A 49,463-nucleotide genomic window follows, 5' to 3' on the forward strand; every position below is an offset into this window, starting at 1 on the left:
GAGGCCGCGCCGATCGTCCACTGGCTCGCGCTCGCCATGCCGATGATGACGATCCAGACCCTGTTCGCCCCCGCCAGCGACGCGCTGGGCCATCCCGAGATCGGCGCGCGCAACGGCTTTACCGGCGCGATGCTGCTCCCGCTTGCATTCCTGGTCGGCGTGAATTGGGGAATCGAGGGGCTGATCGCGGCATGGTTCGCTGCCTATCCGCTCTATCTGGGGATCAGTGCCTGGCGCACGCTGCCGGTGATCGGAGTGAAGGCCCGCGAATTGGTCGATGCGATCACACCGGCGGCGATGGCCGCAGTCGCAATGGCGCTGGTGGTGAGTCTGCTCGACGATGTGCTGCCGGCGATGCCCGCCATCGCCCGGCTGGGCTTCCTCGTCTGCACCGGCGCCGCGGCCTATGGCGCGTGGCTGGCCATCTTTGCCCGCGGCACGATCGAGGAAGTGGTCGACATGGTGAGGAAGCGCGGCAAGTAAGCGCCGCCGGCTTCAGGCCTGCTGTATATAGTCGCGCATTGCATTGGCCTCGGATTCGATCCGTTCGATCCGGTGCTTCACCAGATCGCCGATCGACACGAAGCCGACGCACTTGCCGCGTTCGACCACCGGCAGGTGGCGAATCCGCCGCCGCGTCATCATCGCCAGCGCGCCGAGGATCGTCTCACCGGGTGCAACGGTGATCGCCGGCGCCGTCATCACCTGGCCGACCGTGCGGTTCAGCGCCGCGGGGCCTTCGCGTTCGAGGCAGTAGATGACATCGCGTTCGGAGAAGATACCGGCGACCGCGCCGCCCTCCAGCACCGGCACCGCACCGATGCGTTTGCTCGCCAGAAGCGTCACCGCTTCGGCCACGGTCCGATCGCCCGAGATCGAGACCACGGCATTGCCCTTGCCGCTCAGGATTGCTGCGATCGTCATCGCTCCTCTCCTCATGCTGTTCAGGCGATTGAGAATCTCACGAATCGCCCATGAATGCAAAGCCCGTGCGCTCAGTCGTTCCGCCGCTGCTCGACCAGCCGGTAGCGCAGCTCGACCTTGCCGTTCGCCGGGATCTCCACCGCCCAGACGTCGCGCCCGTTCTTGCGCTTCAGCCGCGCCGAAGTCCGCGCGCGCGTCCAGCCATCGTCGGCGGTCAGTTCGGCTTCGAAGCGGACCGGGAAGGGATTGGCGTTGGTCACCGTCAGCAGCTGATCGGTCCAGCTGCCGTCGTCGTTCGTTCCGGTCTCGTCGACCATCGCATTGACCTGATAGGATTCGGCGATCTGGATCTCGACTTCCTCGCCCACCGCCTTGTCGGTGATCGAACCCTCGCCGATCAGCGCGCGGCTGTCGCCCAGCGGCTCGAACACAGCGACCTGCCCCGCGGGCAAAGCCAGCCCCAGCCCCTTGTCCTTCCTGTTCTGCGCACGAAGGTAGAGATAGACGCCATATTCCGAGCCGTTCCGGATGCTGGCCTTATAGACCACGTCGACCGGCACCGACTCCCGGTCCATCAGCGCGACCTGCTTGATCCCCATCGACGCGACCGTCGTGCGATGCGGCACGCGGTACAGCTTCAGATCGCCCAGTTCCTCCTGCTGCACCTGTACCGGGGAAGACATGCGCTGCGCGGTGACGATGATCTCGGAATCGCCCACATCCGCCATCTCCATTGGAGGTGCGGCCATCGGCAGGCTGTCGGTCACCCCGCCGCGAAGCTCCGGCAGCGCGAAGCAGCGCATCTCCAGCGGAGAGCCCCCGCTCAGTGGCTCGCCCGAATCCTCGTCCTCGCGATTGACCTCGCCCGCGACCACCATCGTCTCGGCATTCTCGAAGCTGGTCACGTCGCCATTGGCCAAAGTCACCCAGGCGAACAGATCGGCGGTCTTCCCATCGGGCCGCATCGTCGCGACATAGCTGGCCTTCCACTCGAAGCCCCACGCCAGATAGGAAAGCGTGACCGTCACCTTGCGCTCGACCGGGGAATCGGTTTCGATCGACAGGGTCGGCTTGGCGGTCAGCCCCGGCGGCACTTCATTATAGACGATCGCCTCGTCCTCATTGCCGCAGTTCAGTGCGATGAAGCCGGTGCGGGTCTGGACGATCGCGGCGCCGTTCGGGCCGGAGCGGATGATTGCGGGCTCCTCGACGCTCTTGCCGTTCACCGTCCGGCGGATCGTGACCGGCCGCCCAAGGCTGCGATCATAAAGCGAGCGCGGGCTGAGCAGATCGGCATCGAGATTCTTCTCGCGCACCCCGTCGGGCAGGCCGGTGACGATCGCGCTTTCGGGCAGGATGCCCCCGGCGACACCTTCGAACCGGATCGTGCCGCGGCCCGCGGGAATGGTGATCGTCCGCTGCTCGGTGACCAGCGCATAGCCTTCGAGCCACTGCGTCTCGAATTGCTGGTCGTCGGCCGGATCATAGCCCGGCGCGCGATAGATGGTGACCGCAACCGACTCCGGCCCTGGCGACGATACCGTCTGGGCGAACGCAGGCGCACTCGCCAGCAACGTGGCGATCAGGGCAATCAGGGCGCGGATCGGCCGCACCGGCGGGTCAGAAGCGCGTGAGGAAAACGGCGGTGACGGTCGCTTCGCCATTGGCGGGCACGGTCACCTTCCACATCGTCTCGTCGGACGAGACGCGTTCGCTCTTCTGGCTCTCGCTCTCGATGCGGGTGTCGTCCCAATAGCTGTCGAGGCCGGACTGGGCGAGATCGACCGTCACCGGCGTCGATCGCGCATTGGTGATCGTATAGCGCATCGTCGTCCGCCAGCGATCGCGGCCCAGCGCTTCGCGCTTCTCGACCGTCGGCTTCACCTTCACATCGAACGCCTCGCCGGTCTTCAGCGCCAGGCTGGAACCCATCGGCGTGTGCGGGATCGCGCTTTCGCCGATGAACTGCGGCTGGCCGCGCGCATCGCGCATATAGACGCGCACCGAGCCCGCGGGCAGCGCATCGCCCAGCCCGCCTTCGCGCGACGACGAGAAGCGCAGCACCGTATCGAAGCTCACCGCTTCGTTCAGGCTGCCCAGCCACTGGTTGCGATAGAAATAGCCGCGCGCGGCAGGCGCCCCGGCGACGTCGAGGAAGCTGACCTGCTTCTGCTGCGCCTGGGCGATCGTGGTCCGCTCGGCCAGCGGATAGATATAGAAGTCGCCCAGTTGCTCGCGCGGGGCGGTCTGGGTGCCGGGGCGGTTGCCCGGAATGCTCTGGTTCCCGTTATAATAGGGCCGAGAGCTCGGCCGCCCGCTGTTGCCCCCGCCGACCGCGCCCGCGACGAGCAGAGTGCGCGCATTGCTGAAGGTCGTGCCGCTATTGTTGGTCAGCGTGATCCAGCCCTGCACGTCGATCTTGCCGGCGCTATCGTCGAACAGCGCAACGTAATCGGCCTTCCAGCCAAGCCCGCGCGACAGATAGTTGAGCGTCACCGGCCGCGCCCCGGCGCTGCTGCTGTCGAAGGTTACCGACAAAGTCGGCCGCGCGCGCAAGTTCGGCGGCAGCGTGGGGAAGATCACCCGCGCGCCATATTGCTCGAGGATCTCGATACGGTTGCCGATCTGAATGACAGTGCCGCCATTGTTGGCGAGGATCTTCGCCTGCTCGGTCGTTTCCACGCCCGCGGCATTGCGGCGCACCAGCGTCACGGTGGTGCCGACCGCCTTCTCCATCAGCTTGGCGGGGCTGAGCAGGTCGTAATCGAAATTCTGCTCGACCACGGTCAGACCCGATCCGCTCACCGTCACCGTTTCGGGGCGGATGCTGGCCGAGACGTCGGCGAATTCCTGGCGGATGCGGCTGGACGGCAGGGTCAGCGTGCGCGTGTCCTGCACCAGCGCGAGATCGTTGTTGTAGATGGTGACCGAGACATCGCCCTGGGCGGTCTGGCCGGGAGCGGGCACCGCCGCGGTCTGGGCCTGCGCCACGGCAGGCAGCGCCATGAGGGTGAGAGCCAACCAGCGCATCGCGAACCTCCCCGAACTGCTATGTCATGATGGTAGCAGGTCGGCAGGCGCGGGATAGGGGGTTCGCGACGAATTAACCCCTATTTCCGTCACCCCCCACGAACGAGGGGTGACGGGAAAGAGGTTATTCGGCTGCGACTTCGGCGTCGCGACGCGGACGGCCGCGGCGCTTGGGCTTTTCCTCGACCGGGGCTTCTTCCGAAGCGCCGGTGTCGATGCCCAGAGCCGGCGGCAGGATCGCGGCGTCGATGCCGTGCGAAGCCTCAGCTTCCGGAGCGGCTTCGCGGTCGCGGCGGGTGCGCAGGCCGCGGCGCGGGGCGCGCGGCGCTTCCTCGGCCTGGACTTCGGGAGCCTCGGCTTCGTCGCCATTATAATGGCCGTTGCCATTGGCGCGGCCGTTGCGGCGATCGTCGCGATCCTCACGCGAAGCGCGTTCCTCGCGGTTTCCACGATCTTCGCGGCCACCGTCACGCCCGTTGTCGCGGCTATTGTCGCGCCCAGTGTCGCGATTGCCACGGCCTTCGCGGTCGCCGCGCGCCTCGCGGCCATTGCCACGATTGTCACGGTCCTCACGGTTGCCGCGATGATCGCGATCTTCACGCTGGCCGCCCTCGTCGCCGCGCGGCTGATCGTCGCGGTCGCCTTCGGCTTCGAAGCCGAAATCGTCGGCGAAATCGTCGGTGCCGTTCTGATGACGCGGCTGCTGCTGGCCGGGGTTGTTCTCCTCGAAGCGCGAGCGGGTCTCGGCGAGGACGCGGAAATAATGGTCGGCGAACTGGAGATAATATTCGGTGTTGACCCGATCGCCCTGCATCTGGGCGTCGCGCGCCAGATTCTTGTATTTTTCGAGCAGCTGGGCAGCGTTGCCGCGGGCGCGGTTATCGATCCGGTTGCCGTTGTCGCGCTGGCCACCCTGGCCACCGCCCGAACGCTGCTGCTGTCCGCCACGACCGCGCCTGCGGCCGTTCGCCTGACGATTGTTCATCAAGGTCTGTTTGTCCTGTCTTTTTACAAAGCTGTCCGTCGATCCATCGGGTCCCGGATGCGTGTTACCGTTCGCGGCATGCTCCAACGGAACATCCCGCCGCCATGGCCACCGGACGGGGCGGCTCACATGACCTGGATTGGGGTCGCGCTGTTCAACGACCTGCTTTTCAACAACCTGGTTGAAAGTGCCCTACCCCAACCCGGTCTTAGCGGGTGCAGCACCAATCTCCAAGCAGAAATATATGTCCCAAATGCTACAATTCAACGGCGGTCACTACTCGGGAAAGTCCCTTAAGATCGCGGGTTACCGCCGGTCTTAACCCATGTTGGGCGACCAATGCGGAAACCGCTTCGGCCTGGGTGTAGCCGATCTCCATCACCGCGATTCCGCCGGGCGCGAGCAGGCGCGGCAGCTCCGGCACGATACGGCGATAATCGTCCAGCCCGTCGGCCCCGGCGAACAGCGCCTCGCCCGGCTCGTGATCGCGGACCTCGGGCGGCAATTGTTCCGCTGTGCCGATATAGGGCGGGTTGGCCAGGATCAGATCGAACCGCGCCTCGATCCCCTCTGCCCAGTCGCCAAGGCGGAACTCGGCGCGATCGATCCCCAGCCGCATGGCATTGCGTCGCGCATACGCCAAAGCAGTCTCCGACGCATCGACGCCCAACCCGGTCGCTTCGGGCCAATTGTCCAGCGCGGCGAGCAGCAGCGTGCCCGGCCCGGTGCCGAGATCGAGGATCCGCCACGGGGCCCGCTCCCCGAAATGGAGGATCGCGGCTTCGATCAGCGTTTCACTGTCGACACGCGGCACCAGCACGCCGGGGCCGACTTCGAGGTCGATGGTCCAGAAGGCGCGGGTGCCGGTAATGTACGCGATCGGCTCATGGTTCAGGCGACGCTGGAGGAGGGCTGCGAAACCTTCGGGCGCTTCACCCTCCAGCCCGCGCAACAACATCGCTTCGCGCGTGACACCCAGCGCGTGCGCCATCAGCAGTTCGGCGTCGAGGCGCGCGGTGTCGCTGATCGGCGCGAGCTGCTGGGCAGCCTGCGCAAGCTCGGACCAGACGGCGCTCACTTGTTCTCGTACGAAAAGAGCCAGACGAGCGGCTTGCTCGCGCGATCGTCGAGTTCGGGAGACGCGCGGCGGAGTTCGCGCACCGCCCATTCGCTGCCCTGATAGAGCGAAAGCGCCTGCCAATCAGGCTTCATTTCGCGAAGCCGGGCCAGCAAATCGAGCATCGGTAGTTCGACGGCATCCGCGCGCTCCATCCCGAGCGCATCGACCACCGCCCGCCAATCGGATTGCGGGTATGAGGCGCGCTGGTAGCCCAGATACGAAATGAGTGCCGGTCCGAGATCGGCAGTCTCAGCCATCCAGCTGCGCCAGCCGGTCGGCTTCGTCCTGCGCGATCAGGGCGCCGATCAGCTCGTCCATTTCGCCTTCCATAATCTCGGGCAGGCGGTGGAGGGTCAGGTTGATGCGGTGGTCGGTCACCCGGCCCTGCGGGAAGTTGTAGGTGCGGATGCGCTCCGAACGGTCGCCGGATCCGACCATCGACTGGCGTGCGCCGGCGCGCTCGGCATGGAGCCGCTCGCGTTCCTGCTCGTACAGGCGGGTGCGGAGCACCTTCAGCGCCTTGGCCTTGTTCTTGTGCTGCGACTTCTCGTCCTGCTGGATCACGACCAGACCGGTCGGGATATGGACGATGCGGACCGCGGAGTCGGTCGTGTTGACCGACTGGCCACCGGGGCCGGACGAGCGATAGATGTCGATGCGCAGGTCCTTGTCGTCGATCTTCACATCGACTTCCTCGGCCTCGGGCAGCACCGCGACGGTCGCGGCCGAAGTGTGGATACGCCCGCCCGCTTCGGTCGCTGGCACGCGCTGGACGCGGTGTGCGCCGCTTTCGAACTTCAGCCGCGCGAACACCCCCGCGCCGGTGACGCTGGCGATCACTTCCTTATAGCCGCCGGCTTCCGAGCTGCTGGCCGAGATCAGTTCGACCCGCCAGCCCATCCGGTCGGCATAGCGCTGGTACATGCGGAACAGATCGGCGGCGAAGAGCGCTGCCTCATCCCCACCCACGCCCGCTCGGATTTCCAGCATCGCGGCGCGCTCGTCGGCGGCATCGCGCGGCAGCAGCGCCAGCGCCAGCTTGCGCTCGGCGGTTTCCAGCGTCTCGCTGTTGGTGCGCAGTTCCTCGGACGCCATCAGCCGCAGCTCGTCGTCCGCGTCCTGCGTCATCAGCAGCAGCGATTGCCCCTCGGCCCGCAACCGCCGCACCTCGCCCGCCGCGACCGCGACCGGCTCCAGCTCGGCATATTCCTTCGACACCTGCACGAAACGCTCGCCCGACAGATCGCCGGTCGCCATCATCGCCTGAAGTTCGTCGCGCCGCGCCTCGATGGCCGCGATGCGGTCAGCAGGGATTTTCACGGCTGGAACGGCCCCTTCACGACTTCATCGTCAACGGTCGTGACCGCATCGGGAAACTCGTCTCCCGTTATCTGCGCCCACATCGCATCACACAGATCGTCCAGCGGAACCGACTGCTGCGTACCGTCGGCAAGCCGCTTCACGGCAGCCTCGCCGCGGGCAAGTTCGTCATCACCCAGAATGATGGCGTAACGAGCGCCAAGCGCATCGGCCTTCTGCATCCGCCGTTTCATATTGCCGCGAAACGCCATGTCGGCAGAGATGCCGTCCCGGCGCAGTTCCGCCAGGATCGACTGCGCTTTGAGGTTTGCTGCATCACCCATCGGGATGACAACCACCTCGACCGAACCTGCTGTTGGCTCCTCGATCAGCATCGCCAGCCGCTCGACACCCGCCGCCCAGCCCACGCCCGCCGTCTCCGGCCCGCCCAGATTCCCGATCAGCCCGTCATAGCGGCCGCCCGCCAGCACGGTGCCTTGCGCGCCCAGCCGGTCGGTGACGAACTCGAACGCAGTGTGACGGTAATAGTCCAGCCCGCGCACCAGCCGTGCGTTGCGGGTCCAGTTCACCCCCGCAGCGTCGAGGCCGTCGGTCACCGCTTTGAAGAACGCCGCGGCCTCTTCGGTCAGATAGGCGTCGATATCCGGCGCGCTGTCGGCCACCACGCGGTCGCCCGGATCTTTGGAATCCAGGATGCGCATCGGGTTCTTCTCGAGCCGGGTCAGGCTGTCCTCGGACAGCTGATCCTTGTGCGCTTCGAAATGCGCGACCAAAGCCGCGCGCCATGCGTCGCGCGTCTCGGCATCGCCCAGCGTGTTGAGCTGGAGCGTCACGCCGTCGGCGATGCCCAGCTCGTGCAGCAGCTGATCGGCCAGCACCAGCAGCTCGACATCGGCAGCGGGTTCGGCCGCGCCGATGATCTCGGCGTCGAGCTGATGGAACTGGCGGAAGCGGCCCTTTTGCGGACGCTCGTAGCGGAACACCGGGCCGCTGGTGACCAGCTTCATCGGTGCGTACTGCTGCCAGCCTTCGGTGATGTACGCACGGCAGATGCCGGCGGTGAATTCGGGCCGCAGGGTGATGAGGTCGCCGCCCTTGTCCTCGAACGTGTACATCTCCTTCGAGACCACGTCCGACGTCTCGCCCATGCTGCGCGCGAACACGCCGGTCGCTTCGAACACCGGGATCTCGACCCGCTGGAAGCAATAGAGGCGGCGCACGCGATCGAATGCGTCGAGCACATGGGCAAAGCGCCGCTGCTCGTCGCCGAAAATGTCCTGGGTGCCGCGAATGCGCTTGGGGGTTTCGATACGTGCCATGTTGGCGCGCGCTATTAGTGGAGAGATGCGCCCGACGCCAGAAGGGGATTTGACGTGAGGTATCCCACTCCCTCTTCTTGCCTTCCCCAGCGAAGGCTGGGGTCCAGGTGCAAGGCGCTCTTGGTCAGCGCCTGCACGCCGTTACGCCGACCTTGGCAACTGGGCCCCAGCCTTCGCTGGGGAAGTGAAAAGGGACTACTTCCCCTGCCACACCGGCGGACGCTTCTCGACAAAGGCGCGGGCGCCTTCGCGGCGATCCTCCGATTCCAGCGCGGGACGGGCCAGTTCGGCCTGCCGCGCCCAGGCTTCGTCAGCCGGCCAGCCCGGTGCAGCACGCAGGATCGCGGCGGCGGCGGCCAGCGCGGTCGGTCCATTGCGGATCAGCCGTTCGGCCAGTTCCAGCGCCCCGGCCAGCGCCTCGCCGGGCGGGGTCAGCCGGTTGATCAGGCCGTGGCGGTGGAAGAACTCTGCCGGGAACAGGTCGCCGGTCAGCACCACTTCGGCAGCAATGTTCGTGGGGATGCGGCTGGGCAGGTACAACAGCCCCCCACCGTTCGCGACGAGGTTGTGCCGCACTTCCGGCAACCCCATCCGAGCGGTCTCGGCCGCGACGATCAGGTGGCAGGCCAGCGCGATCTCGAACCCGCCGCCTGCCGCCGCGCCTTCGACCGCGGCGATCATCGGCTTGGCAGGCGGGCGCTCGCAAATGCCCATCGGCCCGCGCGCGGTGCGCGATCCGCTATGACCCTGTGCCGCCGAAGCCTTCAGGTCCGCGCCCGCGCTGAAATGCCCGCCCGCGCCGGTGATGATGCCGACGAACAGCGACGGATCGGCTTCATAGTCGTCCAGCGCCGCGGTCAGCGCCTGCGACGAGGCCGCGTTCATCGCGTTACGCACATGCGGCCGGTTGAGCGTCAGGATCAGGATCGGCCCGCGCCGTTCGATCAATAGGGGTGCTTCTTCCATGAGCCGGATTTCTGCGCCCTCCCCGCCGCCCCCGCCACCGGACTTTGGTGATGGCGGCATGAGAAAATCTGCTCTGGTTGCCTGCCCTGCCCCCGCATAGCCTTTCCCGAAAGCGGCCAAAGCGCCGCAACCGGAGGGGACGGCCATGCGCCAGGACGATATCGACCTCACCAATCCCGTATTCTTCGCCGATGGCGATCCGCACGCGATCTGGCGGCGATTGCGCGAGGAAGACCCGGTGCACTGGACCGAGGGGCGGCTCACCAAGAAATTCTGGTCGGTCACCCGCCATGCCGACGCCAAGTTCATGCTGATGAACGACACGCGCATCTTCAGCGTGCAGCGTGCGGGCGCGAACCTGCCGATGGGGCCTGAGTTCGAGAATCCCGAGGATTCGCTGTTCACCCAGCTGACCCAGAGCGCGCAGCAGCTGGCCACCATGGACGGCCAACCGCACAATGCGCTGCGCCGCTATTTCTCGACCCAGTTCACCTCGAACAGCGTCAATTCGCTGGAGGCGCTGGTCCGTTCGGTCAGCGACGAGATCCTGGCCGATATCCTGCCGCGCGGGACGTGCGACTTCACCACCCAATATGCCGGCCGCCTGCCGACCGCAGTGATCGCCGCGATCCTGGGCGTACCGCGCGAGATGTGGGACGATTTCTACCTGTGGAACAACATGTTCGCCGCACCCGAGGATCCTGAGTTCTCGATCGGCACGCCGGTCGAGACCAGCACCGCGGGCGTCAGCAACATCATGCGCACCGTAGTCGAACTCGCCGAACTGCGCCGCGCCAATCCGCAGGACGATCTGCTGACCGCACTGGTGCAGGCCGAGATCGACGGCGTGCCGCTGACCCACACCCAGATCGGTTTCAACGGGCTGATGTTCTTCGCCGCCGGGCATGAGACCACCCGCTCGTCGATGAGCGTCGGCCTGCTCGAGCTGATGAAAGACCCCGAGCAGCTCGAATGGCTGCGCGCGAACCGCAACGATCCGGCGGTGCTGCGCGCAGCTGCGGAGGAGTTCGTCCGCTATTCCTCGCCGCTCACCCACACGCTGCGCACGGTGACGGAGGATGTCGAGGTCGGCGGGCAGCAGATGAAGGAAGGCGACTGGGCCGTCATCTGGTTCCACGCCGCCAATCGCGATCCGCGCGTGTTCGAGAACCCCGAGAAGTTCGATGTCCGCCGCAGCCCCAATCCGCATCTGGGGTTCGCGGTGGGCAAGCATTTCTGCCTCGGCGCGCATCTGGCGCGGCTCGACATGGCGGTGATGCTCGGCGAAGTGCTGGCGCATATGGACGATATCGAACTGGCCGGGCCGGTCGAATGGGCCAGCTCGAACCTGTTCTGGGGCATCAAGCACATGCCGATCCGGTTCCGCGCACGAAACGATTTCGGCGCGGCGCAGTCCGCCCGCGCCGCCAACGGCTAAACATCCAAGTAAAGCCGCCCGTAATCGCCGCACCGCGGCATGAGGGAATGGCATGCAGCGCCAACCATTACTGATTGGCGCCTGTGCTGCCCCACGGATAGCTTCCCGGATCTAAAGATAAGAAAATTGGGGAGGATCGTATGATCAAGTCGTTCACGTCGGGCGCGCCCGCGAAACTTGCTCTTTTCCTGCTGGCTTCGGCATCGCCCATGGCATCGGCCTGGGCGCAGGATGCCAAGCCGCCGGTACAGGAAACCGAGGAAGCCACCGGCATCCAGGATATCGTCGTTACCGCCCAGCGCCGCGAGGAGCGGCTGCAGGACGTGCCGATCGCGGTCTCCACCATCGAGCCGAGCCAGATCGAGACTGCGGGCGTGCTCAACGCGCTCGATCTGCCGCGCATCGCACCGGGCGTCACCACCTCGCCCACTGCGGCGAACAGCTTCTTCATCCCCTATATCCGCGGCGTCGGGTCGAACTCGCCGGCGACGGGCAACGACAGCTCGATCGCGGTCTATATCGACGGCGTCTACCAGTCGGACAAATCGGCCAACATCCTCGAGTTCAACTCGATCGAGCGGATGGAAGTGCTGAAGGGTCCGCAGGGCACGTTGTTCGGCCGCAACGCCACCGGCGGCGCGATCAACATCGTCACCCGCCAGCCCCAGTTCGAATTCAGCGGTTCGGCCGAGGCCTCGTACGGCCGCTTCGATCAGTGGGTGGCCAAGGGCTATGTGACCGGCCCGATCAGCGACAGCATCGCGTTCAACGCCAGCTATATGCACACCGGCGGCGGCGATTTCGCGACCAACACCGGCACCCGCTATCCCGGCAAGTTCGGCGGCGGCACCGGCGACAGCGTGGACGCGAAGCTGCTGATCAAGCCCGGCGACAATCTCGAGATCACGCTGGGCGCGATGTACATGGATCGCACCACCACCAACCTGAACTCGAACCTCAATCCGGTGCGCGGGACGATGCCGGTCGGCACCTTCTTCGGCGGCACCTTCGATCCCGATATCTACGAATATCAGGGCAGCCCGAACACGTTCGGGGTGGAGGCGTTCCGCGCCACCGGCAAGATCCGCTATTCCTTCCCCGGCGTCGATCTGGTGTCGATCACCGGCTATGTCGAAACCACCGTCATCTCGCAGCTCGACTATGACGGCACGTCGGCCGATTTTTATTATTTCGACGAGATTCAGGGCGTCGAGGACTTCTCGCAGGAAGTGCAATTGCTCTCGACCGGCAGCGGACCGGTGCAATGGGTGCTGGGTGCCTATTATTTCGACGGCACGGCACAGATCGAGCCGCTGAACATCATCCAGAACGCCCCCTATACCCACAGCTTCAGCCAGATCGCGGCGACGCCGGGCGCCACCGCGACGCATGTGAATGCGGAAGGCCGCACCCGCGCCATCGCCGGCTATGGCCAGCTCACTTGGGCGGTGACCCCCACCACCAAGATCACCGCCGGCCTGCGCTACACCAGCGAGACCCGCGGCTACGACTTCAACGTGCAGGGCATCGGCCAGATCGCGCCGCTCTTCTATTCGGCCACGCTGGTACCGCTGGTAAGCGACTCCGGCCTCGAAGCGACCTTCGACAAGCTGACCTGGCGCCTCGCGGTCGATCAGGAGCTGGCGCCCGACGTGATGGGCTATGTCTCGTACAATCGCGGCTTCAAGTCGGGCACGTTCAACATGAACGACTTCACCCCCGGCCAGGTGCCGGTGCGGCCCGAACAGCTCGATGCCTATGAAGTCGGCGTAAAGAGCCAGTTCGCGAACCGTACGGTGCAGCTCAACCTCGCCGCCTTCTATTACGATTATAAGGACATCCAGCTCGACATCATCGTCGCGGGCGGCGGTGGCGGCGGCACGACGTCGCTGCAGAACGCCGCCAGCGAGACCATCTACGGCCTCGACCTCGACATGATCGTCCAGCCGACCCGCGACCTGCGCTTCCGCGCCAGCGGCACGCTGATGCATGCCGAGTACGACTCCTTCCCCAATGCGGTGGCGTTCGTGCCCGATCCGGTGACCGGCAACGGCAATCAGACCGTGCTCAACGCCAGCGGCACCGAGGGCCTGTTCGCGCCGAGCTGGTCGTTCAACCTGGGCGTCGACTACACCGCGCGCCTGCCCGGTGACGGCAAGCTGATCTTCTCGGCCAGCTATTTCCGCACCGACGGGTTCAAGGTCGGTGTCGGGCCGCAGGATCGCGTGTTCGAATATGATTCGCTCGGCGCATCGCTGACCTATGAGCCGGGCGGCATGCCGGTTTACGTCCGCGTCTTCGGCGCAAACCTTACCGATCAGCGCGTAATCGGCGTGAATATGTCGGCGCTGAAGCAGTCGCGGCAGGAAATTGTTCCGCTAACCTATGGCGTTGCGGTCGGTTTTCGGTTTTAATAGCCGACAATAAAGGGGGAACAGGGCGGTACCGGAAGGTGCCGCCCTTTTCTTTGCGCCGGTCCCAACCGCCGTCTGATCGATTTTCCAGTTTTCGCTGACCGACTTTCCTCGTTTCTGCGCGCGCTGCGGCAGGCCTAGCGTGTGCGAAAGCCACCAGAGAGAGGATTGTGGATATGGACGCGAAGACCAGCGGCGACCCGTTGAGCGGATGCCCGATGCAGGAGAAGGCCGCGCTGCGGAAGCTTCTCGGCCGTACCAATCGCGACTGGTGGCCCAACCAGCTGAGCATCGAGATCCTTCAGCAGAAGGGCGCCTCGGGCGATCCGATGGGCGACGATTTCGATTATGCCACGGCGTTCAAGTCGCTCGACTATGCCGCGGTGAAGCGCGACCTGACCGCGCTGATGACCGACAGCCAGCCCTGGTGGCCGGCCGATTACGGGCATTACGGCCCCTTCTTCATCCGCATGGCGTGGCACTCGGCCGGCACGTATCGCACCGGCGATGGCCGCGGCGGCGCGGGTGCGGGGCAGCAGCGTTTCGCCCCGCTCAACAGCTGGCCCGATAACGGCAATCTCGACAAGGCACGCCGCCTGCTCTGGCCGATCAAGGCGAAGTATGGCGCGAAACTGAGCTGGGCGGACCTGATGATCCTGGCCGGCAATGTCGCGATCGAATCGATGGGCGGCCCGGTGTTCGGCTTCGGCGGCGGCCGCGCCGATGTGTGGGAGCCCGAAAAGGACATCTATTGGGGCACCGAGGAGCAATGGGTCGGCAGCCCCGACAGCCTGACCCGCATCGACGACGAAGCCGGCCGCGCGCTGGAAAACCCGCTCGCCGCGATCCAGATGGGCCTCATCTACGTCAATCCCGAGGGTCCGGGCGGCAATCCCGATCCGCTGCTTTCGGCGCGCGACATCCGCATGACCTTCTCGCGCATGGGCATGAACGACGAGGAGACCTGTGCGCTGACCGCTGGCGGCCACACCTTCGGCAAGGCGCATGGTGCAGGCGATGCCTCGCTGGTCGGCGTCGAGCCGGAAGGCGCGGATATCGCTACGCAGGGCTTTGGATGGCTCTCGGGTCACGAGAGCGGCATGGGCGATCACACCATCACCAGCGGCATCGAAGGCGCATGGACCCCCACCCCGATCAAGTGGGACATGACCTATTTCGATATGCTGCTCGACCATGACTATGAGCTGGTGAAGAGCCCGGCGGGCGCGAAGCAGTGGCAGCCGGTCGGCAATCCCGAAGAGACGCTGGCGCCCGGCGCGCACAGCCCGGACCGCAAGGTGCCGACGATGATGACCACCGCCGACATGGCGATGAAGATGGACCCGGAATATCGCAAGATCTCGGAGAAGTTCCGCAGCGATCCGGCCTATTTCGCCGACGCGTTCGCCCGCGCATGGTTCAAGCTGTGCCATCGCGACATGGGCCCCAAGGCCCGTTATCTCGGCCCGGAAGTGCCCGCAGAGGACCTGATCTGGCAGGATCCGATCCCCAAGGCCGATTATGCCCAGATCGATATCGGCGACATTGCCGACCTGAAGAAGTCGATCCTGGGCTCCGGCCTGAGCGTGGCCGAGCTGGTGAGCACCGCATGGGCCTCGGCCTCGACCTATCGCGGGTCAGACCATCGCGGCGGCGCCAATGGCGGCCGTCTCCGCCTCGCGCCTCAGAAGGACTGGAAGGTCAACGAACCGGCGAAGCTGGCCAAGGTTCTCGCCGTCTATGAGGACATCAAGGCGAAGTTCGACGGGGCGGCTTCGGGCGGCAAGAAGGTCAGCATCGCCGACCTGATCGTGCTGGGCGGCACCGCGGCGGTCGAGAAGGCCGCGAACGATGCCGGCCACGATATCCGCCTGCCCTTCACGCCGGGCCGCACCGATGCGTCGCAGGAGCAGACCGATGTCGAGGGCTTCGCGGTGCTCGAGCCGGGCGCGGACGGTTTCCGCAACTATCTGTCGGTCCGCTACAGCGTGCCGACCGAGGAGCTGCTGATCGATCGCGCCCAGCTGCTGGGCCTCAGCGCACCCGAAATGACCGTGCTGGTGGGCGGCCTGCGCGTGCTGGGCGCCAACACCGACGGATCGGCGCACGGCGTATTCACCGACCGGCCGGGCAAGCTGACCAACGACTTCTTCGTCAACCTGCTCGACATGGGCACGGCGTGGAAGGAGATCGACGAAGCAGGTGACGAGGTGTTCGCCGGTACCGACCGCAACAGCGGCGAGCAGAAATGGACCGGCACGCGCACCGATCTGGTGTTCGGCTCCAACTCGCAGCTCCGGGCGCTGGCCGAAGTCTATGCGTCGAGCGATGCCGGGGAGAAGTTCGTCAAGGACTTCGCCATGGCCTGGACCAAGGTGATGAACGCAGACCGGTTCGACCTCGCATAAGCGGGGCGGCCAGGCGCCGCACATAAAAGAAAACGCAGCCGTGGCGGAAAAACCCGCTGCGGCTGCCCGCGGCGCAGGAGGGGAGAGGAACCCATGCATCGCGCCGATGTGAATCTGCTCGATTGCAACCGCACCTATTGGGTGCCGATCGTCATCGCGCCCTGCGAGGACTGGAAGGCCGCGCCCGGCTGCTATCCCGGCGCCCGCTTCGTGGTCGATCGCAACACGCTGGGCGCCAGCCGCGACGAGTTCGCGACCTTCGCCAGCAAGTTCGCCTGCCTCAGCTGGATCATGCGCCACCGCAGCCAGCTCAACCGCACTTTGCCCGGCGCGACGATCAGCGCGGTCCGGCTGGACCGGTGGCTGCTCGGGCTGGATTAGAAAAGGGGCGCGGCCTTTCGGTCGCGCCCCTCTCGTGGAAGCTGTCCGGGGGGATCAGTTCCCGAACTTGAAGCCCAAAGTCACGCCGTAGGAAATCGGCCGTGCGGTGACTTCCTGGAACGCCGCTGCCTGCGGCGAGATGTAGATGGCGTGCTTGCTGTCGGTCAGGTTGTCGCCCCAGATCCGCAGGAAATAGCGGTCGTTCGGGCCATGCCAGGTCGCCGAGGCGCTGAGCGTCGAATAGCCGTTCACATGGCTGAAATAGCCGCCCGGCGTGATGTCGAAGCCGCTGTTGTAGTAGAGCGAACCGCTCAGCACGAGGCGGCTGTCGCCTGCCGGGATGGTATAGTCCGCACCGATATTCGCGGTGAAGTCCGGCGAGAAGATCAGCGGCAGGCCGCTGGCGTCGAGCGCGTAGGAGCAGGCCCCTGCGAACTTCGGTGCAGCCACGATCGCCTCGGCCTGGGCCTGGGTGATCGCCGGCGGCGGCGCGGTGCAGGCCGCGGCGCTGGTCTTGGGCAGGAAGATCTGGGCGCGGCCGTAATTCTTGTACTCGGAGTCGAGCACGTTGATCGCGGTGCGCACCTGGAACACCGGCGAAGGCTGCCAGGTGAGTTCCGCATCGATGCCCATGATCCGCGCCGCCGCCGCATTCTCGACCGTCGTCACGCCCGCGCCGGTGATCAGGCCGACCTGGATGTTCGAATAGTCGTAATAGAATGCCGCCGCGTTGAAGCGGATCGTGCGGTCCGCGAACTCGGACTTGAAGCCGATTTCATAGGCGTCGAGTACTTCCGGGTTCACCGGATTGACCGTCGCGCCGAGCGAGGTCGCGGTGTAGCTGCCGGACTTGAAGCCGCGATTGTACGACGCATAGAGCATCACATCGTCGGTAACCTTGTAATCGAGCGCGGCACGCCAGGTGACCCGCTGGAAGGTCTTGCTGCGATCGGTGATCGACGCAGCGGCGACGTTGCGGCCGAACACCAGCGGCTCGGCGCCCAGCACCCCGTTATAGATCGGGATATTGGTGTTGCCGGTCGAGCTGACGGCGGTCGGGTTGTAGCGATAGCCTTCGATCGAGCGTTCTTCGCTGGTGTAGCGCAGGCCGGCGGTGAAGCGCAGCTTGTCGGTCAGCTGGTAGTTCGCTTCGGCAAAGCCCGCAAACGCCTGGGTCTTCAGTTCGACATGGAAGGCGGTGACGCTGGCGCCCGCGACCAGAAGATCGGCCGGACGGAAAGGCGACGGCACGTTCGCGACCGAGATCAGGTCGCTAAAGCCTTCGTTGGTCGACGAGAAATAGCCGCCGACGATCCAGGTCAGCGCCCCGCTGCCGGTCGACTGCAGCTGGAGTTCCTGCGAGAACATCTTGCTGGGCGTGCCCGAGCCCGAATAGGAAGCCGCCGATTCCGAAGCCGGCGAGTTCGACACATTCTCCGAATAGACGTCGATATAACCGGTCAGCGACACCAGCTTCACCGGACCCAGATCGTACTGAAGGTCGGCCGACAGGCGATAGCCATGGGTGTTCACATAGGTCTCGTGGTTCGAGCGCATCGTGAACTTGTCGTAATTGGTGACGAACAGGCCGCCCGCGCCGGTCGGGCTAGTGCCCGGCGGAATGGTGCCTTCCACCACGTGCGCCGCCAAGAAGGTCGGGTCGTTATTCTCGAAATAGGAGCCGGAGAATTTCGCGGTGAATTCCGGCGTCGGCGTCCAGACCAGCTTCGCCATGCCCATCACGTTGCTCGACGGATTGGCGTCCTGGCGCAGGAAGGCGTTGTAGATATAGCCGTCGCTCTTGCGCGCGGTGGCCGAGACGCTGATGCCCAGCGTGTCGGTGATCGGACCGGCGGCATACACCTTGCCGCGAATGTCGTTGAACCGGCCATAGCCGATCTCGGCCGAGAATTCCGGCGCCGGGCCGGGATCGCGGGTGATGATCGAGATCGCGCCGCCGGTGGCGTTGCGGCCGAACAGCGTGCCCTGCGGACCCTTCAGCACTTCCAGCCGCTCGACATTGGGAAGGTCGAACACGTTGCCGATCTTGCCGGCCTGATAGATGCCGTCGATATAGATCGCGACCGGGCTTTCGAACCCGGGGTTCGACTGGTTCGAACCGACGCCGCGCAGGAACGGCAGCGCCGCCGAACCGGTCTGATAGACCTGAAGACCCGGCGAGATGCGCTCGAGCTGCAGCGTGTTGACCGTGCCCGAGGATTCGAGCGTTTCGGCCGTCACCGCGGTGATCGCGATCGGCACGTCCTGCAGGTTCTGCGCGCGGCGGTTCGCGGTGACGACGATCTCAGTCAGGCCGCTCGCCTCTTCGGTCTCCTGCGGCGCGGCCGGCGCGTTCTGCGCGAATGCCGGCGTTGCCAGCGCAATCGCCAGCGTGCTCGCGGCTGCCAGCGTGGCAATCTTGCGAATATGGTTCATCAGACCCTCTCCTCCCCGTATCATGGCGGGTTCGCGCGCAATTTGCGCGACCCGATTTCTGGTTTCTCAGTCTGAATGATGGAGAGCGTCCCGGATCATCACAAACGACTTTATCCGGTTCTGGGATGACCTTGTATCATGCGATCATGCTGCACGCGACGCGCGCCAGAACAATGCGGCGCACACCAGATTCATGATCGTGCCCGCCGCCAGCGCATATTGCAGGCTCGCCTGCCCCGCCCAGGGCTGGAACCGGTCGCTCAGCGCGCCCAGCACCGGCGCGGCGATGCCCGAGCCGACGATCGCCAGCGCCAGCAACAGGATTGCCGCGGCCATCGCCCGCGTCTCCGGCGGCACGTGCGACTGGGCGACGGTCCAGTAGAGCGGGATCGAGAAGGACTGCAGCCCATAGGCAAGGCACATCAACGCGACGCACAGTTCCAGCCGCGGTGCGAACACCGCAGCCAGCATCACAGGTCCGGAGAGCAGCATCAACAACGCGGCGATGCGCAGCGGCCGGGCGATGCCGTCCGCCGCCATTCGCCCGATCGCGCGCCCGCTGACGATTGCCGCCACCCCGCCGAACAGCGCGATGCCGATCCCCAGCGCCGCGCCCGCATGGCCGGTCCCCGCATAGAATTTGCGGATGATCAGCGACGGCCCCCAGTTGATAATCGCGTGGAAGCAGAAATTGGACACGCCCACCGCCAGCACCGCCCGGCGGAACAGGAGGTTGCGCCACAGGATGCCAAGGGTGGGCAGCAAAGGCTGGGGCGGCCTGACCTCGGCCTGTGCATCGAACGCCCCGCGAACCGGCTCGCGGACCGAGGCGATCAGCAACAGCGCGAGCAATATCCCCGGCGCGCCCGCCAGCACCAGCGTCCAGCGCCAGCCGAAATGGTCCGCGCCGAACCCGCCCAGACCGAAACTCATCAACAGGCCGATGGTCGCCGCCGAAGCGAATATCCCCATCGCCATCGGCCGGTGTCCCAGCGGGAAATAGTCTGCGACGATGGAGGAGGATGCCGGGCTGCCCCCCGCCTCCACCGCCGAGACACCGATCCGGGTCAACGCCAACTGCCACGCATTGCCCGCAGCGCCGCCCAACGCAGTCAGCAGGCTCCACATGCCGAGGCAGACCGCGAGGAAGCGCACGCGGTGCACCCGGTCCGCCACGAACGCCATCGGGATGCCTACGATGGCATAGAAGAAGGCGATGGCCGGACCGATCAGCAGCCCAACCTGCCAGTCGCTCAACTGCAGTTCCTGCTTCACCGGCTGGGCGAGGATCGACAGGATATGCCGGTCCGCGACGTTGCAGACATAGGCGAGGAACAGCACCACCAGCACATACCAGGCCGCGCGGGAGGGCCGCTCTTCGGTCACGCGGCGCAGCGCTCGATGCGGACGGGCAGTGCCGAGAAGCGCGGCATGGCGTTGATCCGCTCGACCGTATCCCCCGCATCGGTCAGCCGGTTGATCGCGACGCCGATCGCATCGCGGTCGCCCGGAAGCTCGCCCCAGCCATGGGTGAGCGTCACTGTGCCGGGCCGCAGTGTGTCATCGGTCTCCACCGTCGCCGGGATCGCACCATGTGCGGATCGCAGCATGACCTGCTCGCCCGTCTCAATCCCCAGCGCCGCGAGATCGTCCGGATGAAGTTGCAGCCGGTTCTCGGGCTTGCGGCGCTGGACCGAGGGGATGTGGCGGCCGAAGCTGTTCATTACTTCGCGCATGCGCCGCACGACCAAGCGGAACGGATAGGCCGGATCGACAGGTTCGCCCCGCGCCATCTCCGCAAACTCCTCCGCCACGTCCGGCGGAAGCAACTGGAAGCGGCCCGCACCCGGCCGGGCAGGCTCCACGATCTGCGGCTGGACCGGCCAGATCGCGCCGCCTTCCCTCGCCTTGATCTCCGCGAACGGAATCTGGCTGTGCGCTGCGGTGATCGCCAGCAGGTCCGCGCCGCTCGGGCAGGCCCCCATGTCCAGCGCCTGCCCGCCATAATCGAGCGTCAGGCCCAGCCGCTTTGCCAGTCCCCAGAACAGCGCGTGATCGTCGATCAGTTCAGCGCCCTCCGGCTCCGCGGCGATGGCCGGGGCATATTGGGCGAAGGGCGCGGGGAAATAGTTCCGCTCGTTATGCACCATCGTCATGTCGTCGCGCTCGAACATCAGCCGCGGCGGCAGGACGTAATCGGCCAGCCGCGCGGTCGCATTCATCTGCGGATCGATGGTGACCAGCAGGTCGAGACCGGAGAGCGCCGCGATGCTGCGCGCCTGATCGGGCATCGCGCTGACCAGATTGCCGCCCACGACGATCAGGCTGCGGATGCGGTCCGGCCCGGGCCCGGTGATCGCGGAAGCCAGCGCGCCGGTCATCTTCTGGCCGAACAACATGCCGTTCCGCTCGAACGAGCGCCCGGGCGAGATCGCCTCGGCATGGACCGGCTTGCGCGGGCCGAGCACGCCGGGATTGGGCACCGCATCGCCCGCGCGGGGATAGCGGCCGCACACCACGTTGAGCGCATCGATCAGGTGCTGCGACAGGTTCGATCCGGTCGCCATGTTCGGGCCGGTGCCCGTGAACGCCCCGCCCCGCTTTGCCGCGAAGAAGATGTCGGCGGCCTCGCGGAACAGTGCCTCGTCGATCCCGGCCCGCGCCGCGACATGAGCCGGCGTGAAGGGCGCGACCGCCGCACGGAGGTCATCCAGCCCCTCGGCATGCGCGGCACAGAATTCACTATCTTCCCGGCCTTCGCTCAGAGCCAGATTGAGGAACCCGGCCGCAATCGCTGAATCCTCACCCGGAATCGGCTGAAGGTGGATATCGGCAAGCCGCGCGGTCTCGGTCCTGCGCGGATCGATCACGATGATCTTCGCGCCGCGCGCCTTCGCCGCCTTCAGCCGCGCGACCGGATTGTAATTGTTGAACCCGCTGAGCGCGCCCGAGACCGAAACCAAAGGATTGAAGCCGAACCCCATCCACACGTCCGCCGTGTCGAACGGGGTATTGCCCGCCGCCCACATGCCCAGCCGCTCAAAACTGACCCATTTCGCCGACTGGTCGATGGTCATCGACGAATAGTAGCTGGTCGATCCCATGGCATTCAGCCAGCCGCGCAGCACCACGCGCACCGCGGCGTTCAGGCTGCCGCCCATGCCCTGATAGATGGCGTGACTGTTCGACCCATGCGCAGCGACGCTCGCCTTGAGCCGCTCTGCAATCTCGTCCAGCGCCTGCTCGATCCCGATCTCTGCATGGCTGCCATCGGGCATGCGCTTGAGCGGGCGGAGCAGGCGGCGGTCGCTATTGTGGAGTTCGCCCGAGGTCACGCCCTTGCTGCACGCAAAACCCGAGGTGAGCGGATGATCGGGATCGCCCCTCACGCTCGTCACGCGCGCGTTGTCGTCGAGCTTCACGATCAGCCCGCAAGTGCCGAAGCAGATGCGGCAGAAGCTCTTGCGCTCGGTCATCTCAGACGCTCACGTCAGTTCCTGGCCGCCATCGACCATGATCGTCTGCCCGGTGACCCAGCGGGCGAGCGGCGACGCGAGGAACAGGACGACATCGGCCACTTCATCGGGCGCGCCGAGGCGGCCGAACGGGATCTTGTCGACGATGCGCTTGTACCCCTCGGGGTCGCTGGTGCGGCGCTCCTCCCAGAAATGGCCGGGAAACTCGATGGCGCCCGGCGCGACCGAATTGACGCGGATATTCTGCGCGGCGAGGCCCAGCGCCTGGCTGGTGGTGTAGTGCACGATCGCCGCCTTGATCGCGCCATAGGGCGCCGAGCGCGGCGTCGGGTGATAGGCCGAGATCGACGAGATGTTGACGATGGCCCCGCCCCCGCCTGCCGCCATGATCGGCACCGCGGCGGCATTGGTGTGGAACAGGCCCATCAGGTCGACATTGAAGGCGGTGGTCCAGCCCTCCGCCGTATCTGCGGTCGCAAAAGCCGAACCGTTGTTGACGACGATATCCAAGCCACCCAGCGCATTCGCCGCGGCCTCGACATGGCTGCGCACCGCATCGCCGTCCGCGAGGTCACAGATCTGGACATGCGCCCCGGTCAGCCGCTGCGTTTCCGCCAGCGCCTCGCGGTCGCGGCCGGAGACCGAGACGGTTGCCCCGGCCTTGGCAAAGCCCTCCGCGATGGCGCGCCCGATCCCGCGACTGCCCCCGCCGATCAGGACGCGCTTGCCGGTGAAGTCCATGGCTCCGGCCTCTCCCAACTTGATGTGCTCCGGCGAAGGCCGGAGCCCTGCGTTACGACGCGTGTCGCCCGCTGCCAGCGCTCCGGCCTTCGCCGGAGCACAAGGAGGGATCAAACGATCGCGTACTGCCCGTCGACGCTCTTGGCCGGCTCGACGCCCAGTTCGGCGATCTTCTTCGCTGCATATTCGCGCAGGCGCGGCATGACCTCGGTTGCGAAGAGGGTCATCGAGTCCACGGTTTCCTCGTGGCTGAGATACCCGGCCTGACCGAGCATCAGCAGATGACCAAGCCCGCCCGCGCGATCGCAGAACGACGTGATCTGGTCGTAAAGCTGGTCCGGCGTGCCGGTGAACATGATCCCGCCATCGGCCATGTCCTGCCGCGAGGGATTGGGCGGCAGGCCGAAATTGATGCGGCCAGTGATGCCTTTCTTCAGCGCCATCGCATTCAGCTCGGCGGTCTCGTAACCCGGCGGGTTCGACCATGCCTTGGGCGTGCGCGGCTGGACGTCGAGATAGGGCTTCATCTTGGCGTAGCGCGTATCGACTTCGGCTTCGGTGCGGCCGCAGCAGACGATGGCGAGATAGGCGAACCGGTCGAGACCCGGCATCTTGCCGTGCGTCGCGAGATAGGTCTCCTTATACGCATCGAACAGCGGCTTGGTGCCCGCGCCGTTGAAGAAGGTGGCGAGCGTATAGCCCAGCTCCGCCACCTTGCGGCCAGTGCTGGCGCCCGATGCGGTGATCCACATCGGCGGCATCGGCTGCTGGTACGGCCGCGGCCAGACGTTCACGTTGCGGTAGTTGTAATGCTCGCCTTCCCAGCTGAACGGGCCGCCCTGATGGGTCAGCGCCTTCACGACGAAGTCATGCGCTTCCCAATAGCGGTCCATGATCCCCGCCGGATTCTGGTTCGACATAGCCAGTTCGAAGGGCGAGGCCTTGACCAGACCGATCTCGAGACGTCCGCCGGAGATGACGTCGATCATCGCGAGCTCCTCGGCCACGCGATAGGGATCGGTGCGATTGGTGATCGGCACGCCCAGGCACAGCAGCCGCGCCCGCGTCGTCTGGCGCGCGAGGATCGCGAGGGTCAGCAGGCACGATGCCGACATGCAGTTGGCCGAGGCGTGATGCTCGTTGACGAAGATGTTGTAGCCCAGTCTGTCGGCCACCACCCATTCGTCGAGATAGCGGTTGTACAGTTCGTGCGCGACCTGCGGATCGCAGTGGCGGTTGTCGACCACCACCTTGGTGGGGCCTTCGATGTCCTTCCACGCCGGGTGCATCGACTGTTCGCTGAAGTGCCAGAATTCCATACATGCTCTCCTGGATGCTGTTCCGGGCTTCAGCCCAGGAATGCCTCGATCTTGTCGGCAAAGGCTGCGGGCTGTTCGAGATAGCCGTAATGGCCCGCGCCGCTGATGTTCTCGAACCGCGCACCGGGGATCGCCGCGGCATAGTTGCGGCCGTAATCGGGAACGGTGATCCGGTCCTCGGCGCCGCTCACGACCAGGGTCGGCACCTTGATCCGGTGCAGCCGGCTCTTGAGCTTGGGATTGTAGAGCGTCGGATTGTAGCCGAAGAGCGTCAGCGCCTCGCGGTTGCGGGCGAAACGCAGCGCGGTCTCCTCGGGCAGGTCCTTGAAGTCGAGATTGTGGAGCACTTCCATGCCCTTGGCCTCGTCGGCGAAGAACATGGCGGGAATCTCCTGCGCGGTGTGCGCATAGATATCGACGATATCGCGGCTCTCCCGGTCGCCGAACTTCACGCCCAGCGGATCGATCAGCACCAGCTTCGCGATGCGCCCGGTGCCCTTGGTCGCCAGCTCCGCCGCGACCCAGCCACCGAACGACACGCCGACCAGGATGATGTCGGTCAGGTCGAGCTCCTCGATCAGATCGAGCACGCGATAGGCGATGTCGTCCACCGTGGTGACGTCATGCGGGCGCGGGCTGGCGCCAAAGCCGGGCAGCGAGGGCGCAACGACCTTGTGCGTCTTCGCCAGCCGCTCGATCAGCGGATCGGAAGGATCGAAACCGTGCCCAGCGTGCAGGAACAGCACCGGCTGGCCCTCGCCCTTGATCAGCAATTCGGTTTCGGCGCCGGCTACGGTCTTTCGCTCTGGCAGGGCTGTCAGGAACATGTCGGTCCTCTCAACGGTCAGCGCATCGCCCCGGCTTCGAGGCCGGATGCGTGCGGGATGGCATGGACGCTGGGGCGGCGGTCGCGGCCCTCGCGGCGGTAGACGATCAGATCGGCGATGGTGGTGATGCACAGGCCGTGCTGGCGCGCGAACCGGATCAGCTCGGGCGTGCGAGCCATCGCGCCGTCGTCGCGGACGATCTCGCACAGCACGCCCGCAGGCGCGCAGCCGGCGAGGCGGGCGAGATCGACCGCAGCTTCGGTATGGCCGGGCCGCTCGAGCACGCCGCCGGGGCGGGCACGCAGGGGGAACATATGGCCGGGGCGCATCAGATCGTCGGGCATCGTATCCGGTGAGATCAGCGCGGCGATGGTCGCGGCGCGATCGGAAGCAGAAACACCGGTGCTGGTGCCGCGACGGGCGTCGACCGAGACGGTGAAGGCGGTGCCGTGGCGGTCGTCATTGCTGCGCACCATCGGATCGAGCTGCAGCGCATCGGCCCGCTCACCTTCGATGGCGACGCAAACGATGCCGGTGGTGTGACGCACGATGAAGGCCAGCGCCTCGGGCGTGGCATGTTCGGCGGCGATGATGAGGTCGCCCTCATTCTCGCGATTCTTGTCGTCGAGGACCACGACCATCTCGCCCCGAGCGAGCGCGTGGAGCGCGTCCTCAATGCTGTCCATGGCGATGTCGGCGATGTTTTCCATGCGCTTTCCTCTCTTGAACGAAACTTCGCATTTCGGGACATATCCCGCAATGTAAAACAAATCGGGGGTTAGGGCCTGCTCCACGAGTTTTTCTCAGGGGAGCGGATGAGGGATGCGCATCATCGATCCTCCCCCGGAGGGGGAGGGGTACCAGCGAAGCTGGGGGAGGGGTATTGTCCGCGGGCGAGGCGTCTCGATTGTGGAGACTACCCCTCCGTCATGCTGCGCATGCCACCTCCCCCTCCGGGGGAGGATTTGTGAAATCAGGCCTCCGCCTTGGCCCCGATCATGCCGGTCTGCTTGGCGGCACCTTCGGCATTCTTGGACTTGCCGTATTTCTCGAAGGTCGCCTGCGCCGCGGCGTTGCTCTTGGCGCTGAACTCCAGGCTGCGCGCCTTCCACTCGCCATAGCTCTCGTCGCGATTGCTGTTCGAATTGTCGAACTTCGGCGCGACGAAGCGCATATAGAGTTCGTACGACTTCTTGGTCGCTTCCCAGTCGGCCCAGTCATGGCACTGGTGAAGGAAGCCGCCGAAATAGCCCTGCTTCTCGCGCAGTTTCGTCAGCACCTCGATCGCATCGTCGGGCGTGCCGATCACGATATGGCCGGAGTCGAGCACGACATCGACCAGATCGCGCCCGACGATGTTGCCGAAGCGGCCCGGCGTGACGGTGCGGGCATATTCGACATATTTCTCCAGCCCGAAACGCACATTCTCGCGCGCCTTCTCACGGGTCTCGGCGATGTGCATCGGGCCCATCAGGCGCAGCTTGGCGCGGTCCATCGTGTGGCCATGTTCGGCCGCGGTTTCCTCGGCGAACTTCCAGTTCACGTCGAGTACGTTGAAGCCGCCGTCCGGGCTGGTCGCCGCGACGCACAGCATCATGAGGTTATACTTGCCGGCCATCTTGCCGCCCGAAGGCGTCGCGGCACTCGCCACCGCGATCTCTGGCCGCGGCTGGGTATAGGGCAACAGGTGCGCGCGGGCGTTCACCAGATTGTACCACTCGGTCTTCTCGGTGACGGTCTGGCCGTCGAGCAGGCGCAGGATCACGTCCAGCGCCTGAGCCATGCGGTCGCGCTGGGTGTTGGGATCGATGCCGAGCTGCGCGGCGTCGGACACCAGCAGGCCGGGGCCGAAGCCGAACATCACGCGGCCGCGCGTCTGGTGATCGAGCTGGATTATCCGGTTCGCGACCATCAGCGGCTGGTGATAGGGCAACGAGATCACGCCGGTGCCGAACTTCAGCGTGCGCGTACGCTCGGCAGCGGTGGCGATGAACAGTTCCGGCGAGGCAATCGTCTCGAACCCGCCCGAATGATGCTCGCCGATCCAGGCCTCGTCGAAGCCGAGCCGATCGACCCATTCCATCAGTTCGAGATCGCGGTGGATCAGCAGGTTCGGATTCTCGTCGACCGGGTGGAGCGGTGCGAGGAAGATCCCGTGACGCATGGCCTTGCTCGACATGTCCGTAACCGCTCCTATCGATCTCTTGTTCTCGCGCATCCGGCGCGTTCAGGCGAGAACTCTATCAGCCCTTTTTGTGCTGTAAAACGGAATATATATCATAATCCAAACCCGATTGGCTCATTTGAGATCGTCGGGGCCGCCAATGATATGCCGGTCGTGCAACGCCCCGATCGCCCCCGAGTCGAGCTGGAGCAGCGTTGCCAGCACCTCGTCGGTATGCTGGCCAAGCACCGGACCGGACAGCGGCGGAACGGCACCGACCTTCGAGAAATCCATCGGCGTCCGCGCGGTGAGCGTCTCGCCAAGGCCGCGATGCGCGACAGGCGCAAACATCGGATTGGCGGGCGAAACGCGCGGGTCCCCGGCCAGCATCTGCGCCACATCCTGATACGGCCCCCAACAGGCACGCGCGGCATCCAGCGCCGTGCGCGCTTCGTCCAAGGTGCGCGCGGCGAACCATGGTGCGAGCCAGGCAACGATCGCCTCACGCGCTTCGAACCGGTCGGTCTCCAGCGAGAGATCGGCGCCATTCGCTTCATAGGCGACAACCTGAGGCTCGATCCCGGTTGCGGCGACCAGCGACTTCCACTGCCCCACCGAAACCGCCGCGACCATCAGCCGGCGACCGTCCGCCGTCGCAAAGTCATGCCCGAACGCGCCATAGATATGGTTGCCATGCCGCGCGCGCGCCGTACCGTTGATCTGCGCTTCGGCCAGATAACCAAGATCGCTGACCACCGCGAAGGCAACGTCGGACAGCGCCACGCGGATGCGCTGGCCCTCGCCGGTGCGCGTCCGGTGGCGCTCGGCGGCGAGGATCGCGGTGGCGAGGCTCATCCCCGCCAGCAGGTCCCATGCCGGAAGCACATGGTTGACCGGCGCGTCCGAACCCTCCGGCCCGGTGATGCCGGGGAAGCCCGCGGCGCAGTTCACTGTGTAATCCAGCGCGGTCGATCCATCGTGATTGCCGACGATGGTCGCCATGATCAGGTCGGCGCGCTTTGCCATCAGCGCTTCCGGCGCGAGCCAGCCGGTCGCGGGCAGGTTGGTCGCGAAGATGCCCGATGCGGCGATGATCGCCTGGGCCAGTTCGCGGCCTTCCTCCGAGCGGATATCGATGCGGACCGATTTCTTGCCCTTGTTCAGCCCGGCCCAATAGAGGCTGCGGCCATTCGCCGCGACCGGCCAGCGTTTATAGTCGAGGCCGCCCTGCATCCCGTCGATACGGATCACGTCGGCGCCCAGCTGCGCCAGCGTCATCGTCGCATAGGGGCAGGCGATGAAGGCAGCGCATTCCGCGACATTCAGGCCTTCCAATATTCCGGGCATTCGGCTCTCCCTCTCGCGGACGGGATAACAGCACGGATCGCGGCGGCGGCGGAAACTTTGTCATGCCGGGCCGGGAATTCGTCATTGTCACGTCGCTCGTGCTGCATGTTAGGCAGCGTCATGGCGTATGAGATCGACCCCGAAATCCTTGCCGTGCGCGCCGTCATGGCCGCGGCGACCGGGCCGTTCGACATCATGGCGATGCCGCCCGCGCAGGGCCGCGCGCTGATCGACAAGGCCGCGGCGGTGCTCAACGACGGCCTGCCCGAAATGGCGAGCGTTGAGGACCATGACGTCGGCGGGATGCGGGTGCGCGTACTGACCCCGCACGGGTGCCGCGACGGGGCATGGCTCTATTACCTCCATGGCGGCGGCTGGTTCGCCTGCAGCGTCGATACGCACGACCGGATGCTGCGGATGCTGGCCGAGAAGACCGGTGTCCGCGTGGTGAGTCCGGACTACCGCCACGCACCCGAACACCCCTACCCCGCCCCGCTCGACGATTGCGCAAAGGGCTTCGACTGGGCGCTGCCCCGCTTCGGGGATCGGTACGCGTTCGGGGGAGATAGCGCCGGGGGAAACATGGCGCTGGCGCTCGCGATGCGTTTGCGGGACGCGGGTCGCCCGGCACCGCAAGGCTGCGCGTTGCTCTATGGCTGCTTCTCTCCGGACGAGGATACGCTGAGCCAGCGCGTGTTCGGGCGAGGCGGATACGGTCTGACCGCCGAGCGGATGAATTGGTACTGGTCCAACTATCTGGGCGGCAACGATGCGCTGGAGGCCAGGCCGCTGCGTGCGCCGCTTCAGGGTCTGCCACCGATATTCCTGGGAATCGCCGAAGCCGATACCGTCGCCGACGACAGCCGGTTGCTGCATGCTCGGCTGAGCGAGGCGAACGTGCCGTCGGAAATCAAGGTGTGGCGCGGCGCGGTCCACGGCTTCCTGCAGATGACGCGCGACGTCGCGCTGGCTCGCAAGGCCGTCGCCGACACCGCGCACGCGATCCGGCGCTGGATCGGATCGCGGCACGGCTAGCCGGGCACGCTTGCAATGTTGGAGTTCGGCTGCTCGGGTTGGGCAGTTGCTCTTTGAACCGTCGAACCCCTTCCGCATGGCGCTGCTCGCTCGCGCAGAAAGGACCATTTCCCCTCGGCGAAAGGTCACGAATGCGCGAACTTCCCCGACCTTTTGGCGGAGTGCCGATACACTCGCTTACTCCTCGATATACCGGATCCGCACCGGATCGCTTCCGTACTGCGCATCGCGGATCTTGATCGCCGCGCGCACGCCATGTTCCTTCACGTCGGCGCGCCACTTCTGGCGGCCCGGCCCTTGTGACAGATGCGCACGGGCGTCCGCTTCCAGCGCAAAGCCCTGCGCCAGCTTGGCACCGGCCAGGTCCATCTGGACATTGACGATGCGCTTCTGCGCCGCGCTGATTTCGGGATCGAGGATCGCGATGCGCTTCGCCAGTGCCTCGACCTCGGCATCCAGCTCTGCGGCGGGCACTGCGTCCAGCACCATGCCGATCCGCGCCGCATCCTTGCCCGCAATGCTGTCGCCGGTCAGCAGTAACCGCTTCGCCCATTGCGGGCCGACATGGTAGAACCAGTAATTGACCGGCGGCGATCCGATGCCCCGCGCACCCGGATGGCCGATCATCGCATCGTCGGCAGCGATCACGATATCGCAGCACAGCGCGAGTTCGGCCCCGCCCGCCAGCGCCCGGCCCTGCACCTTGGCGATCACCGGCTTGTGCACTTCGGGGATGATCAGCATCTTCCCCATCTTGCGCTGCATCGTCCACACATCGTCGTCGAACGTGCCGATGCGGGTGCGATACTTGCCCTCGGGATCGGCCTGATTGGCCGCGTTCGACCCGAAGCCGAGATCGTATCCCGCACAGAAATCCTGCCCCGCCCCGGCCAGCACGATGACATGGACCGAGGTCAAATCGTCCGCCTCGAGCATCGCGTCATGCACTTCGGTGATGAGTTCGGGCGACAGCGCGTTGCGCTTGTCCGGCCGGTTCATCGTGATGGTGGCGATGCGATCCTTCACCTCGAAGGTGATGAAATCGGTGGACTTCAGCCATTTGGCCATGGGTATTCTCCTCAGGTCCGCACGATGAGCGCGTCGACCGCGATGGCGCGGCCGGGGCCGCAGATGATGGGGTTCACGTCGATCTCGGCAATGTCGGCGGGATGGTCCGCGGCGAGTTCGGAAACGGCGACGATGATGCGTTCGATCGCATCGATGTCCACGGGATCGGAGCCGCGAAAGCCGGTGAGCAGCGGATAGCCCTTCAGCCGCTTCAGCATCGCCGAGGCCTGTTCGTGGGTGACCGGGGCCAGTTCGGCCGCACTGTCCTTGATCAGCTCGACCATGATCCCGCCCAGCCCCACCACGACCATCGGCCCGAAGGTCGGATCGTTCTGCGCACCGACGACCAGTTCGACCCCCGCCGCGATCATCGGCTGGACGAGCACGCCCTTGATCGCGGGGCGCGGCTCGATGGATTGGGCCGCCGCGATGATCGCGTCATAGGCGGCGCGGACGGCGTCGGCGCCTTCCAGTTTCAGCCGCACCACGCCCGCCTCGGTCTTGTGCGCAATGTCCGGGGATTCGACCTTCAGCACGACAGGGTAGCCCATCGCCTCGGCAGCCTCGACCGCGGCTTCGCGGGTCGGCACCACATGGTCGGTGGCGACCGGCACCCCGTAAGCCGCGAGGATCGCCTTGCCTTCCCGCTCGGTCAGCCGCTCACCCGCCATGTCGAGCAGATCGCGTGCCTTGCTCGTACCGGGCGTACGCGGACGAAGCGCCGAACCCTGATCCGCCCAGCGATGCCAGGCGGCAAGCGTGTCGAAACACTGCCCGGTCGACTTGAACAGCGCCACATGCGGGTCCGCCTCGGCCTCGCGCGAACCCGGGCCGTCACGCCATTCGGACATCCAGGACAGGCACACCGGCTTGCCCGCCTTCGCCGCCAGCGGCGAGAACATCGCAACGTTGCGCGGCGTCATCGCATCGCTGATGCTCGGCGCCATGACGACCAGCGCAGAATAGGCGGGATCGTTCAGCAGCGCCTCGGCACAAGCCGCATAGGCCGCAGCATCGGAGGCCACGCCCGCGGTGATGTCGCACGGATTGGTCGGCGCGCCATAGTCGGGAACATGGGACTCCAGCACCGCCTTGGTCGCCGCACCCGGCAAGGGCATGGCGACCCCAGCCGCCTCCGACTTGTCGAGCGTGATGACGCATGCCCCGCCCGAAGCCGCCACCGCCGCGACACCCTTCGCCTTGGGCTTGCCCGCCTTCGCGAAGAAGGCCGCCATTGGATAGACGTCCTCGATATTGTCAGCCTTCACGATCCCGGCCCGGGCATAGGCCGCGTCATAGGCGGCGTTCGATCCGGCCAGCGTGCCGGTGTGCGACATCGCCGCCTTGGCCCCCGCGCTGCCGGTCGCGATCTTGTACATGACGATCGGCTTGCCCACCGCCCGCGCGGCTTCGCCCGCCTCCAGCAGCCGCTCGCCATCGGCCAGCCCTTCGGCAATGCAGGCGATCACCCGGCAGGTCTCGTCGCCCGCGAGATAGCTGACATAGTCGCACACATCGACGTCCGCGCTGTTGCCGGCGGCAAGGAAATGGCTGAACGAACCGCCACGCTCGGTAACCTGCGCCAGCGCCTGCGCCAGCCCACCCGATTGCGACACGATGCCGACCGGCCCCTGCGCACCGGGCGATGCGCCATAGCGGCCCGAGAAGCTGAGTCCCGCGCGCGAGACATTGTTGATCAGCCCGAAGCAGTTCGGCCCGACGATCCGCATATCGGCTTCGCGGCCGATTGCGGCGATCCGTTGCTGGAGAGCAATCTGTTCCTCGGCACCGGTCTCGGCAAAGCCCGACGCGTAGATCACGCAGCCGCCGACCCCCGCCGCCGCACATTGCTCGACCACGCCGAGTACGGCATCGGCGGGCACCGCCAGCACCGCGCAATCCACCTGCACCGGCACCTCGCCGATCGAGGCGAAGCATTCGACGCCATGGATCGTGCCGCCGCTGGGGTTCACGCCATAGGTTCGGCCGGTGAAGCCGACCATGTTGGCAGCCGTCCGCGCGCCGAACGACTTCCCGTTGCGGGAGAGGCCCACGATCGCGACCGTCTCCGGCGCGATCAGCCGCTTCATCTGGGCATGGCTATAAACCGGGCGCCGGGCCATCAGCGCGCGCCGGTCGGGATCTGGTTGAACGCCAGTCCCTTGTCCGCGCGGATATCGGCGGGCAGGCCCAGCACGCGCTCGGCGATGATGTTGCGCAGGATTTCGTCGGTGCCGCCCGCGATCCGCTTGGACGGGGCATAGAGCAACGCCTGCTGGAACAGGCCGCGCATCGCCGCGATCTCGGGGTCGGTGATCGCGCCCGCCATGTCCATCAGATCGATGCCGAAGGTCGCGATCTCCTGCAGCTTGTTCGCGCTGACCAGCTTGAGGATCGAATTCTCCGGCCCCGGCGCCTTGCCGCGCGAAAGCGCCGTCTGCGACCGCAATCGCGTATATTTCAGCCCGGCGGTGCGGATATACCAGCCCGCCAGCCGCTCGCGCACAGCGCTGTCGTCCACCGCGCGGGTGCCGTCCAGATCGACCTGCTGGGCCAGCGCCAGCACATCGTCGAAGTCCGGCCCCTCGGCCTTGCCCACGGTGAAACGCTCATTGGCGAGCATGGTCAACGCGACCTTCCACCCCTCGCCCACCGCGCCGAGGCGCTGGCTGTCGGGGATGCGAACATCGGTGAAGAACACTTCGGAGAAGTTCGAGCTGCCGCTGATCTGCTTGATCGGGCGGATCTCGATCCCGGGCGTCGTCATGTCGACCACGAAGAAGGTCAGGCCCGCATGCTTGGCGACGCCCGGATCGGTGCGCACCACCAGCATGCCGAAATCGGCGAAATGGGCGTAGCTGGTCCAGATCTTCTGGCCATTGATAACCCAGTCGTCGCCATCGCGAACCGCGCGGGTGCGCAGGCCTGCCAGATCCGAGCCTGCGGCGGGTTCGGAGAAGAGCTGGCACCACACTTCGTCGCCGAACAGCGCCGGTCGCGGATAGCGGGCGAGCTGATCGGGGGTGCCGAAGCTCATCACCGTGGGCATCGCCATGCCGACGCCCTGGTTGAACACGGTGGTCGGCACCGCGTAGCGATCTTCCTCCTGCCCGAAGATGATCTGCTGCATCGGCGTGCCTTCGCGGCCGCCATAGGCTTTCGGCCAGAGGATACCGGCAAAGCCGTTCTCTGCCTTCAGCCGCTGCCATGCCTTGGACGCGGCGACATCCTCCGGCGTCATCGCCCGGCTGACATGCGCGCCCTTGGCCTTGAGCGGCATATGCGCGTCAAGGAACGCGCGGGCCTCGGCGCGGAAGGCGGCTTCTTCAGGAGTGTCGCTGAAGTCCATCAGGCGGCCGCCTTATCCAGATGGGAGATCAACCGGTCGCGCCAGTAGCGGCTCGAATGCAGCCCCACCGCCAGCTCGCGGGCACGGCGGTAATGGAGGTGGCAGTCCGACTCCCAGGTGAAGCCCATGCCGCCATGGGTGTGGATATTCTCCTTGGCGGCCAGGCTGTACGCTTCGCTCGCGGCCAGCCGCGCGGCACTGGCGGCGACGGGCAGGTCCGCCTCGTCCTCCAGCGCATAGGCGCCGTAATAGGCGTTGGACCGCGCCAGCTCGAGCGCGACATAGATGTCCGCCAGCTTGTGCTTGATCGCCTGGAACGACGCGATGGCGCGGCCGAATGCGTACCGCTCCTGCGCGTAACCCACCGCCATGTCGAGCGCGGCACGGGTGCCGCCGACCTGCTCGAACGCGACCAGGATCGCGGCTCGATCGAGGAAGCGCGACAGGTCTCCGGAGAGTTTCTCGGCGGCGGTAAAGGTCAGGCGAACGCTGGTGCGGACCGCATCGAGCGCCTCGATGGGCTCCCGCACCACACCGGGCTGATCGAGTTCGACAAGCCACAGGTCGCCATCCCTCGCGACGATGGCGATATCGGCAATGTCTCCATCCACCACAGGCAACTCGCCTGCCAATGCCAGACACCCGACAGCCTCACCGGTCGCCAGACGTGGGAGCCACTTCGCCCGCTGCGCATCGCTGCCGAACAAGGTCAGCGCTTCGGCGGCAAGGATCGTCGATATGAACGGTACCGGCGGAAGCGCAGCGCCGACTTCCTCGGCGATCATGCACAGCGCCTCATATCCCAGCGCCGACCCGCCATGTTCCTCCGGGATCGCCACGCCCAGCCAGCCCATCTCGCCAAGCAATGCCCAGAAGTCGCGGTCGAACCGGCGCCCGGCGTCGACCGCCTGCCGCACCTCGCCGCGCGGGAACTTGTCGCTGAGGATGCGCCGCACTTCCTCGCGCATCGCCCCGACATCTTCGGAAAAATCGAAATTCATCAGGCTTTGGCCAATCCTCTCGCTCGATTTTCCGAATCCGTGAAAGGCCGTTCCCTCTCAACCGATATATAATGATCGTATCCGGAAAATCTGTCATTTGGAATGTTTCCCGAATAACAATAGCGCGATGGGAGCTAGCGGAGAGGTCGCATGGGGTATCCCGAACTGAAATTCCTGATCGGCGGTGAGTGGCGCAGCGCCGCGCCGGGCGAACAGGTGATCAACCCGTCGGACGGTTCGGTGATCGCCGAGCTGCCCCATGCCGGCCGCGCCGAGCTGGACGCCGCCATCGCCGCTGCCGAGCGCGGGCTTGAGGTTTGGCGGAAGGTGCCGCCGAACGAACGCGAAGCGATCCTGCTGCGCGCCGCGGACCTGCTGGGCGAGCGCAAGGAAGAGATCGCGCTGGCCATCGCACTGGATCAGGGCAAGACGCTGCCCGAGGCGCGAAGCGAAGTGGATACCGCCCGCGCGCGCATCGTGTGGGACGCCGCTGAGGGACGCCGCCTGTATGGCCGGATCATCCCGTCCGCACCGGGCTTCCGCAAACTCTCGCTGCGCCTGCCGTTAGGCGTGGTCGCGGCGTTTACGCCATGGAACTACCCCCTCGCCTCACCGACCCGGAAGGTGGCGGGCGCGCTGGCCGCCGGATGCTCGATCATCCTGAAGGGCGCCGAGGAAACCCCCTCCGGCCCGATGGCGCTGATCCGCGCCTTCCACGATGCAGGCGTGCCGCCGGGCGTGATCAACCTGGTCTATGGCAAGCCCGCCGAGATTTCGGAGTATCTGATCCCGCACCCCGCGGTGAAGCTCGTGACCTTCACCGGATCGGTGCCGGTGGGCAAGCATCTCGCAGCCCTGTGCGGCAAGCATATGAAGCCCGCGATCATGGAACTGGGCGGCAACTCGCCGGTGATCCTGTGGGAAGATGCCGATCCCGACGCGCTGGGGCCGCTATCGGTGGTCGGCAAATCGCGCAACGCGGGACAGGTCTGCGTCTCGCCGACCCGCTTCTTCGTGCATGAGCGGATCTACGACCGGTTCGTGGAGAGCTTCTCGGCCGCGGCACAGGCATGGCGGACAGGTCCCGCACTGGACGCCGCGAGCCAGATGGGGCCGCTGATCAACCAGCGGCGTCTCGACGCGATCGAAGGTTACGTCGCCGATGCCGCCGCACGCGGCGCACGCGTGGCCAGCGGCGGCCAGCGCATCGGCAACGAAGGCTATCTCTACCCACTGACCGTGCTGGCCGACATGCCCGCCGATGCCCGCGCGATGATCGAGGAGCCGTTCGGCCCGCTGGCGCTGATCCACAAGGTATCGACCCTCGACGAGACCATCGCCAAGGCCAATTCGGTGCCGTTCGGCCTGGCCGCCTATGCCTTTACCGACAGCGCCCGCGTATCCGACCGGCTGATCGAGGAAGTCGAATGCGGCAGCCTGTCGATCGGCCACTACACCTCGTCCTATCCGGAGGTGCCGTTCGGCGGGATCAAGGACAGCGGATATGGCCGCGAAGGCGGTGCCGAGGGGCTGGACGGCTACACCTATGTGAAGGGTGTGACCCAGCTGATGGGTTAGAAACGCGGCTCACGCTTCTCGCGGAACGCCGCATAGCCCTCGGCAAAGGCCGGTGAGACGATGCATGCCGCCTGCTCGCGCGCCTCGCGGTCGAGCTGGAGCGCTTCCTCGGCATCGCCGCGCTGGCGGGCCTTGGCACTGGCAAACGCAGCCGGTGCGACCTTCGCCAGTTCGATGGCGCGGTCGAGCGCGGCGTCCATCACCGCATCGTCCTTCGCCAGCCGGTCGGCCAGACCCAGCTCCAGCGCCTGCGGCCCCTTGAGCGTCGCCGCCATCGCATAGAGCCTTGTCGTCGCTTCGGGACCAATCCGGCGCGGCAGCGTGCCCGCCAGACCCCAGTCCATCAGCAGGCCGAGCTTCGCGAAAGGGAAGCTGAGCATCGCGCCCTCGCCCATCACGATCTCGTCGGCGAGCAGCGCCAGCCCAGCGCCTGCGCCGACTGCGAACCGCTCGACTGCGGACACGACCGGCTTCGGAAAGCTCCACACCAGCGACGCGATACGATGACCGTCGCGCAGCCGGGCATAGGCGGCATCCTCGGACAGACCGGCCAGGCTCGGCAAATCGCCGCCCGCGCAGAACACACCGCCGGTGCCGCCGATCACGAGCGCGCGGACCGAAGGATCATCGCGGACCTGCTCGAGCGCCGGGAGCAGCCCGGCACGCACCGCGTCGTTGATCGCGTTGCGGGCTTCAGGCCGGTCGATGCGGATGCGGGCAATGCCGGGCGCGGGAGAATCGATCTGGACGCTCATGCCAGGCTCATGCCCAGCAGCGCCCTTCGCCGCAACCACTGGCTCGGGCGGTAGCGCGGATCTCCGGTGATACGCTGGAGCGACTCGAGGATCGACAGGATGCGCGCCGGGCCGATCCGGTCGCCCAGCGCCAGCGGCCCCATCGGGTAGCCAAGACCGATCCGCACCGCGTCGTCGATATCCGCAGGCGTTGCGATGCCGCGCTGGGCGATCTCGCAGCCGGTGTTGACGATCATCGCGAGGATACGTTGTGCCGCGAAACCCGCGCTATCGGCAGTGACGCTGACGGGAACCCCGTCCGACGCCAGCAGGGCATGGGCGATGGCGACCGCAGCATCACCGGTCGCAGGCGAGCGCATCAGCGTGCGGCGCTTCGTGAAATCGGTGATCGGATCGAGCGCCACGCAGCGCGCAGGGTCGAGGCCAAGGCGAGTGGCCGCACCGCTGACGTCCTCGCCCCAAGGCGAGATCAGCAGCACGTCGGCGGCGTCAGAATCTGCCGTCACCGCATTGCCAAGCAGTGCGCGCGCCGCATCGCTCACGCCTTCGCCAAGCCAGACCTTGCCTGCCGCATCCGGCACCGCCGCTTCCGCAGGCTCGACCTTCTGCCCCTCGGGATAGGCATAGAAGCCCCTTCCCGTCTTCCGCCCGAACACCCCCGCGGCAATCCGCGGCGGTACCAGCGGCGAGGGGCGATAACGCGGGTCCTGCTGGAACTGGTCGTAGATCGACTGCATCACCGCGCCCGACACATCGAGCCCGGTCAGGTCGAGCAGTTCGAACGGCCCCATGCGGAAACCCATCCCCTCGCGCACGATCCGGTCGACGCCCGCGAAATCGGTGACGCGTTCCTCCACGAGCCGCAGCCCCTCGGTGTAGAGCGCGCGACCGGCATGATTGACGAGGAAGCCCGGCTGGTCGGCCGCGGTAACGGCGCGATGCCCTGCACCTTCCACCAGCGCCACGAGACGCGGCGCGACGTCCGGTGCTGTGAGGACACCGGGGATCACCTCGGCGATCTTCATCAGCGGCACGGGGTTGAAGAAATGCAGGCCCGCCACCCGATCCGGCTTCGCGCAGCCCGCGGCAATGACGCTGATCAGCAACGACGAGGTGTTGCTGGCGAGGATGCAGCTGTCACCAACCACCGGCTCGAGATCGCGGAACAGCGCCTGTTTCACGTCCAGCCGCTCGACGATGGCCTCGATCACGAGGGTGCAGCCAGCAAGATCGGACAGTGCGTTGCAGGGCTTGATGTTGCGGGTAATCGCTGCAGCATTTTCCTCGGTCAGCGTGCCCTTGGTCACCTGCCGGTCGATCATGCCGATGACGAACTTCACCGCGGCGTCCACGGCCTCGGCGCTGGCATCGTACACGCGCAACTCGTGCCCGGCCTGCGCGAAGAGCTGGACGATACCCCGCCCCATCACTCCCGCACCGATGACGCCGATCACTTCCATCAGTTGCCGCGCCCCAGCAGGCCGCGGGCGATCACCTGCGCCTGGATCTCGGCCGCGCCTTCGAAGATCGACAGGATGCGCGCGTCGCACAGCACGCGGCTGATCTGGAATTCCAGCGCGAAGCCGTTGCCGCCATGGATCTGCAGCGCGTTGTCGGCATTGCTCCACGCGACGCGCGCGGCGAGCAGCTTGGCCATGCCTGCCTCGATATCGCAGCGGCGGCCCTCGTCCTTCGCGCGGGCCGCAGCATAGCTGAGCTGGCGCGCGATCATCGTCTCGGCGGCCATCCAGCCGAGCTTGTTGGCGACACGCGGAAACGCGATCAGCGGCTCGCCGAACTGCACGCGCTGCTGGGCATAGGTCAGCCCGAGTTCCAGCGCGTTCTGCGCCACGCCCACCGCGCGGGCCGCAGTCTGGATACGAGCGCTTTCGAATGTCTCCATCAGCTGCTTGAACCCGCGCCCCTCGATCCCGCCGAGCAGCGCGTCTTCGGGCAATGCGAAGTCGGAGAAGGCGAGTTCAAACTCCTTCATCCCGCGATAGCCGAGCACTTCGATCTCGCCGCCGGTCATGCCGGGCGCGGGGAACGGGTCCGCATCATCGCCACGCGGCTTTTCGGCCAGCAGCATCGAAAGCCCGCGATAGCCTTCGTCGGCATTGGTGCGGACCAGCAAGGTCATCAGATCGCTGCGCGCAGCATGGGTGATCCAGGTCTTGTTGCCGTTGACCACCCATTGCCCGTCGCGAAGCTCGGCGCGGGTGCGCAGCGTGGCAAGATCGGAACCGGTATTGGGTTCGGTGAAGACCGCGGTCGGCAATATCTCGCCACTCGCGATCTTGGGCAGATACTGCGCCTGCTGCGCCTCGGTGCCGCCCAGCCGGATCAGCTCGGCCGCGATCTCGGACCGGGTGCCGAGCGAGCCGACGCCGATATAGCCGCGCGAGAGTTCTTCGGAGACCAGGCACATGGCAAGCTTGCCGAGGCCTGCGCCGCCGAACTCCTCGGGGATGGTCAGCCCGAACACGCCGAGCGCGGCCATCTCCTGCACCACCTCGATCGGGATATATTCGTTGGCGAGGTGCCAGCCATGCGCATGTGGTGCGACTTTGTCATCGACGAAACGGCGGAATTGCTGCGCCATCATCTCGAGCAGTTCGTCGCCCAGCGCGGTATCGGCATGCGCGCCGTCGCCGAGCAGTGCGGCGATACGGCCGGGATCGCCCTTCAGGCCAAGCGCAAGCAGCCCGGCAGCTTCGGCTTCCAGCCCGAAATCGGAAGGACGGATGATCTCGGCCTGGCTCATCGGCAGGCCGCCGCCGATCTGCCCGACATACTCGGCAAAGCCGGTGGCGAGGATCAGCGTCTCGATCTCGGCGAGCGGACGGTCTTCAGCGATCCGCTCGGCCCAGCCGAGCAGCGCACGTAACGCCGCAGCATAAGTGGCGAGCCACGCGAAGCCGTGCGCGAGATGCTGATGCTTCGTAACAAGATCGGCACTGACCTTGCCGCCTTCGGAGACCTGCGCCTCGACGACGGCACGCGCCTTGGCGACGTAAGAGTCCACTGCCGTCAGCGCGGCGCGATACGCATCCATTTCACTCATCCGATGCAGTCGTGCTCCGGCGAAGGCCGGAGCGTTGGAGGGCGAAGCCTGCACCTGCCAGCGCTCCGGCCTTCGCCGGAGCACAGGTGGGGGCTTGCTCAGCCCTTCCCCCCACCGCGCGCCTCACGCTTCAGCCGCTGGCGTTCGCGCCATGCGGACATCAGCCGCTTGGGCTCGTCGGTGGTGTGCGCATGACCCACGGCGCGGATGCCCGCCTGAACGGCGTCGCTGATCGACATCTGTTCCCAATCGCGACACAGCGCCTTCTGGATCCGGATCGCGCGAGGGCCCGCCTCGCAGATCGATTTCACCCAACGCTCGGTCTGCGCGTCCAGCTCTTCGGGCGCAACCAGCTTCTCGACATAGTTGAAGTGATAGGCCTCGGCCGCGTCGATGATCTCGCCGGTGAACACCAGCTCCATCGCCTTGCCCCAGCCGGTCAGTCGCGGGATCAGGCAGGCTTCCATGCCCGAAGGCACGCCATATTTGACCTCGGGCATGCCGAACTTCGCGGTTGTCGATGCCACGCGCATGTCGCACGAAGTCGCGATCTCCATCCCCGCACCCAGGCAATAGCCCTCGATCCGCGCGATCACCGGCACCGGCACGCGGCGGATCGAGTCGCACGCATGGTGGGTGGTCTTGCTGCCGATCTCGGCGATGATGTGATCGGGGAAATCGGCCATCTGGCCGATATTCGCCCCGCCGATGAAGTTCTGGTGCCCGGTCAGCACCACGCAGCGCAGCTCCGGCTCGGTCGCCAGCTCGGTCATGATCTTGGCCAGCAGCGCGCGCCCTTCCACCGGCAGCGCGTTCTTCTTGGCTTCGTTGTTGATCGTCACCCAGGCGACATAGCCGCCCTCCGGCCGATCCTCGCGGCGGACGAGGATCAGATCCTCGCGCTCGAATTCCTGTTTCGCCGCTGACGCCATTTCGGTCCCCGCCTGTCTACGCTTTGCTGGCCCGCCGACACGTGGCGCGGCCCCCTTGTTCCCCGATCCAATCCGCCGACAGGCTGATGAACAACAAGCCAATTTTACTGGCATGGGGATGAGCCATGCTCATGCCGATGCGGCGGCGCTTGCTGCGCGGCGCGACTGCGGTATGCTGCCCGACATACAGAACATGGGAGAGCGGATGACCGGCCAGCGCAGCCTTGCCGAACTGGATCGCTGGCATGCCGGTCATGTCGAGGACGTGATCGATCCCGGCCGCCGGATCGTCGATGCGCATCATCACATGTGGCAGCGCCCACCCGAAGCCTATCAGCTGCCCGAGCTGATGGCCGAGCTGGAATCGGGCCATGACGTGCGCGCGACCGTGTTCGTCCAGAACAATGCGATGTACCGCGCTGGCGGTCCGGAAGCGATGAAGCCGCTGGGCGAAACCGAATATGTGAACGGCGTTGCGGCGGTCAGTGCATCGGGCATGTTCGGCCCGCAGCGGCTGTGCGCGGGGATCGTCGGCCATGCCGATCTGCGGCTGGGCAAGGCCGTCCGCCCGGTGCTGGAGGCGCACCGCCGCGCCAGCGGCCGCTTCCGCGGTATCCGGCACCAGGCGCAATGGGATGGCGAGCTGGGATCGATGGCGCGGATCGCGGCGCCGAAAGGACTGCTGCTCGATCCCGATTTCCGCAAGGGCTTCGCCGAGCTTGGCCCGCTCGGGCTGCGCTTCGATGCGTGGATCTATTTCCACCAGCTCGGCGAATTGGCCTCGCTCGCCGGAGCATTCCCGGAAACGCCGGTCATCCTCGACCATCTCGGCGCGCCGCTTGGGGTGGGCCCCTATGCGGCCCGCCGCAACGAAGTGTTCGACCTGTGGGCCGCGGGCATCCGCGCGCTGGCCAAACATTCGAACGTCTCGGTCAAGCTCGGCGGCCTCGGCATGCCGAGCTACGGCTTCGGCTTCGGCTTCGAGACCCGCGCCGCGCCTGCGACCTCCGCAGCACTCGCCGAGGCGTGGCGCCCCTATGTCGAGCTGGTGATCGAGGCGTTCGGCGCCAACCGCTGCATGTTCGAAAGCAACTTCCCGGTCGACAAGGTCACCTGCAGCTACCGCACGCTGTGGAACGCCTTGAAGCGGATCGCCGAGGGCACGAGCGAGGCGGAGAAGGCCGCGTTGTTCGATGGTACCGCCCGCCGCGTCTATGACCTCGGGTCCGAGGGAATCGAGAATTAGTCGTGCGGGCAGGCCTGCGAGCCACGCTAGTCTAGTCGCAAAATCCGGGAGAGGACCAATGGCCACCACGCTCGAACGATCGCCCGCCGACGCCTTCATTGCGTCCGGCGCGAAGAAGCTGCTGATCGGCGGCCAATGGGTTCCGGCGCAATCCGGCAAGACGTTCGAGACGATCAACCCGGCTAATGGCGAAGTGATCGGCCATGCCGCGGCAGGCGACGCGGCGGACGTCGATGCGGCAGTCGCGGCCGCGCGCAAGGCGTTCGAGAATCCGGCCTGGTCAGGCATGAACCCGCACGGCCGCTCGCGCCTGTTGCTGAAGATCGCGGCGGCCATCGAAGCCAATGCCGAGGAACTCGCGCAGATCGAATCGCGCGACAATGGCTCGCCGCTAAGCATCGCGCGGATGATGATCGCGGGCGTGGGGGAAACCTTCGTCTATTATGCAGGCTGGGCGACCAAAATCTATGGCGAGACCAACCCCTCGCCCGGCGGCATCCTGAACTACACGCTGCGCGAACCGGTCGGCGTGTGCGGCCAGATCGTGCCGTGGAACGGTCCGCTGTCGAGCGCGGCGTGGAAGATCGCGCCGGCGCTCGCATGCGGCAACACGGTGATCCTCAAGCCCGCCGAACAGACCCCGCTCAGCTCGATCCGGCTGGGCGAGTTGATGATCGAGGCGGGCGTTCCCGCGGGCGTCATCAACATCGTCACCGGCTTCGGCGAGACCGCGGGCGCAGCCATCGCCGCGCATTCCGGCATCGACAAAGTCGGCTTCACCGGATCGACCGAAGTGGGCAAGAAGATCCTGATCGCCTCGGCCGGAAACCTGAAGCGGGTCACGCTCGAACTGGGCGGCAAATCGCCCAACATCGTCTTCCCCGATGCCGATCTGGACGCGGCCGCGGTCAGCACCGCACAGGGCTTCTGGTTCCTCTCGGGCCAGATCTGCGTCGCCGCCTCGCGCATCCTGGTTCATCGCAGCGTGCACGACGCCTTCGCGGCGAAGCTGGCCGACCAGGCAAAGGTGATCAACGTCGGCGATCCCGAGACCGCGACGACGATGATGGGGCCGCTGGTCAGCCGCGAGCAGTTCGACCGGGTGACCAGCTATTTCGGCGTGGCGCAGGCGGACGGCGCGCGGCTGGTTACCGGCGGCAAGGCGCTCGACCGCCCCGGCTATTATGTCGAACCGACCATCTTCGCCGATGCCCGCAACGACATGCGCATCGCGCGCGAGGAGATTTTCGGCCCCGTCACCCTGCTGATCCCGTTCGACGACGAGGAGGAAGCGCTGGCCATCGCCAACGACACCAGCTTCGGCCTGGCCGCCGCCGTCTGGACCAAGGATCTTGGCCGCGCCCACCGCGTGGCGCGCGCACTGAAGGCCGGGACGGTGTGGATCAATACCTATCTCTACACCGATCTGATCTCGCCCTTTGGCGGCTACAAGCAATCGGGCATCGGTCGCGAGCTGGGTCGCAGCTCGATCGACGCCTATACCGAGATCAAGTCGGTCTACGCGAAGCTCGACTGAATGCCGCGCTTCCTGCTCGTCCATGGCGGTTGCCATGGCGCATGGTGCTGGGATCGCGTGCTGCCGCTGCTGCCGGGATCGACCGCCATCGACCTGCCTCTTCGCGGCAATGCTGCGGAGGCGCTGATCGCGGCGATAGACGAACCCGCGATCCTGGTCGGCCATTCGCTCGGCGGCATGGCGATCAGCGCAGCTGCGGAAGCCGCGCCGGAGAAGGTCGCGGCGCTGATCTATCTCTCCGCATTGCTGCCAGTCAGCGGCGAATCCGCCGCGACCGTCGCGGTGCCGCCGCTCGGCGCTGGCGGCGCGACGGTACTGGACGGCGAATGGACCCGGCTCGATCCCGAGCTGGCCCCGCCGATCTTCTATCAGGATTGCGATGCGGAGACGGTTGCATGGGCGAGCGCCCGGATCGGCCCGACCCATCTCGACGCGATCACCACCCCGGTAACGCTGACGCCGGAGCGCTTCGGCCGCGTGCCCAAGACTTATATCCATTGCCTTCAGGATCGCGCGATCCAGCCAGAGGCCCAGCGTGCCATGACCGCCCGCTATCCCGGCATCGCCACCGCCGAACTCGACAGCGGCCATTCGCCCTTCCTGTCGATGCCCCAACGCCTCGCCGAACTGCTCTCAGCCCTCGGCGCGCGCCAATAGCGCCCGCGCCTGTTTCAGGTGCGGCTGGTCGATCATCTTGCCGTCCAGCTTCAGTGCCCCCGCGCCGGGATTGTCGGCAAAGGCCTGAACCACCGCGCGGGCATGCGCGATCTGCGCGTCGCTGGGGCTGAAACCGGTGTTGATCGGCGTCACCTGATTGGGGTGAATCGCCATCATGCCGGTGAACCCGTCCCGGCTGCCCCGCGCGACATAGCCATCGAGGCCATCGGTATCGGCGATATTGGGATAGACGGTCTCGATGGCCGGAACGCCCGCAGCATGCGCCGCGAACAGCACCAGCGAGCGCACCGTCTCATAGGGCGCGGTATAGCTGCCGTCCGGATTGCGCGAGGTCGCCGCACCGATAGCCGCGGGCAGATCCTCCGCCCCCCAGGTCAGGCCCGCCAGATGCCCGGCGACTTCGCGATAGGTCGAAAGCTCGAACACCGCAGCCGCAGTCTCGCTGGCGATGGGCAGGATCGGTGGACAGGCGCCGCCCGCCAGCTCGATCAGCGCGCGCACCGACGCCGCGCCCTCGGCCTTGGGCAGCATGATGCCATCCGGCTTCGCCTCCAGCACCGCCGCCAGATCGGCCAGCGTCTCGGCACCATCCAGCGGATTGACCCGCACGAAGCACGGCACCTGCCGCTCGCCCGCCAGCCATTCGGCAATCGCCAGCCGCGCCTCGGGCTTCTTCTCCAGCGCAACCGAATCCTCCAGATCGAGGATCAACGCATCGGCGCCACTCGCCGCCGCCTTGGGAAAACGCTCGGGACGGTCGCCGGGGACGAACAGCAGGGATCTCAGCTTCACGGGATCTGGCGCTCCGGCACATGAACGATGATGCCGTCCATGGCATCGGTAAGGCGCAGCTGGCAACTCAGGCGGCTTTCCGGGCGGCGAGGCACGGCGGTGCAATCGAGCAGTTCGTCCTCATAGGCGTTGGGCGGCACAAAGCCCGGTGCCGCAACGAACACGTGGCAGGTCGCGCAACTGCACGATCCGCCGCACTGCGCGACAATGCTCCACAACCCTGCATCCTTCGCCGCGATCATCACGCTGTCGCCGGGATCGAACATGGCCTCGATGCGGCGGCCATCGGCCTCGATGAAGATAATGCTGGGCATGGTGCGAGTTGAGCGGTTCCGGGCGGGCAGGAACAATGAAAATTCCGCAGCGCCGGGGGAAATTTTCTCGCCTCGGGGGACAGGCCATGAATGTTGCAGCATAAGCGCGGCATGGACATCGAGCATCTCAAGTCGTGGATCGGCCGCGAGGAGCGCGCATCGGACGTGGCGTCTGCCGCGCCGCTCGCGGGACTCGCCGCATTGCTCGATCACGAGACGCCGCCATGGGCGGAAGACGAAGTGCCGCCGCTCGGCCATTGGCTCTATTTCCTGCCGCAGGCACGCCAGTCGATGATCGGCGACGATGGCCATCCGAAACGCGGCGGCTTTCTCCCGCCCGTCCCGCTGCCCCGTCGCATGTGGGCTGGCGGACGGCTGAAATTCCATGGCGCCATCCCGGTCGGATCGACGATCGAACGCGTCTCGACCATCGAGGACGTTACCGCCAAGTCCGGCGCCAGCGGCGAGATGGTGTTCGTCACCGTCCGCCACGCGATCCATGCCGGCGGGGTCCTAGCCATCGAGGAATGGCAGGACCTGGTCTATCGCGGCGAGAGCGCGCCGGGCGCCGCCGCATCCGCAGTGCCGGCATCGACGCGCGAGGCGGATATCAGCCGTGCGTACACCACCGATCCGGTCGCGCTGTTCCGCTACTCCGCCCTCACCTTCAACGGCCACCGCATCCATTACGACCGCGACTATGCCCGCGATGTCGAAGGCTATCCGGGGCTGGTGGTGCATGGCCCGCTCTCCGCGACGCTGCTGATGGACCTGTTCCTGCGCGCGCATCCGCGGGCCGCAGTGACCGGCTTTTCCTTCCGCGCCCGCGCACCTTTGTTCGATATCGCGCCCTTCACGCTCAATCTGGCGCGCGAGGATGGCAAGGCAGCCTTATGGACGGCGGACGCGGGCGGTCGACCGGCGATGACGGCAGAAATCGAGACAGGAGAGTGATGTTGCGCGACGTGGTGATCTGCGAGCCGCTGCGGACCCCGGTGGGGCGCTTCGGCGGGGTGTTCAAATCGCTCCATGCGCATGAGTTGGGCGCGGCGGTGATCCGCGGCCTGCTGGCCAAGACCGGCCTGCCGCCCGAGCAGGTCGACGATGTGCTGTTCGCCCAATGCTATCCGACGATGGACGCCCCCGCGCTCGGCCGCGTGGTCGGGCTCGACGCGGGGCTGCCGATCAGCGCGGGCGGGCTGCAGATCGACCGGCGCTGCGGATCGGGGCTTCAGGCGCTGATCTATGGCGTGATGCAGGTCGCAACCGGCGGCTCCGATCTGGTGCTGGCAGGCGGCGCGGAGTCGATGACCAATGCCGCTTTCTACTCCACGAAAATGCGCTGGGGCATTCCCGGCAGCGGCATGAATTTCGACGATTCGCTGCAAAAGGGCCGGGTCAGCGCGGGCGGATGCAACTTCCCCGTGCCGGGCGGAATGATCGAGACCGCCGAGAATCTGCGCCGCGACTATTCGGTGCCGCGCGAGGAGCAGGACGCCTTCGCCGCCGAATCGCATCGCCGCGCCGTGGCGGCGCAGGATGCCGGCATCTTCGCGCAGGAGATCGTCCCCATCGAGGTGAAGTCGAAGAAGGAGACGCTCCTGATCGACACCGACGAGCATCCGCGCCGTGGCGTGACCGCGGAATCGCTGGCCGCGCTCAAGCCGCTGACAGCAAAGGACCCCGAATCGACCGTCACTGCCGGTAATGCCAGCGGGCAGAATGACGGCGCCTCGGTCGCCATCGTCACCACCGCTGCAAAGGCCGCCGAACTGGGGTTGAAACCCTATGCCAGCCTGAAGAGCTGGGCCGTCGCGGGCGTGCCGCCCAAGACGATGGGCATCGGCCCGGTGCCGTCGGTCGCCAAGGCGCTGGAGCGCGCCGGGCTGGCACTCAAGGACATCGACCTGATCGAGCTGAATGAAGCCTTCGCCGCACAGGTGCTGGCCTGCACGCGCGAATGGAATTTCACCCCATCGGACTTCGAACGGATGAACGTCCATGGCTCCGGTATCTCGCTAGGCCACCCGGTCGGCGCGACCGGCGGCCGCATCCTCGCCACCCTGCTGCGCGAAATGGACCGCAGCGGCGCGCGCTATGGGATCGAGACGATGTGCATCGGCGGCGGCCAGGGGCTGGCGGCGGTGTTCGAACGGCATGGGGGCTAGCGTAACCGCGCCGCATGCCTAGCCCTCCCCCTTGATGGGGGAGGGTTGGGTGGGGGTGACCTCTTCTCATGATGCTGTCCGATGAGGAGAGGTCACCCCCACCCTTCCGCCGCTTCGCGGCTCCCCCTCCCCCATCAAGGGGGAGGGACTTCGGGGTGCGACTTGAATGCCTGAACCTGCCTCCCCCCACTGGACCCCGCGCAACCGCCTCGCCGCGCTCACCGTCGCGCTCGCCGTCACCGTCTCGGTGCTCGACGGCGTCATGCTCAACGCCACCCTGCCCAGCATCGCCCGCCAGCTGAACGCCGATCCGGCCGAGGCGATCTGGGTGGTGAACGCGTATCAGCTCGCCGCGGTGATCGCGCTGCTCCCGCTGGGCAAGGCGGCGGACATTTATGGCCACAAGCGCGTCTACCTGATCTGCGTCGCCCTGTTCGGTATCGGTTCGCTCGGCTGTGCGCTCTCGCCCGATCTGCCCACGCTCGCGGTCTTCCGCTTCCTTCAGGGATGCGGCGGGGCGGGCAGCATAGGGATTACCAACGCGATGATACGCTATGTCTATCCGCCCGAGCAATTCGGGCGCGGCGTGGCCAACAATTCGCTGCTGGTCGCGCTGTCGCTCGCGGCGGGGCCAAGCATCGCGTCGGTGATCGTCTCACTGGCCGACTGGCGCTGGCTGTTCATCATCAACCTGCCGATCGTCGCCCTGCTGATCGCCATCGGCCTGCCCACTTTGCCCCCCGGCGGTCGCGACGTGCACCGCTTCGACTGGCAAAGCGCGCTCCTCAGCATGGCCACGTTCGGGCTGATCCTGCTCGCGCTGGATACCGCCGCGCATGATGCCGCCGCGATCCTCCCCGTATCGCTCACCATCGCCGGAATAACCGCGGGCGCATTGCTGCTGACCCGGCAAAGGGGTGCCGCCCAGCCCCTGTTGCCCGTAGACATGCTGCGCACCCGCCGCTTCGGCTTTTCGGTCGCGACGATGTTCGCGGCCTCGGCTGCGCAGCTTACCGCCTATGTCGTGCTGCCCTTCCACTTCCAGCTCGGCCTCGGCCGCAGCCAGATCGAAACCGGCCTGCTGTTCCTCCCCTGGCCCATCGCACTCGCCATCGCCGCGCCGCTCGCCGGATGGCTGGGCGACAAGGTCGAGGCGGGGCGGCAGGGCGGCGTCGGGCTGATCCTGTTCGCCGCGGGGCTGATCCTGCTCGCGACGCTGGAGCCCGGCGCTAGCTTCGCCGACATCGCCTGGCGCATGGCGCTGTGCGGCTTCGGCTATGGCATCTACCAGCCGGCCAACAGCCGCACGCTGATCACCAGTGCGCCGCCCG

Annotated in this window: 41 protein-coding genes (1 of these 41 running past the window's edge); 13 read left to right on the forward strand and 28 right to left on the reverse strand. The window is 66.3% G+C overall.

The window, feature by feature from the left end:
- Window positions 1-483, forward strand: the 3' portion of a protein-coding gene (locus P1X14_RS05800) for a lipopolysaccharide biosynthesis protein (protein WP_277314369.1). The gene continues 996 nt to the left of window position 1, outside the view; 483 of the gene's 1,479 nt are visible here — the last part of the coding sequence; its start codon lies beyond the left edge, outside the window; its stop codon occupies window positions 481-483.
- 12 nt (window positions 484-495) lie between these two features.
- Here P1X14_RS05800 and P1X14_RS05805 read toward each other — a convergent pair whose 3' ends face one another.
- The 9 genes from P1X14_RS05805 to P1X14_RS05845 form a co-directional block, all read right to left on the reverse strand.
- Window positions 496-924 (reverse strand): CBS domain-containing protein, encoded by a 429-nt coding sequence (locus P1X14_RS05805; RefSeq protein WP_277314370.1) that lies wholly within the window; start codon window positions 922-924, stop codon window positions 496-498.
- 71 nt (window positions 925-995) lie between these two features.
- The gene (locus tag P1X14_RS05810) at window positions 996-2,537 is read right to left on the reverse strand and encodes a hypothetical protein (protein ID WP_277314371.1); all 1,542 of its coding nucleotides are present in this window, start codon (window positions 2,535-2,537) and stop codon (window positions 996-998) included.
- Between the two features lie 7 nt (window positions 2,538-2,544).
- Window positions 2,545-3,954: a DUF4139 domain-containing protein gene (locus tag P1X14_RS05815; protein ID WP_277314372.1), complete on the reverse strand. Its 1,410-nt coding sequence runs from the start codon at window positions 3,952-3,954 to the stop codon at window positions 2,545-2,547.
- A 124-nt stretch (window positions 3,955-4,078) separates the two neighbouring features.
- On the reverse strand, window positions 4,079-4,939 hold the full coding sequence (locus tag P1X14_RS05820; protein WP_277314373.1) for a DUF4167 domain-containing protein: 861 nt from the start codon (window positions 4,937-4,939) through the stop codon (window positions 4,079-4,081).
- Window positions 4,940-5,195: 256 nt separating this feature from the next.
- Window positions 5,196-6,017 carry a peptide chain release factor N(5)-glutamine methyltransferase gene (gene prmC / locus P1X14_RS05825; protein WP_277314374.1) on the reverse strand — a complete coding sequence of 274 codons (822 nt, stop codon included), beginning with the start codon at window positions 6,015-6,017 and terminating at the stop codon, window positions 5,196-5,198.
- The gene (locus P1X14_RS05830) at window positions 6,014-6,316 is read right to left on the reverse strand and encodes a hypothetical protein (protein ID WP_277314375.1); all 303 of its coding nucleotides are present in this window, start codon (window positions 6,314-6,316) and stop codon (window positions 6,014-6,016) included. Before P1X14_RS05830 ends, prmC begins: the two co-directional genes overlap by 4 nt.
- Entirely contained in the window at window positions 6,309-7,379 is a 1,071-nt protein-coding gene (gene prfA / locus P1X14_RS05835; RefSeq protein WP_277314377.1) for a peptide chain release factor 1, read from the reverse strand. Before prfA ends, P1X14_RS05830 begins: the two co-directional genes overlap by 8 nt.
- Window positions 7,376-8,698, reverse strand: coding sequence for a histidine--tRNA ligase (gene hisS, locus P1X14_RS05840; RefSeq protein WP_277314378.1), 1,323 nt, complete (start codon window positions 8,696-8,698; stop codon window positions 7,376-7,378). The genes prfA and hisS overlap by 4 nt, the downstream gene beginning before the upstream one ends.
- Window positions 8,699-8,893: 195 nt before the next feature.
- Window positions 8,894-9,664 (reverse strand): crotonase/enoyl-CoA hydratase family protein, encoded by a 771-nt coding sequence (locus tag P1X14_RS05845; RefSeq protein ID WP_277314379.1) that lies wholly within the window; start codon window positions 9,662-9,664, stop codon window positions 8,894-8,896.
- A gap of 145 nt (window positions 9,665-9,809) precedes the next feature.
- Between P1X14_RS05845 and P1X14_RS05850 the strand changes: the two genes are divergently transcribed.
- The 4 genes from P1X14_RS05850 to P1X14_RS05865 all read left to right on the forward strand — a co-directional run bounded on the left by P1X14_RS05850 (window position 9,810) and on the right by P1X14_RS05865 (window position 16,305).
- Window positions 9,810-11,102, forward strand: coding sequence for a cytochrome P450 (locus tag P1X14_RS05850; protein WP_277314380.1), 1,293 nt, complete (start codon window positions 9,810-9,812; stop codon window positions 11,100-11,102).
- A 140-nt stretch (window positions 11,103-11,242) separates the two neighbouring features.
- Window positions 11,243-13,516: a TonB-dependent receptor gene (locus P1X14_RS05855; protein ID WP_277314381.1), complete on the forward strand. Its 2,274-nt coding sequence runs from the start codon at window positions 11,243-11,245 to the stop codon at window positions 13,514-13,516.
- A 176-nt stretch (window positions 13,517-13,692) separates the two neighbouring features.
- The gene (katG, locus tag P1X14_RS05860; protein WP_277314382.1) at window positions 13,693-15,924 is read left to right on the forward strand and encodes a catalase/peroxidase HPI; all 2,232 of its coding nucleotides are present in this window, start codon (window positions 13,693-13,695) and stop codon (window positions 15,922-15,924) included.
- Between the two features lie 93 nt (window positions 15,925-16,017).
- Window positions 16,018-16,305: a hypothetical protein gene (locus tag P1X14_RS05865; RefSeq protein WP_277314383.1), complete on the forward strand. Its 288-nt coding sequence runs from the start codon at window positions 16,018-16,020 to the stop codon at window positions 16,303-16,305.
- Between the two features lie 54 nt (window positions 16,306-16,359).
- Here P1X14_RS05865 and P1X14_RS05870 read toward each other — a convergent pair whose 3' ends face one another.
- The 9 genes from P1X14_RS05870 to P1X14_RS05910 form a co-directional block, all read right to left on the reverse strand.
- Complete coding sequence (locus P1X14_RS05870; RefSeq protein WP_277314384.1) at window positions 16,360-18,741, reverse strand: TonB-dependent receptor; 2,382 nt, start codon at window positions 18,739-18,741, stop codon at window positions 16,360-16,362.
- A gap of 144 nt (window positions 18,742-18,885) precedes the next feature.
- On the reverse strand, window positions 18,886-20,127 hold the full coding sequence (locus P1X14_RS05875; RefSeq protein ID WP_277314385.1) for an MFS transporter: 1,242 nt from the start codon (window positions 20,125-20,127) through the stop codon (window positions 18,886-18,888).
- On the reverse strand, window positions 20,124-22,217 hold the full coding sequence (locus tag P1X14_RS05880; RefSeq protein ID WP_277314386.1) for a molybdopterin-dependent oxidoreductase: 2,094 nt from the start codon (window positions 22,215-22,217) through the stop codon (window positions 20,124-20,126). The genes P1X14_RS05875 and P1X14_RS05880 overlap by 4 nt, the downstream gene beginning before the upstream one ends.
- A gap of 9 nt (window positions 22,218-22,226) precedes the next feature.
- Window positions 22,227-22,958, reverse strand: a complete 732-nt coding sequence (locus P1X14_RS05885; protein ID WP_277314387.1) for an SDR family oxidoreductase — start codon at window positions 22,956-22,958, stop codon at window positions 22,227-22,229.
- 110 nt (window positions 22,959-23,068) lie between these two features.
- A complete protein-coding gene (locus P1X14_RS05890) occupies window positions 23,069-24,277 on the reverse strand; it encodes an LLM class flavin-dependent oxidoreductase (protein WP_277314388.1) in 1,209 nt (402 codons plus the stop codon).
- A 29-nt stretch (window positions 24,278-24,306) separates the two neighbouring features.
- Window positions 24,307-25,104, reverse strand: a complete 798-nt coding sequence (locus tag P1X14_RS05895) for an alpha/beta hydrolase (protein WP_277314389.1) — start codon at window positions 25,102-25,104, stop codon at window positions 24,307-24,309.
- Between the two features lie 17 nt (window positions 25,105-25,121).
- Window positions 25,122-25,814 (reverse strand): 3,4-dihydroxy-2-butanone-4-phosphate synthase, encoded by a 693-nt coding sequence (gene ribB, locus P1X14_RS05900; RefSeq protein ID WP_277314390.1) that lies wholly within the window; start codon window positions 25,812-25,814, stop codon window positions 25,122-25,124.
- Between the two features lie 263 nt (window positions 25,815-26,077).
- Complete coding sequence (locus P1X14_RS05905) at window positions 26,078-27,283, reverse strand: LLM class flavin-dependent oxidoreductase (protein WP_277314391.1); 1,206 nt, start codon at window positions 27,281-27,283, stop codon at window positions 26,078-26,080.
- 120 nt (window positions 27,284-27,403) lie between these two features.
- Window positions 27,404-28,615 (reverse strand): CoA transferase, encoded by a 1,212-nt coding sequence (locus P1X14_RS05910; protein ID WP_277314392.1) that lies wholly within the window; start codon window positions 28,613-28,615, stop codon window positions 27,404-27,406.
- 120 nt (window positions 28,616-28,735) lie between these two features.
- On the opposite strand from P1X14_RS05910, the gene P1X14_RS05915 reads away from it, so the two are divergent.
- Window positions 28,736-29,650, forward strand: a complete 915-nt coding sequence (locus P1X14_RS05915; protein ID WP_277314393.1) for an alpha/beta hydrolase — start codon at window positions 28,736-28,738, stop codon at window positions 29,648-29,650.
- 177 nt (window positions 29,651-29,827) lie between these two features.
- Here the strand turns inward: P1X14_RS05915 and P1X14_RS05920 are convergent, their stop codons facing one another.
- The 4 genes from P1X14_RS05920 to P1X14_RS05935 are packed head-to-tail and all read right to left on the reverse strand — an operon-like array spanning window position 29,828 to window position 35,068.
- The gene (locus P1X14_RS05920) at window positions 29,828-30,718 is read right to left on the reverse strand and encodes a crotonase/enoyl-CoA hydratase family protein (RefSeq protein ID WP_277314394.1); all 891 of its coding nucleotides are present in this window, start codon (window positions 30,716-30,718) and stop codon (window positions 29,828-29,830) included.
- Between the two features lie 11 nt (window positions 30,719-30,729).
- On the reverse strand, window positions 30,730-32,841 hold the full coding sequence (locus P1X14_RS05925; RefSeq protein WP_277314395.1) for an acetate--CoA ligase family protein: 2,112 nt from the start codon (window positions 32,839-32,841) through the stop codon (window positions 30,730-30,732).
- Window positions 32,841-34,067 carry an acyl-CoA dehydrogenase family protein gene (locus tag P1X14_RS05930; RefSeq protein WP_277314396.1) on the reverse strand — a complete coding sequence of 409 codons (1,227 nt, stop codon included), beginning with the start codon at window positions 34,065-34,067 and terminating at the stop codon, window positions 32,841-32,843. Before P1X14_RS05930 ends, P1X14_RS05925 begins: the two co-directional genes overlap by 1 nt.
- Entirely contained in the window at window positions 34,067-35,068 is a 1,002-nt protein-coding gene (locus P1X14_RS05935; protein ID WP_277314397.1) for an acyl-CoA dehydrogenase family protein, read from the reverse strand. Before P1X14_RS05935 ends, P1X14_RS05930 begins: the two co-directional genes overlap by 1 nt.
- Window positions 35,069-35,218: 150 nt before the next feature.
- Between P1X14_RS05935 and P1X14_RS05940 the strand changes: the two genes are divergently transcribed.
- Entirely contained in the window at window positions 35,219-36,646 is a 1,428-nt protein-coding gene (locus P1X14_RS05940) for an NAD-dependent succinate-semialdehyde dehydrogenase (protein WP_277314398.1), read from the forward strand.
- On the opposite strand, the gene P1X14_RS05945 is transcribed toward P1X14_RS05940, so the two are convergent.
- The 4 genes from P1X14_RS05945 to P1X14_RS05960 all read right to left on the reverse strand — a co-directional run bounded on the left by P1X14_RS05945 (window position 36,643) and on the right by P1X14_RS05960 (window position 41,397).
- Window positions 36,643-37,401, reverse strand: coding sequence for an enoyl-CoA hydratase/isomerase family protein (locus tag P1X14_RS05945; protein WP_277314399.1), 759 nt, complete (start codon window positions 37,399-37,401; stop codon window positions 36,643-36,645). The genes P1X14_RS05940 and P1X14_RS05945 overlap by 4 nt on opposite strands.
- Window positions 37,398-38,861: a 3-hydroxyacyl-CoA dehydrogenase gene (locus tag P1X14_RS05950; protein ID WP_277314400.1), complete on the reverse strand. Its 1,464-nt coding sequence runs from the start codon at window positions 38,859-38,861 to the stop codon at window positions 37,398-37,400. Before P1X14_RS05950 ends, P1X14_RS05945 begins: the two co-directional genes overlap by 4 nt.
- Window positions 38,861-40,465 (reverse strand): acyl-CoA dehydrogenase family protein, encoded by a 1,605-nt coding sequence (locus P1X14_RS05955; RefSeq protein WP_277314401.1) that lies wholly within the window; start codon window positions 40,463-40,465, stop codon window positions 38,861-38,863. The genes P1X14_RS05950 and P1X14_RS05955 overlap by 1 nt, the downstream gene beginning before the upstream one ends.
- A gap of 98 nt (window positions 40,466-40,563) precedes the next feature.
- The gene (locus P1X14_RS05960) at window positions 40,564-41,397 is read right to left on the reverse strand and encodes an enoyl-CoA hydratase-related protein (protein WP_277314402.1); all 834 of its coding nucleotides are present in this window, start codon (window positions 41,395-41,397) and stop codon (window positions 40,564-40,566) included.
- A gap of 118 nt (window positions 41,398-41,515) precedes the next feature.
- Between P1X14_RS05960 and P1X14_RS05965 the strand changes: the two genes are divergently transcribed.
- The 3 genes from P1X14_RS05965 to P1X14_RS05975 are packed head-to-tail and all read left to right on the forward strand — an operon-like array spanning window position 41,516 to window position 44,837.
- Entirely contained in the window at window positions 41,516-42,643 is a 1,128-nt protein-coding gene (locus tag P1X14_RS05965) for an amidohydrolase family protein (protein ID WP_277314403.1), read from the forward strand.
- Window positions 42,644-42,701: 58 nt separating this feature from the next.
- Entirely contained in the window at window positions 42,702-44,180 is a 1,479-nt protein-coding gene (locus tag P1X14_RS05970; RefSeq protein WP_277314404.1) for an aldehyde dehydrogenase family protein, read from the forward strand.
- A complete protein-coding gene (locus P1X14_RS05975; protein WP_277314405.1) occupies window positions 44,181-44,837 on the forward strand; it encodes an alpha/beta fold hydrolase in 657 nt (218 codons plus the stop codon).
- Here P1X14_RS05975 and P1X14_RS05980 read toward each other — a convergent pair.
- Both P1X14_RS05980 and P1X14_RS05985 read right to left on the reverse strand, forming a co-directional pair.
- Complete coding sequence (locus tag P1X14_RS05980; protein ID WP_277314406.1) at window positions 44,814-45,650, reverse strand: CoA ester lyase; 837 nt, start codon at window positions 45,648-45,650, stop codon at window positions 44,814-44,816. The two genes, P1X14_RS05975 and P1X14_RS05980, sit on opposite strands and share 24 nt — an antisense overlap.
- Window positions 45,647-45,964, reverse strand: coding sequence for a 2Fe-2S iron-sulfur cluster-binding protein (locus tag P1X14_RS05985; RefSeq protein ID WP_277314407.1), 318 nt, complete (start codon window positions 45,962-45,964; stop codon window positions 45,647-45,649). The genes P1X14_RS05980 and P1X14_RS05985 overlap by 4 nt, the downstream gene beginning before the upstream one ends.
- Before the next feature lie 90 nt (window positions 45,965-46,054).
- On the opposite strand from P1X14_RS05985, the gene P1X14_RS05990 reads away from it, so the two are divergent.
- The 3 genes from P1X14_RS05990 to P1X14_RS06000 form a co-directional block, all read left to right on the forward strand.
- Window positions 46,055-46,918, forward strand: coding sequence for a MaoC family dehydratase N-terminal domain-containing protein (locus P1X14_RS05990; protein ID WP_277314408.1), 864 nt, complete (start codon window positions 46,055-46,057; stop codon window positions 46,916-46,918).
- On the forward strand, window positions 46,918-48,132 hold the full coding sequence (locus P1X14_RS05995; RefSeq protein WP_277314409.1) for an acetyl-CoA C-acetyltransferase: 1,215 nt from the start codon (window positions 46,918-46,920) through the stop codon (window positions 48,130-48,132). The genes P1X14_RS05990 and P1X14_RS05995 overlap by 1 nt, the downstream gene beginning before the upstream one ends.
- A 166-nt stretch (window positions 48,133-48,298) precedes the next feature.
- Window positions 48,299-49,463: MFS transporter (locus P1X14_RS06000; RefSeq protein WP_277314410.1), on the forward strand; the 1,165-nt coding region annotated here is incomplete at its 3' end.

Source organism: Sphingomonas sp. AOB5 (assembly GCF_029433115.1).
Lineage (GTDB): Bacteria > Pseudomonadota > Alphaproteobacteria > Sphingomonadales > Sphingomonadaceae > Sphingomonas.

Excerpts from the sequence above, each read along its gene's own strand:
- P1X14_RS05920 (WP_277314394.1), bottom strand. The coding sequence starts at position 30,718 with ATGGCCAAATGGCTGAAGTCCACCGATTTCATCACCTTCGAGGTGAAG.
- P1X14_RS05995 (WP_277314409.1), top strand. The coding sequence starts at position 46,918 with ATGTTGCGCGACGTGGTGATCTGCGAGCCGCTGCGGACCCCGGTGGGG.
- katG (WP_277314382.1), top strand. The coding sequence starts at position 13,693 with ATGGACGCGAAGACCAGCGGCGACCCGTTGAGCGGATGCCCGATGCAG.
- P1X14_RS05830 (WP_277314375.1), bottom strand. The coding sequence starts at position 6,316 with ATGGCTGAGACTGCCGATCTCGGACCGGCACTCATTTCGTATCTGGGC.
- P1X14_RS05805 (WP_277314370.1), bottom strand. The coding sequence starts at position 924 with ATGACGATCGCAGCAATCCTGAGCGGCAAGGGCAATGCCGTGGTCTCG.
- P1X14_RS05905 (WP_277314391.1), bottom strand. The coding sequence starts at position 27,283 with ATGTCGAGCAAGGCCATGCGTCACGGGATCTTCCTCGCACCGCTCCAC.
- P1X14_RS05940 (WP_277314398.1), top strand. The coding sequence starts at position 35,219 with ATGGGGTATCCCGAACTGAAATTCCTGATCGGCGGTGAGTGGCGCAGC.
- P1X14_RS05935 (WP_277314397.1), bottom strand. The coding sequence starts at position 35,068 with ATGAATTTCGATTTTTCCGAAGATGTCGGGGCGATGCGCGAGGAAGTG.
- ribB (WP_277314390.1), bottom strand. The coding sequence starts at position 25,814 with ATGGAAAACATCGCCGACATCGCCATGGACAGCATTGAGGACGCGCTC.
- P1X14_RS05870 (WP_277314384.1), bottom strand. The coding sequence starts at position 18,741 with ATGAACCATATTCGCAAGATTGCCACGCTGGCAGCCGCGAGCACGCTG.
- P1X14_RS05895 (WP_277314389.1), bottom strand. The coding sequence starts at position 25,104 with ATGTTCCTGACAGCCCTGCCAGAGCGAAAGACCGTAGCCGGCGCCGAA.
- P1X14_RS05820 (WP_277314373.1), bottom strand. The coding sequence starts at position 4,939 with ATGAACAATCGTCAGGCGAACGGCCGCAGGCGCGGTCGTGGCGGACAG.
- P1X14_RS05850 (WP_277314380.1), top strand. The coding sequence starts at position 9,810 with ATGCGCCAGGACGATATCGACCTCACCAATCCCGTATTCTTCGCCGAT.
- hisS (WP_277314378.1), bottom strand. The coding sequence starts at position 8,698 with ATGGCACGTATCGAAACCCCCAAGCGCATTCGCGGCACCCAGGACATT.
- P1X14_RS05910 (WP_277314392.1), bottom strand. The coding sequence starts at position 28,615 with ATGCCCGGAATATTGGAAGGCCTGAATGTCGCGGAATGCGCTGCCTTC.
- P1X14_RS05915 (WP_277314393.1), top strand. The coding sequence starts at position 28,736 with ATGGCGTATGAGATCGACCCCGAAATCCTTGCCGTGCGCGCCGTCATG.
- P1X14_RS05985 (WP_277314407.1), bottom strand. The coding sequence starts at position 45,964 with ATGCCCAGCATTATCTTCATCGAGGCCGATGGCCGCCGCATCGAGGCC.
- P1X14_RS05880 (WP_277314386.1), bottom strand. The coding sequence starts at position 22,217 with ATGACCGAGCGCAAGAGCTTCTGCCGCATCTGCTTCGGCACTTGCGGG.
- P1X14_RS05990 (WP_277314408.1), top strand. The coding sequence starts at position 46,055 with ATGTTGCAGCATAAGCGCGGCATGGACATCGAGCATCTCAAGTCGTGG.
- P1X14_RS05885 (WP_277314387.1), bottom strand. The coding sequence starts at position 22,958 with ATGGACTTCACCGGCAAGCGCGTCCTGATCGGCGGGGGCAGTCGCGGG.
- P1X14_RS05975 (WP_277314405.1), top strand. The coding sequence starts at position 44,181 with ATGCCGCGCTTCCTGCTCGTCCATGGCGGTTGCCATGGCGCATGGTGC.
- P1X14_RS05970 (WP_277314404.1), top strand. The coding sequence starts at position 42,702 with ATGGCCACCACGCTCGAACGATCGCCCGCCGACGCCTTCATTGCGTCC.
- P1X14_RS05965 (WP_277314403.1), top strand. The coding sequence starts at position 41,516 with ATGAGCCATGCTCATGCCGATGCGGCGGCGCTTGCTGCGCGGCGCGAC.
- P1X14_RS05925 (WP_277314395.1), bottom strand. The coding sequence starts at position 32,841 with ATGGCCCGGCGCCCGGTTTATAGCCATGCCCAGATGAAGCGGCTGATC.
- P1X14_RS05945 (WP_277314399.1), bottom strand. The coding sequence starts at position 37,401 with ATGAGCGTCCAGATCGATTCTCCCGCGCCCGGCATTGCCCGCATCCGC.
- P1X14_RS05890 (WP_277314388.1), bottom strand. The coding sequence starts at position 24,277 with ATGGAATTCTGGCACTTCAGCGAACAGTCGATGCACCCGGCGTGGAAG.
- P1X14_RS05955 (WP_277314401.1), bottom strand. The coding sequence starts at position 40,465 with ATGAGTGAAATGGATGCGTATCGCGCCGCGCTGACGGCAGTGGACTCT.
- P1X14_RS05950 (WP_277314400.1), bottom strand. The coding sequence starts at position 38,861 with ATGGAAGTGATCGGCGTCATCGGTGCGGGAGTGATGGGGCGGGGTATC.
- P1X14_RS05960 (WP_277314402.1), bottom strand. The coding sequence starts at position 41,397 with ATGGCGTCAGCGGCGAAACAGGAATTCGAGCGCGAGGATCTGATCCTC.
- P1X14_RS05815 (WP_277314372.1), bottom strand. The coding sequence starts at position 3,954 with ATGCGCTGGTTGGCTCTCACCCTCATGGCGCTGCCTGCCGTGGCGCAG.
- P1X14_RS05845 (WP_277314379.1), bottom strand. The coding sequence starts at position 9,664 with ATGGAAGAAGCACCCCTATTGATCGAACGGCGCGGGCCGATCCTGATC.
- P1X14_RS05855 (WP_277314381.1), top strand. The coding sequence starts at position 11,243 with ATGATCAAGTCGTTCACGTCGGGCGCGCCCGCGAAACTTGCTCTTTTC.
- P1X14_RS05865 (WP_277314383.1), top strand. The coding sequence starts at position 16,018 with ATGCATCGCGCCGATGTGAATCTGCTCGATTGCAACCGCACCTATTGG.
- P1X14_RS05930 (WP_277314396.1), bottom strand. The coding sequence starts at position 34,067 with ATGGACTTCAGCGACACTCCTGAAGAAGCCGCCTTCCGCGCCGAGGCC.